Below are 57,671 nucleotides of genomic sequence, written 5' to 3' on the forward strand. Positions count from 1 at the left end.
TTATCCGGACAGCACCGTTCGTCCGCAGAACGGCATTACCCGTGCTGAGGTAGCAACCATCTTCTTCCGTCTGCTGACCGACGAGACCCGCAATGCAAACTCTACGAAGTCCAACAGCTACTCCGACGTAGCAGCCGGCGCATGGTACAACCACGCGGTTTCTACGCTGAGCGCTATGGGCATCGTAAAGGGCGATAGCCACGGCAAGTTCAATCCGAATGCGCCGATCACCCGTGCGGAGTTCGCTGCGATCGCAGCTCGTTTTGACGACAAGGCCAACACGACCGCTGTTGACTTCAGCGACATTGCATCCCACTGGGCAAAGAACGAGATCAGCGCCGCTGCCAACAACGGCTGGATCAACGGTTATACCGACGGCACCTTCCGTCCGAATAACAAGATCACCCGTGCTGAGGCGATGACGCTCGTAAACCGCGTCCTTAAGCGCCTTCCGGAGACTGCAGAGGACCTGCACAACGACATGATCAAGTGGAGCGACAACTCCGATACTTCCGCATGGTATTACCTGGCCGTACAGGAGGCTACGAACAGCCACTATTACGACCTCAAGGAAAACAAGCACGAGAAGTGGAGCAAGTTGCGCGAAACTCGTGACTGGACCGAACTGGAAAAGTAAATACTTTCCTGTAAGGGCGAACGAATCCCCCGGCCATTGGTCGGGGGATTTTATTGCTCTGATAGTTTTTTCTAAAGGGAACAAATTTCGGCAAATTTTCTTGTTAAAATTATAACATATTGCCCTTGTGGTTTTATATCATAGGTTCATAATAGAGATTGCCGAAAGGGAAAAAGAGGAATTGAAAAAGTAGGCTTTTCGGTGATTTTCGTGCGAAAGCCATGCTTTCGCAGCCGGTATAGAGGAGGAGATAATATGATCAGCTTTATCGTATGCTTATTATTATTGATCACCGGCTATCTTACTTATGGTAAAATTGTAGACAAAACCTTTGGCCCGGATGACCGGGAAACGCCGGCAGTTCGCATTAACGATGGCGTTGACTATGTTGTCATGCCGCAGTGGAAGCTGTTTCTGGTACAGCTGCTGAACATCGCCGGCCTTGGCCCGATCTTCGGCGCACTGCAGGGCGCGCTCTGGGGTCCGGTCGTATTCCTGTGGATCACATTCGGTACCATTTTTGCCGGCGGCGTACACGATTATTTCTCCGGCATGATCAGTGAGCGAAATGACGGTGCTTCCATCGCAGAGGTTACCGGCAAGTACCTCGGTCACACCATGCAGAATATCATGCGTGTGTTCTCGGTTGTACTGTTGATCATGGTTGGTACGGTATTTGCAGTCGGTCCGGCCGGTCTGATCGTTACGCTGTGCAAGAACAACGGTATGTCCGGTATGCTTTCGACCACGCTGTTCTGGCTGATCCTCATCCTGGTTTACTACTTTATTGCAACCTTTATTTCGATCGATAAGATCATCGGTAAGGTATACCCGCTGTTCGGCATGTGCCTGATCATCATGGCGGTCGGTGTTATCATCGGTATCTTCACCAATCCGAATTACACCATTCCGGAGATTTGGTCTCACCTGTACAACATGCATCCGTCCGGCACGCCGATTTGGAGCTTCATGTTCATCACGGTTGCATGCGGTGCAATTTCCGGCTTCCATTCCACGCAGTCGCCGCTGATGGCTCGCTGCATGAAGAACGAGAAGCAGGGTCACTTCGTATTCTACGGCGCAATGGTAGCCGAAGGCATTATCGCATTGATCTGGGCGGCAGCCGGCTGTGCTCTGTATGAGGTCACCGGCGGTCTCAACACCGGTCTGGCGGAAGCGCTGGCAGGCGGTCAGTCCGCAGCGATCTACGATGTATGTTCCAAGACTATGGGCGGCGTTGGTATTGCTCTGGCCATGATCGGCGTTGTTGTCTGCCCGATCACTTCCGGTGATACCGCATTCCGTTCCGCTCGTCTGACGCTGTCCGACTGGTTCCACATGGATCAGGGTTCGTACGCAAACCGCCTGAAGCTGTGTATCCCGGTACTGGGTATCGGCGCTATCCTCGGCATCGGCAATGCGACCGGTCTGATCGACTACACGGTTATCTGGCGTTACTTTAGCTGGACCAACCAGACGCTCGCTATGATCGTTCTGTGGGCAGCGGCTATGTACCTGTTCACCGAGAAGAAGAACTTCTGGATGGCAGCTGTTCCGGCTACGTTCATGAGTGCAGTTTCCTGCACCTATTTCATCCTCGCGCCGGAGTGCCTCGGCAGCCTGCTGAACAGCAAGACAGCGGACGGCACGGTAATTTACAATACCGCAGTGGCGTACCCGAGCGGTATTGTATTCGCGGCACTGCTGCTCGCACTGTTCATTCGTGCGACCAAGAAGCGCAGCGCAAAGAAATCTGCTTGAATATAATAGCATTGCTGCAGCCGGCCGTTCCTTTGTGCGGTCGGCTGCGGCCATCCATAACGATAATTGCGGGGTGACGGAAAATGTTGAAACCTTATCCGCTCAGCGCGGGGCGCATTGATGACGCGGCGCTTGCTGAGGATAGAAAAACCTGTCGGAAAATCGGTCCGTGCGGCATCGGCAGGCATGCCCTCTATTTGAACAGCTTTTTTGTTGACCGGCGGTATTATGTTCCGCTTTCCATGGTAACGCGTGTGTACAAGCGCGTTGCGATGAGCAAGGGCGGCTTTTCCGGCAAGGGCATTTTCGCCACGCTGTCCTATCTGGTCGTGGAGTTCGACGGCGGACAGAAGGTGTGCAATTTCAAGTATGAGCAGCAGGTCGATGATTTTCTGAGCGTTATCCGAGCTGAGCACCCGTCTATTCCGTGTGTCAGTGCGGCGGCAGAGCGGCGCATTGCCGAGGAGAAGGCCCGCCGGGAGGAAGAGGAGCGCAATCGTCCGCCGATGAGCGCACAGGCGGAGAAAACCGTGCAGACACTCGATAACGCAATCGACTATCTGGAGCGCCGTCCTGAGCTGACCGAACGACTGAGCGCAGCCGCAAAACGCCGCCGGAACTTTCAGTGTACGAACGGCAGCTACCGCTGGGCCGCTATGGCGATCACACTGCTGGGATTTGCGGCGCTGGCTTACGGTATCGTTTCCTTCGTGCGTCACGGCTCGTTCTCGATTTATTTTACGCTGTTCGGTCTTGCCGCGATTTTCACGTTTGCAGGCTTCAGCGTCCTGCCGACAGCACGCAACAACCGTGCCTCTATCATGCAGAATGATGCACAGGCACAGGAGAAAATGCAGGCTTACCTTGCGGATTATCTGAATTTCCCGCTGCCGGCCCGCTATGCACATCCGGTTGTGCTGCGCCGCATGCAGCGTGCCGTCATGGATGGCCGCGCAGTGACCGCTGCGCAGGCGCTCGACGTTGTGAAGGCTGACCTGAAGGCGCTGAATGCAGATGTCACCGTTTCGCAGGAGGAATACGATGAGGTTGTCGCCATCAAGCCCATGTTCCTCAATGCGGAGTATCAGTGATAATCAAATGATACAAAAATCCCTCCCGGTTTATGATCGGGAGGGATAGTTCGATTTGGGCGGTTCTGCTTTCATGATAAGAGCTTATTCTGTAAGCGAAAAGGACATTCCCGAGGGGTGGGAATGTCCTGCGAAAAAGAGTATTGATATGATCTGATTTAAGAGCACAGTCCGCATTTCGCACATGCAGACGGTGTGGCAGCGCAGCCGCCGAGGGCAGTCTCGCGCAGCTCGATAGGGATGCGGCGGCCGACCGCGTACATGGTATCGAGCATTTCATCGAACGGGATAAACTGGTGAATGCCTGCGAGCGAGAGCTCAGCGGCAACGAGCGCGTTGGCTACGCCTGCCGCGTTGCGGTTCTGGCACGGATACTCGACCAGACCGCCGACCGGGTCGCAGACCAGACCGAGCATGTTCATCAGCACGGTGGAGGCCGCGTCAAGACACTGCTCAGGCTTGCCGCCCATCAGCTCGACAGCCGCGCTTGCCGCCATTGCGGATGCGATGCCGACCTCAGCCTGACAGCCGCCGACCGCGCCTGCAACGGTTGCGTTGCGCATGGCAAGGTAGCCGATCGCACCGGCGTTGAACAGGGCGTCGATCAGCCGCTCGTCCGAGATGTTGTAGCGGTCCTGCAGGGCAAACAGCATGCCCGGCAGAACACCGGCGCTGCCTGCGGTCGGCGCTGCGACAATCAGACCCATAGAAGCATTTACCTCAAGTACTGCCATCGCGTACTGCGCCGCTTTGTGCAGCACATCCCCGCAGATGGAGCGGCCTTTGGCCGCGTGCTGCGCCAGCTTTTTGGCTTCGCCGCCAATCAGGCCGCCCATGGACTTGACCGGCGTTTTGAGCGGTGTCAGCGCGGATGAGCGCATGATTTCGAGTGCCCTCTTCATACGGTGCGTGACCTCATCACGCGTGGTTTCGCCCAGCTGGCACTCGCGGCGGCGCATGATCTCGGAGATGGGGAGCTGCTGCTGCGTGCAGAGTGCAAGCAGCTCGGATGCGTTTTTGAAATCCATAATCTGCTCTCCTCCTTACGGTTCGATGATCATGACATCGTGGACGTTGGGATTGTTTTTGAGCGGTTCCTCAATGCCCTCGGGGAAATGACCGTCCGATTCGACAATCGTGTAAGCGGTGTTGCCCTTGGACTCGCGGAACAGGCGCATGAACGCAATGTTTACACCCTTGTCGCTGAGCACCTTGGTGATGTGCGCCACAACGCCCGGCTTGTCCTGCTGAACGACGATGACCGTGCTGTATTCACCGGTAAAGTCAACCTCGACGCCGTTAATACGCGCGATGCGGCACTTGCCGCCGCCGAGCGACTCGCCGCGGATGGTCATCACCTGACCGGCGGCGTTCTCCATGCGGATGTCCACGGTGTTCGGATGGACATCGGTCTCGGTCTCACACGGCGTGAATGAGTAGGACAGACCGCGCTCGGTCGCAATCGAAAACGAATTACGGATGCGGGTGTCATCGGTCGAAAAGCCCATGATGCCGCCGAGCAGCGCACGGTCAGTGCCGTGGCCGTGATAGGTTTTGGAGAATGAGCCGTACAGCGTGAAATCTACCTTTTTAAGCGGCGGCGCGATCATCTTGTGCGCCAGATACGCGATAACGGCTGCGCCGGCGGTATGGGAGCTGGAGGGACCGATCATATTCGGTCCCAGCACATCAAAAACACTGATAAAGGACATAGGGGATTCTCCTTACTGAGCGGAGGATTTGCAGATAAACTTGCGGTAGATGGTCTCCACGATCACGCCGATCGCGTTGTCGCCGGAGACGTTGCAGGCGGTGCCGAACGAGTCCTGCGTGATGTACAGCGCAACCATAATAGCGCAGATCGGGCCGCTCGGGTCACCGGCCTCGGTGCCGAAGATCATGTACAGGAAGGGCAGGGCGGTCATAATGGAGCCGCCCGGAGCACCGGGAGATGCCACCATGGCAATGCCGAGGGTCATGATGAACGGGATAACGGTGCCGATGGAGATCGGCAGCTGGTTCATCAGGCAGACTGCGGTAGCGCAGGCTGTGATGGTAATCATCGAGCCTGCCATGTGGATATTCGCGCACAGCGGAACCGTAAAGTTGCGGATTTCCGAGGAAACGCCGTCTGCTTCAGCGCACTGCAGGTTTACCGGAATGGTAGCCGCAGAGGACTGGGTGCCTAGCGCGGTTGCGTAGCCCGGAATCTGGTTGCGGATGAGCGTAAACGGGTTCTTGTGGCTGACCAGACCTGCGATTACGAACTGGATGCAGATGCAGATCAGGTGCATGATGATAACAACGATGAATACCTTCCACAGAATACCGAGGATGGCAAAGGTTTTGCCGGACTTGGTCATATCGGTGAACGTGCCGCAGATGTAAAGCGGCAGCAGCGGGATGATGACCTTGTGCAGTACGCAGTCAATGATGCCGGAGAAGTCGGACACACCGTTGTACAGCGTGTCGCCGATGGTCTTGCCGCGCAGGCTGGACATGCACAGACCGAGCACAAACGCCGTAACAACAGCGGACAGCGTGTTCATCAGCGCCGGAATTTCCAAGCTGAAGTACGGCTCCAGCGAGTTGCCTGCGGTTGCGGCGATCTTGTCGAGCGCATCCGCACTCATGAAGTGCGGGAACAGGGTGTCGGCTACAAAGAACGAAGCCGAGCCTGCGATCAGGGTCGAGCAGTAGGCGATGGCAACCGTGATGAGCAGCAGCTTGCCCGCGCCGCTCTTGAGGTTAGCAATGCCCATGGTAACATACGCGAGGATCATCAGCGGGATGATGAACGACAGGAACTGACTGAAGAACGACGAGAGCGTTACCACAAAGCGGCAGAAGCCTTCCGGCAGGAACTGGCCGAACAGGATGCCGACAATGATGGCAATGATGAGCTTGGGCAGTAATCCGAGTTTGAATTTTTTCTTTTCTTTCATTTTTTTTTCCTCCTTTTTTGCGGGCAGCACCACACAATTTGAACTGCGGCACTTTGCGGAAAGTGCACCTGTTCGGTTATGCGATGTTACCCTTTGCGGCGCAGGCCGTTTGTTTGCCCCTCTTTGGTCTGCTGCCGTGGAAGTCTGCCGAGATTTTTGCCTCCGGACACAAAAAGAACCGCCTATTTTAGGCGAAATGCTATAAAATAGTACGCGGTTTTTGTGCAAAAAGGATAAATAAAAAATCTGTGGTAAACCTCCAATTTCTTTCTTGACCTCTTTGTAGATTTAGTATATTCTGTTTAATGGGTTAAGTCAAATTCATATATTTTATCATTTCGATTCAAAATATTGATAATATAGGGGAGAGAGGGAAATCCATGGAGCTTCGGCAGCTTGCAACCTTTATTCGGGTAGCACAGTTTAAGAGTTTTTCACGCGCAGCAGAGAGCCTCGGCTACTCACAGTCGGCGGTAACGGTGCAGATACGCCAGCTGGAGGAGGAACTGGACACACGTCTGTTCGACCGCATGGGAAAGCGTATCGCGCTGACCGACACAGGCGAGCGTTTTCTCAGCCACGCGTGCGATGTGATGAATCAGGTCAATCAGGCGCGCATGTCGGTCACATCCACGGCAGAGCTGCGCGGTTCGCTGCATATCGGCACGATTGAGTCGCTTGCATGTCTCAAGCTGCCGACGGTGCTGCATCTGTACCGTAAATTCAACCCGAAAGTGTCTATCCGCATCACGGTCGGTGAGCCGGAAGAATTGATTGAGCATATGGAACGCGGCGAGCTGGACATGATCTATGTGCTTGATGAGCCGCTGTACAGCAACAACTGGAACAAGCTGATGGAGCAGCGCGAGGAGATCGTATTTGTGGCGTCTGCATCGCTGCGCGAGAAGCTGGGCAGAAAAGAGCTGACGATTGAGGAACTGCTTACGCAGCCGTTTTTCCTCACCGAGCAGGATAATTATCGCCGTGTACTCAACCGCCGTCTTGCCGCGCGGCGGACCATCCTTACGCCGTCGCTCGAGTGCGGCGATACCTCGCTGCTCATTCGCATGCTCGAGATTGACCGCGGTGTATCCTTTCTGCCGTGGTACGCGGTCGAGAACAGCGTAAAAGAGGGAAGGCTGATCCGTTTATCGGTCGAGGACTGCTATATTTCGCTCTACCGCCAGATTTTCAGCCATAAGGAGAAATGGCGCACACGCGAAATGGATGAATTTGTCCGCGTGGCCAAGCTGGCGGACGAGGAAGAATAGGAGCATATAACAACATCCCACTTGTTGAAGCACAGCAAGTGGGATGTTTTTTATTCCATGACCGCCTGCACTACCCAGCGGGTTGCGTGCCCGTTGCCGGTGCAGGTGGAAAGCGTGAGGATATGGTCGTTTACGGTCGGTGCTGCGCCGGTGCGGATCACCGACAGGGAAATGCCTTCGTCAATGAAGGTTTTTTTGATCGTTTCGTCGGAAAACGCACTGTAATACGCGGTTCCGTCAAGCGCTGCCTCATAGGCCGCATAGATTCTGTACGCATGGGTTCCGCTTGCATTGGTCACATATACCTGCGGATGTGCCTGCAGGAAATCCTGCTTTTTGTAGTGCTTCAGCGCGGCAAACATCGAGCCGTTGTTCATCCGGTGACCGTACACGATGGTGTTAAAGCCGCTGAAATCGGCAGAGCAGCGGCAGTCCATGAAAATCGCGCCGACTGCGCTGCTGTTTTGGTTCCAGGTGTGTGTCAGATAATAGTCGTTGTCCGTGCCCTGCACCAGCGGATAGGAAATCTCGGTGCCCGGAATGGCAATCCAGCCGATGACATCACTGTTGACCTGCTGCAGAGCAGGCAGGTCCATCTGCTCCAGCGCCTGTGCATACGGGTCGGCAGACGGAGCGGGTTCGGGTTCGGTCTGCGTTTCCTGCTGCGGCTGTTCGGTCGGCTGCTGAACGGTTTCCGCCTCCGTCACTTCGGGTATCGCGGCAATCTCGGAAGCCTCGGCGTAGGCTTCATCGCCTGCACGGTAGCTCGTCATTTGGCGCACCAGCATGAATGCGCTGACGGCAAATACCGCTGTCAGAAAAAACAGTATCACAGTCCGTATTTGGGACTTCATACGCTCACCTCTTTTTTTGCATATTATTATAGTATATCTGATTTAAGTTGTAAAATTGGATATATTTCCTCGTTTGACAGAAAAAATTATATCTGTCAGATGCGCTGATACTGGATATTTCGTGCAGATTTTGATTGTTTTCACATGACTGACCGTGCTTTTCATCACATTGTACAATCGCATAGCAATAATTTCTACGTTTTGTCGATATAGTATGGAAGGCTTTCTGCCAAAATATATCCTTTTTTTGTACCCCCTGTATGGTAAGCTATACCATACAGAGAAAACACCTCGTCTGTCGCGGATACGGACCACCGGCGAGGAGGATATATTTCCTGATTTCATGATAAAGGACTGAGTAGTATGAGCAAAAAGTTTACAAGGCTGATGGCCATCCTGCTGTCGCTTAATCTGACGTTCGGCACGGGTACTTTTGCAGCATTTGCGGCTGAAGCGGAAGACGGCAGCACCGACACCGGTTACTCCGAGAGCGGCGATCCTGCAGCATCCGCTCCGGAAGCAGAGGGCAGCGGTATAGAAAACACACCGGACACGAGCAGCCCCGCTCCGACAGAGAGCACCGGCGAGAATGCCGAGCCGTCTGCACCGGGCGAGCCGTCTGCACCGGGCGAGTCTGCAACGCCGAGTACATCTGAAGCACCGGTCGAGGCGGCACCGTCCGCACCGGCAGAGAAAGCGCCTGCGGCTGAGGTTCCGGCAGAGGAGAAGCCTGCTGAAGAAAAATCTGCCGAGCAGGCATCGGTTGCGGCGTATGCAGTCACTGCGTTTACGCAGGACAGCATCCGGTATGATGTTTCCTCGGGCGATGCCGTTGTTACCGGCTGCGCAGACAGCGTGACCAAGCTGGTTATTCCGGCAACCGTAACCGAGGGCGATAAGGAATACAAGGTTGTCGGCATTCAGGAGCATGCGTTTGACTGGGCAAATCACCGCAGTCTCGCACTGGAAACCGTTGATCTGGGCGGTCTGCCGCTGGAAATCGGCGAAGGCGCCTTCCGCGCTCAGAGGTCGCTGACGACGGTTGTCGGCATGGATAATATTACCGCAATCGGCGACTATATGTTCACGGGATGCGCGGCGCTGACTTCGGTCGCTGATTTGTCCAAGGTTACTTCTGTCGGGGTTATGGCATTTATGAACTGTTCTTCGCTGACTACGATGGAAGGGCTGAATTTCTCCGCACTGACGAGCATTGGTCAGGAAGCCTTCAATAATATGGAGTCCTTCTCACTGGAGCTGGGTGAGCATACCTTTGATGCGCTCGAGTCTTTGGGTATCCGCGCGTTCGCGAATATGACCGGTATCACCGGCACGGTCGTTCTGCCGGAAGGCATTACCGAAATTCCGGAAAACGCATTTTCGAGCACCGGAATTACCGGCGTTGACTGGTCTCATATCACGGTCATCGGCACGGGTGCGTTCAGAAAGTGTGCAGGTCTGACCGAGCTTCACTTGTCGGATTCTGTTACGTCGATTGGCGAAAGCGCATTCAGCGGCAGCGGTCTGACCGGAGAATTACAGCTGCCGAATTCGATTACTTCGATTGGAAGTAATGCGTTTGAGAATGTCAAGATTGAGGGCGATTTGGTTCTGCCGAATGCGCTGACTTTTCTGGGTACCTCTGCATTTCGCGGCACTGCCATCAGCAGTGTTACGTTCCCGGGTACGCTGAAAAATATTGGCAGCTACGCATTTTACAGATGCTCGAATCTTTCCGGCACGCTGATCATCCCTGAAGGGGTTGTTTCCATCGGTAAGGCAGCGTTTACGAACACCGGTATCGAAAAGCTGGAGCTTGCCGACAGCGTACAGACCATCTCGGCCGGTGCATTCAGCACCTGCGCCAAGCTGACTTCCGTGCAGATTGGCGAACAGGGCAAGGGCAAAAGCCAGCTGCAGACCATCGACAGTAAGGCATTTAACAAAGATACCAATATCACCTACTTCTATATTGAAGCATGCTCGGCGGATGTTGCGATTGACTCGAATCCGCTGACGATTCCTGCCGGTGTTGCTGTAAAGTTTGCGGTCACTGTCGATGGCGCAAATATCCGCGAAGACGAAGAAAGCACGCTGCAGCAGGCCGTTGACGCGGCAGCAGAGGGAAACACCACCATTACCGCAAACAAGAGCTTCATTGTAGGCGGCACGGTTACGATTCCGTCCGGCAAGACCATCACGCTGACCGATGCAGGCAAGGGCCTTTCGGTTGTGTTCAAGAACGGCTTCGCCGGTCCGGCTTTCCGCGTGGAGCAAGGCGCGGCGCTGATTCTGGACGGCAGCTTCAATTTCTCCTGCTTCCGCATCGCTAACGGCTCGTTTGCTGAGGTAAACGGTGCAATGACGCTGAACGGCGGCACGATCACCCGCATGAGCCTGAGCGGCTCGAACATGGGTGCGATTACGGTGGACGGCGGCTCCTTCACCATGGGGAACGGCGAACTCAGCAGCATTTCCGCTTCGTCGTCCGCAAACTGCGGCGCGGTTTATGTGAAGAACGGCGGTACATTTGCCATGAACGGCGGCAAAATCACCGGATGTATGTTCAAGAACCAGTATTCCGGCGCGGTTGCCCTCGCAGGCGGCAACATGACGATGACCGAGGGCACGATTTCGGGCAATACCGCATCGGAGTATAACGCTGCGGGCGGCGTACTCGTAAACGGCACTTCGTCTCTTGCCATGAGCGGCGGCACGATTGCCGACAACACGGCAAAGCGCGGCGGCGGTGTATGCGTGCGTGAGAACGGCACGTTCACCATGTCCGGCGGTACGATTTCCGGCAACAGCACGGCAGTCAAGTCCGATACAATTCAGCAGCCGAATGCAGGCGGCGGCGGTGTCTTCGTAGAGGCTAACGCATTGTTTGAAATGACAAACGGCACGATTACCGGCAACAAGACCAACGGCATGGGCGGCGGCGTTGCAACGGCCGTTCTGAGCGAGAGTGACACGGTTGGCGGCGGCCGGTTCCACATGACCGGCGGCACGATTTCGGACAATACGGCATCCTGCGGCGGCGGTGTATACAGCTGGTCCGGCAGAGACCGCGTTGTACTCGAAGGCGGCAATATCGTGAACAATACGGCGCGTCGACAGGGCGGCGGTGTTTACGTCAGCCATGCACCGTGGTCGATCACGATTAAGAATGCGCTTATCACCGCAAACAAGGCAGCCATTCAGGGCGGCGGCATTTGGTCCTGCCCGGTGGGCACGGTAAGCCTTGGCACGGATGCAGCTGTATTCGGCAATACGGCAGGCAAATCTGCTGATGATGCGGCATTCCTGCTCAAGTGGAACGAGGCGTATTCCACCAGCTTCAGCGGCAGAATGTACGGCGGCGGACTGGTAACCTGGTACCGCGATACCTCGATCGGCGCGGGTGATGCAAACTACGGCGCTTTCGCAGGCAACCGCTACGATGCAGCGAATCCGGGTGCTCCGGTTGAGCCGGCTTCCGGTGCAATCAAGGGCTACGGTCTCAAGGCTGTTGTTTCCGCAAAGAGCAAGGCACTGGCTGAAACCGCACCGCTCAAGATTATGGGCAATACCGCAGAACGCGGCGGCGGTGTCGGCACAAACGGCGAAGTGATCATTCCGGGTGAGGACACCTTGGAAAATCCGGTTTCCCTCACCGTACACAAGGTTTGGAGCGGCACAAGCGCGTATCCGACCGCTGTTACCGTAAACCTTATCCGCATTGCGAAGGACGGCACGCGAACCGCGATTGGTACGGTGCTTCTGAGCGAAAGATCCACCGACAAGGACGGCAAAACCTGGTCGTACACCTTTGCAAATCTGGACGGCGCTTACACCTATACCGTCGAAGAGGAGGCCGTTGACGGCTTTAATACCTCGATTTCCGGCAGCATGGCAGATGGCTTTACCATCACCAACAGCAAGAGATCCGGCGGCGGCGGTGGCGGCGGCGGTCACCACAAGCCGGACCCGAAACCGACTCCCGATCCCGATCCGAAGCCTCCGGTTGACATTCCGGATCAGCCTACACCGCTTGATCCGCTGAAGCCGACGGAGAACATCCCGGACGGCAAGGTTCCGACGACCAAGCCGGAAACACAGACCAAGACGCCGGATAAAACGAAGACAGTGAACATTCCCGACAGCAAGACTCCGACGTCCAGCGTTCCGAAAACCGGCGATATCGGCGGTCTGTGGGCGGCTCTGTGCGGTCTGTCCGCAATGGGACTGGCGTACTTCGGTATCCGCAGAAAGCACGATTAAAAGCAAAAACAGATAGCAAACACCCTCTATATCATCCGATATAGAGGGTGTTTTTCGCTCAAACAATATGCAAAAGCTGAATCAGCAGCAGCCATGCCAGACCGTAATAGGTTACAACGGCAACCAGATCGTTGATCGTCGTAATCAGCGGACCGGACGCAACTGCCGGGTCTACCTTGATTTTATGGAACAGGATCGGCACGAGCGTACCGACCAGACTGGAAATCACGATCGCTACAAGCAGTGATATGCCGACGCAGCCGGAGATCAGGAACGCATGTCCAACGGCATAACCCTTGAACAGCGCTATGTATGCACCGAGAAAGACAAGCGCCATAATGCCGAGCAGCGCGCCGTTGCAGGTGCCGACCTTCATTTCCTTGAAGGTGAGGTGCAGCTTGTCCTTAGCACTCAGTTTTTCATCCATCAGCACACGAATCGTAACCGCCAGCGACTGCGTACCGACGTTGCCGGCCATATCGAGAATTAGCGACTGGAAGCAGATAACGACCGGCAGCACGGCCACAACGCCTTCAAATGCACCGACAACGGTTGAAACGCCCATGCCGAGGAACAGCAGGATGATCAGCCACGGCAGGCGCTTTTTCATGCTTTCCCTGGTGGTTTCGTTGAGATCTTCTTCGGCGGACAGACCGGCGAGCTTTGCATAGTCCTCGCCAAGTTCGTCATCCACGGCCTCGACAACGTCCTGCGCGGTGATGATACCGATGATTCTTCTGTCCTTATTCAGCACCGGCAGGGAGTCTTCGGCATAATCTTTGATCTTCTCGATGCTCTCTGAGATTTTCTCGTGGTCGAGCAGATACGGATACGCGTAGCTGATGATGGAATCCAGCGGAACATTCTCTCGGGCAACGATAAGATCCTTCAGATCGATTGCACCGCAGAAGCGGTTTTTATCATCGACCACATAAATCGTTCCGATGTTGTCATTTTCACCGGCCTGCTTTACCAGCTCGTGCATGGCCTGCCGAATGGTCAGGTTCTGCTTGATGCAGATGTAGTTGGTCGTGATCAGGCTGCCGACTTCGCTGTCGTCATAGGAATTGATAAGCAGGATGGCTGACTTGGTTTCGTCATCGATCATCGGGCGCAGCTTTACTTTTACGCTCTCGTCGATGTTCTCCCACAGATCGACCGCGTCGTCCGCATCCATTTCGTTCAAAATTTCGGCCAGCTTGTCAATGCCGATTTCATCAATGTATTCCGCCGGATCATCCAGATAGGAGATGATTTCTGCCAGCCATTCCGCATCAAGTGCGCTGTACAGCAGATTGCGTTCCGCGCGGTTTAGGAATTGCAGGCTTTGTGCGATATCGTTGTCGTGATAATCCTGCAGCTGCTCCCGCATCTCATTGATCGAAGGGGAGGTGCGGATGATCTCAACGATTTTCTCGGCAAAAGATGTTTTTTTCCATGTTGCTTTTTTCATAATCAGCCTCCTTCTGTGCCCGGAAAAGGGCACAAAAAATCCACCGTAACAGATACAGTGACACAAACATCAGTTGTGGACTTGTTCATCACGATGGAGCAAGGCTCAGCGCTTATTTCAAAAGAGGATGCTTACGGACACTCGAAACAGCAGTATAGTCTGTATCCATCGTCATATGTACATTTCGTCTGTCACAACTGTCCATAGGACTTGCCTCCTTTTTTATTTTTTCGCAATGATTATAGCACTTTTTATGTGGAATATGCAAGGCATTTTTCACAGTTTTAATAATATGGATGAAATTTGCGGACAATATCGCGCACGGGGAGACAAAAGGCTGACGATGCAGGAATGTGATTGTCTTGGCGTACGGATGATTTTGGAAGATTACCCAAACCGATCCCACCGAAACGCTTCGGTGGACAGAGCAGACGCCTTGCCGTCGGGTGCCGGCTCACTGAGCAGGATACCAACGATGTCATCTCGGATACGGCGATAGCCTTTGTCCGGATGCTGCATAGGTAGCTGTTCCACCTTCTCTGCAATCTGCAGGTTCTCCTTGTCACGTCTGCTGTACTTGCCCAGACTTGTCTTTCTTTCTATTTCCTTCAATTTTTTGCAGGTTGTTTTCCATTTCTGCCATGCTCGCGGAACGAGAGTGGTACGGTATAAGCCCCCTAGGAAACTGCAGACTGCGTATTTCTGCGCGGAATAACAAAGCGAACGAGACTGGCGAAAAGCAATCCCGTGTCGATTAACGGCAGGGTTTTCGTATATTAAGGTGGCATATTGGAAGCCGGTGTGATATAGTTAGGATGAACTAACTAACGATTGACACTGGAATCCCGCAAAAGCAAAGAGATGAAGAAATTATGCAAAGCAAACAGCAAAAGCAAATCAAGGTATTTCTGATACAGACCTTCGGCGGGAGCAGGGGCGGCTTGCTGTTTTCACGGCAGGAAAAAACGTTGGATATGTTAATCAAAACCGCAGCAAACAGGTCCAAAAGCCAGATGAAAGCACTGGTGCAGACCATTCTGCCGCGCATTGCGCTGTACAAGGTGCTGCAGGCAGAACTGCCTGCAGAGGAAACCCTTGCGCGCATGCGGACGTACATGATGGACTGGGTGGCGGCAGAAAAGCACGCTTTCACGGTGAAAATGGAGCTTGTGCCGGGATTTTATCGGATTTACAGCTATTGTTTTCTCAAAGTCATGCGCACCTCCGACTTGTGGGAGAGTACACAGGCACACGATAAAACGCACTTTTCCGCGTCGATCACCAAGTGTCTCTGGCACACGGCGTGCCGGGAAAACGGCTGTCCGGAGCTGTGTCCGCTGTTTTGCGATGTGGATGACGTGACCTATGGCGGACTGCGCAAGCTTGGCTTTTCGCGCACAAAAACGTTGGGCTGCGGCGGTGACTGCTGCGATTTTCGTTTTTCAAAAGATAGGTGAGCAGACAGAGAAGCGGACTTCGGCAGGATTTTCGGTGCAGCGGCGGAATCTGTACGGTCAGCTCCATCGCATACGCAATGCGGTTGCAGATGGTTTGGGGTTGGATTCCTCTTCCGTACCTTGCTATTTCCCCGGTTAAATGATACAATCAAACCACAAGGTTTCATTCCATCAAACGGATTCCGAAGGGGAGCCATCCCTTATCACATAAAGGAGCATCAGTGCATGAACCCAGTTTTTGTTATCGGACATCGCAATCCGGATACGGATTCCATTTGCTCTGCAATCTGCTACGCGCACCTCAAGCGCAGACTGACCGGCGGAGAATACATAGCCTGCCGTGCGGGTCACGTCAATGCGGAGACCAAATTTGTGCTCGAACGCTTCGGTGTGGAGCCGCCGCGCTACATCAAGTCGTTTGAGCCGCGCCTGAGCGATGTGCAGTACCGTGAGGTGCCGGGCATCAGCGAGGAGTTGTCACTGCGCCGTGCATGGGATTACATGAACGAAAATGACATTCAGACGCTGGCCGTTGTCGATGAGGATCGCCATCTGAAGGGTCTGCTGACGCTGGGCGATATCGCGCGCTTCTACATCGAGGATCAGGACGCCAATGCGCTGGCGGAGGCCAAGACCAGCTATCGCAATCTGGTCGATGTGCTTGACGGCACGCTCGAGGTTGGCGACATTGACCAGCGGTTTGAGCAGGGCAGTGTGGTCGTTGCGGCGGCTAATCCGGACGTGCTCGAGGACTACATCGGCAAAAACGATATGGTCATTCTCGGCAACCGTTACGAAAGCCAGCTGTGCGCCATTGAGATGAGCGCCGGCTGCATGGTCATCGGTCTCGGCTCCAAGGTTTCGCGCACCATCCGAAAGCTGGCCTCGGAAAACGGCGTTTCCATCATCGCCACCCCGTATGATACCTACACCTGTGTCAAGGTTATCGGTCAGGCGGTTCCGGTGCGGCATGTGATGCGGAAAAAGAGACTTATCACCTTCGAGCCGGAGGAAACGGTTGAGGATGTAAAGCGCACGGTTTCTAAGAAGCGTATCCGCTATTACCCGTTGATGGATGAACAGGGACGATATGTCGGTATGTTCTCACAGCGCAACCTGCTGGATCTGGAGCGTCCGTCGGTCATTCTGGTTGATCACAACGAGCGCGATCAGGCCGCCGAAGGCATTCGTTCGACCAATATTGTTGAAATCATCGACCACCACCGCATTGACTCGGTGGAAACCAGCGGACCGATCTACTTCCGCAATCAGCCGCTCGGCTGCACCGCGACCATCATCACGCAGATGTACCATGAGCACAACGTGGAGATCGAGCCGAAAATCGCGGGTCTGCTGTGCTCGGCAATCCTGTCGGACACGCTGATGTTCCGCTCGCCGACGTGTACGCCGCTTGACCGCATGGCTGCAGAAGAGTTGGCGAAAATCGCCGGTCTGGACATCAAGCAGTATGCAACAGAAATGTTCCGTTCCAGCTCGCGTCTGCTCGATCGCTCGATGGATGAGCTGTTCCACATGGATTTCAAGTATTTTCAGGTGCAGAATCAGAAGATTGCGATTTCGCAGGTGACGAGTGTCAGTGAGAACGAGCTGTCCGGCATCCGTGATAAAATGCTCGAGTACATGGAAAGCTGCCTGGCATCGAGCGGTCTGTCCATGCTGTTCGCTATGCTGACCAACATTATCGAGGAAAAGACAGAGCTGCTCTACGTCGGCAAGGGCGCACAGCAACTGGTCCGTGCGGCCTTCAAGACCGACTGCGGTGAGCATTCGGTCGTCCTGCCCGGTGTCGTCAGCCGCAAGAAGCAGATGGTAGCGCCGCTTGTCGGAGCGATGGAGCACGATGAGGAAATAGAGTAAGATTTGCAGAGTAAAAGCGGAAGAAACCTTGGTTTCTTCCGCTTGAGGCTGTCGAACAACTATCGTTTTTCGAGCAGCCTCTCGATCGAAACCACGCTTTCGATCGAATGCTGAAGAAAAACCGCGCCCTCCGGACACATTTTTTCTTCCCTTGTATAAAAACCGAGGTACACGCCCCCGGCTTTTATGAATTTGCTGCGCAAATTCTATTTTATGCGTGCTGTCGCACGAAGCACAAAATAGAATTCTAACTTTTTCGACAAGCTGAAGCGGAAGAAACCTTGGTTTCTCCCGCTTTTTGTATTTAATTTAGCTTTTTCAGCTGCTCAGAGATGGTTCGTTTCATCGTCTCGGCATCAAGCGGCTTAGACAGATGCGCGTTCATGCCTGCGGCGAGACACTTCTCGCGGTCCTCCTTGAAGACGTTGGCTGTCATGGCGATAATCGGAATGGCTTTCGCGTCCGGCCGGTCGAGTGCCCGGATAGCTTTTGCAGCCTCCAGACCGTCCATCTCGGGCATCATCACGTCCATGAGAATGGCATCAAAGCTGCCCGGCTCGGAGTCCCGAAAGGCTGCAAGCGCCTGCCTGCCGTTCTGCACAGGAACGGTCTGTGCACCGCTGTCGTGCAGCAGGAAGATTGCAATCTCCATGTTGAGCTCATTATCCTCGGCAACGAGCAGCCGCGCACCGGAAATATCTGACGGTGTCTGCGGCGAAGCTGCTGCTGCTGTCGCGTCACGATCGAGTTCAAAAGGCAGTACGACGGTAAAACGGCTGCCTTCACCGAGTTTGCTCTCCACCGAAATGGTGCCGCCCATTTGCTCGATGAGCTGATGCACGATAGACATGCCGAGTCCGGTACCCATATAGCTTGAGCGGGGGGACTTGTCCGCCTGCTCAAACGGATTGAACAGATGGTTTTTGATGAAATCCTCGGACATGCCCAGACCGGTGTCCTCGATGATGAATTGACAGGTGATCTTTGCATCCGTCCGTTCGAGCATGTGCATCTGCATATGGATGGAACCGCCGGGCTTGTTGTATTTCACGCAGTTGGTGAACAGATTCATCAGGATTTTTTTCAGATGCAGCGCACTGCTGCGGACGTAAATACCGGAAAAATCGTCATGCTCACCGGTGACGGTAAGACCGGCGGCTTCCGCCTGAAACAGCAACGAATTGGTAATGCTGCCGCAGACTTCATCCAGATTCATGGATTCGCTCCGCAGAACGACGGTGCCGTTTTCCAGCTGAGCCATATCCAGAACATCGTTCACCAGAGACAGAAGCAGCTGAGAGGACAGCTCGATTTTATGCAGACAATCGCGTATGCGCGCGTGGTCGTCCTTATTTTTGCGAATGATAGTCAGCATGCCGATGATGCCGTTGATGGGTGTGCGGATATCGTGCGACATGTTGTTCAGGAACGTTGTTTTGGCGGCATTGGCAGCCTTGGCCTGCGTGAGCGCCTCCTGCAGCTCTGTCTGGCTCTGCTGCAGCTTGAGGTTCAGCTCCTGCGCCTGTTTGGCGGACTGCCGGGCCTTGCGGAACAGACCGAACAGCAGCAGAGAGAGCAGGATGAACACAGCAGAGGCAGTGGTCAGATTGTCCTTGATAAAGTATGCAGCGGTGACCTTTTCGGGCGCACTGTCGTACATGGCGAGTGCACCGGTCAGCAGAGAAGAAGGCATGGTTTTGAGCGTTTTGTTCAGGATGGACAGCAAAGCCGTATCGCCCTGCCGTACGGCGAACGAGGTCTTGCTCGTCTGTGTGAGGAACACGCGGTACAGCGTTTTGCCCTTCATATAGCGCGGCAGCTGACCGGCACGCATTACATAGCAGTCCGCACTGCCGGTACGCATGGCTTTGATCGCGTCATTCGTCGAAGGGTATTCGAGGATCGTCCAATTGGGATAATTATAGGAAAGGTACTGCTTGAGCGAAAAATCGTTCTTGGGGATGGCAGCGGTGTTTGGCTCAAGCTCATTAAAATAGTTCTTCGTGGTAAGCGCCGCCTGACTGAAGCTCAAGACGGTGTTCGACAGAGCAAGACCGTTCTCTTCGGCGGCACGCGGGTTCTGGCTGGTGTGAAAAATCAGGTCGATCTCACCGTTCTGCAGTGCCTGCAGCTGCTCAAGCTGCGTGTCAAAGCCGTGCAGGTCGAAATGCAAGGCGTTATCACCCAGACAATTCGTCGCATATACGACATAATCCGTGAGAATACCGGTAACATCACCGGTTCGGATATCAAAGTTGCTGATGCCGGTGTCATGATTCAGAAAACCGATGCGGATGGCGCCATGCTGCCGGAGCCAGTCCTGCTCCTCAGTCGAGAGGAGCTCGACCGACTGGGCAGACAGATAGCGCTGATACAGATCATCCTGATAGAACGGCTTGTCGTGTGCAATACGGCGCATGGTATTATCGAGCGCTTCCTTGAGGTCGGGACGGCTTTTGCTGATCACGAAGTAAACATCCGAGCTGCCGAACGAGGTGATCGCGGACAGGCCGTATTCCTGCCACTGGGGACTCTCGACCGAGATAAAACCGTCGATTTCGCGGCTGGCGATCTTGGCGGCTGCGTCCTCGTCGCTGGTGATGGTCACATGCTCGGTGTGCAGACCGTGGCGCGTCTCCCATTCGCAGAACTGCGTGGTCGCGATACTTTCGGACAGCATGCCGATGCGCTTGCCGTTCAGGGTGGTCAAATCGGATACGGAAATGTTGGCAGCGGCGAGATTTGCATACAGGTAATATTTTTCCTCGCCCATCGGCAGATCGGAAAACAGCATGGTCTGGGCACGGCCCTCGGCGTAGGATACGCCGGCCATCAGGTCGATTTCGCCCTTTTGCAGCATGTTCAGTGAATCCGGCCAGTTTGCTTCGATATAATGATAGGTCCAGCCGGTATATGCGGCGACGGACTGCTGATATTCGTAGCCATAGCCGCTGCGTTCGCCGTTTTCGCAGGTGATGTTGTAGGCGGAATCCGGATACCATGCAACTCGCACGACAGAGGAATCCTGCACAGCAGCGGCTGTGCCCTGTAGCAGCGGCATAAGCAGGCAGAGGCACAGCAGCAGACAGCTGTACCGTTTCAGTCTGGTTGTAATTCTGTTCATATACCCCTCCGTAAGCCGGAATGCGTCCGGCATTTCTCTGTAAAAGAAAAAAGATGCACTGCTGCATCGGTAATGCATCTGTGCATCTCAAACGAGGCAGCTGGCTGCCATTTTACAGGCCCTGTGAAGTCGGTTTCGCAGTCATTGCGAAAGCGGCTTCTTAGCTTTGCGCCGCAGGCTTTCGCCTGGTTTGCTGAATATTTATTCGGTTATTATATTCTATTATAGGTGAAGAACGACAGGGTTGCAAGAGAAAGACGCAAAATCGACCGTGATTTCAATAGAATGCGGTATTAAAAATCGTTTGATTGATATACAGAACAGAGGGAACCAAATCGCACGGCATCTCGTCTAATTAAGTAACAAGAGAAAATACAGCGGCCGTGCGCCGTACCTCTCAAGAAACGAGGTGTCTGTTATGAAAAAACGATTATTTCCCCTGTTCCTTGCACTTTTGCTGCTGCTTTCCGCCTGCGGAGCAAGCGTCGGCAATTCGGCATCGGCGGCAGCCGGTGACAGCGGCAGTATGCCGGGTGACATGAATGGCTGGACCGAGGAAGCGTCGGCAGATACCGCTGAGAGCGGTGCGGACTTTTCTGCGGTGAGAAAGAATGCCAAGCTGATTTTGAACGCTAATCTGACGCTCGAAACGCAGGATTTCGACAAAGCCTCTGCAGATATTGAGAAAATGGCAGCGGATGCAGGCGGCTATCTTGAATCGAGCAGTCTTTCCGGCGATGCGGGCAGCCGACATGCGAGCTATGTCCTGCGCATTCCACAGGAGAAGTTTGAGGCGTTTTACGAGCAGCTCGGCAGCAGCGTGCATGTGGTGTACAGCTCGCGTTCGAGCGAGGACGTGACCGAGCAGTATACCGATATCGAAACCCGTCTGGCAACGCTGACCACCAAGCACGAGCGGCTGCTGGCGCTGCTCGATCAGGCGGATAAGATGGAGGATATTATCTCTCTCGAGAACGCGCTGGCCGACTGCGAATACGAGATCGACTCGCTGACCGGCTCTAAGCGCCATTACGATGATCTGGTCGGATTTTCGACCTTCTATGTGGATCTGAAAGAGGTTCAGACGCTGACCGCAACGCCTGAAGGCAGCGGCTTCGGCGCACAGCTCGCGCAGGCGGCTAAGACCGGAACACGTGGTCTGGTTGACGCGGTTCGCGCGCTCATTGTCGGTGCGGTGATGTTCTGGCCGGTGCTCCTGCTGGCTGCTGCCGGAGGCGGCGCTGTTGCGGTCCTGCGCCGTCGGCGCAGGAAGGCGCGCGAAGCCGAGCAGACGGAGATTCCGACAAAAAAAGATGATCGGTAATACAGGTGCAAAAGGAGCGCAGATGTTTGCAATCTGCGCTCCTTTTGTCGATACTTGTCGATTTACTGCGGCTATGATATACTGATAGTGCTACCGCCCCCCATAAAGGTAGAGAAAGGGGGTGTGCACGATGTCTATCACTTTGTCTTTCCTTATTTCTGTTGTGGCGAGTGTAGTTGCATATTACATTTGCAAATGGCTGGACAGAAACAGTAACCGGTAGTCAGCCTGAGGAATAAGCCGCCTCATACCAAACGGCATAGAAAAGCCCCGGTGCTGGAACACCGGGGCTTTTCGCGTGCACGATGTGCACTTTTGTCTTTCCTTATGTAATCATATTATACCGCATATCAACAGCCAATGCAAGTAGATCCGACTGCGCCGGAAGATATTTCTCTGTCTAAGTGAGGGAATATGCACAATATCATAGGCGCTTATTTGGATAGTTTTTATACTATGGTTAAATACATTTGGCTCATTCCTCCAAAGTATGATATGATTAAATCATTCAGGAGAGAAAGAGAAACGGAGAGAAAACCATGAAACGATGGAAAGGGGCGGCATTGCTGCTGCTCTGCACAGTTGTGATGCTGCGGTTGCTGCAGGGATTGGCACAGCCGGAAAAAGAGAATGCCCATGTGCCGGTGCTCGGCATTGTCACCACGGCGGCAGAGGATGACCGGCGCGAAGCGCAGTCCGAAGCGCTTGTACATGCGGCGGAGGAACATGGCTTCAAAGTGCTGGAAATGCCGGTCGAGCGCACGCAGGAGGCACAGATTGAAGCCGTGCGTGCGCTGATCGTGTATCAGGTGGACGCAATCGCATTTACGCCGCTGGTGGAAAGCGGCTGGGACAACGTGCTGCGCGAAGCAAAATCCGCCTCCGTGCCGCTGCTGTCGATAGACCGCGCGATACGCGGCGTGGATGATGTGCCGCTGCAGCATATTGGATTTGATTATGTGTCGCTCGCCGGGCAGGCGGCGGATGCGCTTCTGCAGCAGCGCATGCCGCGGGACGGTGTACTGGAGCTTTACGGCACGGTAAATGCTTCGGACGCAAGAGAGATTGCACGCGGCTGCCGCGAGGCTCTGGAGGAACACGGATTGACCGTAACCTACAGCCTGTGCGGCGACGGCATGCGCTCGCGCGGCTGCGAAATACTGGAGGAGATGGAGGACCATCTGGACGAAATCGGCTACATTTTCGCCCAGAATGACGCCATGGCGCTCGGTGCGGTGGATTATCTGCACAGCCACGGCCGTAAACCGGGAAAGGATGTGCTGATTTGTGCGTTTGGCGGCGGTGCGGAGCTGCGCGCGCTGCAGAAAAAAGGGGAGGTTGCCGTAATCGGCGCACTGGATGATACGCAGCTGGCTGAACTGACCGCAGACGCAGCCCAGCGGATTGCGAAGGCACCGTGGAAGCCCTATATCGCTCTGGCGGATACCGCCGTGCTGACGGAGGAGGGAACGGCCGATGCGTAAAAACCATCACAGCCTGCACGGCTTGCTGCGGCAGTCGCTGCTGCGCAGTGTGATCTGCATGATTTTACCGGTGTGCGTGCTGGCAGGTCTGCTGGTTGTGCTGACACAGCGCTATGGCGCGGATATTGCATTGACGACCCGTGCCTCCGAGGTGCGCACTGTGCTGGTGCAGGATCTGCCGGATGAGGTGTGGAACGTGGTTTCCGGCCGTATTTCCTTCGAGGATGGACGGCAGCGGATGCTGATCGACAGCGCTTTGTGGGAACTGAACGATATGCTGGACAGTGCCGGAGAGGACGAGGCACAGTACCTCAACGCGGCGCTGCGCGCCATCCGCACGATCGACAGCTACGTTGATCAGCTGGAAACGCAGATGGACGCCGGTGCCGCGGTCAGCCGCAACGAATCGCTGTACCGCGAGATTCACAGCGTCGGCCATCTGGCGGGCAGCATGCTTGACCGCTATATCGAGAATGAGATCGCCCGCATGGGTCGTTTCAACGCCTGCATTCAGCACGGACTGGGTGCGGCAGCGCTTGCACTCATTGTGCTGGTCGGCGTGATGGTCTGGCTGACTATTCGGGCATCCGACAATCTGGAAGGCGCGATCGGCGCGTCGTTGCGGCAGCTGGAGCAGTTTGCCAACCGCATTGCCGCCGGTGAGCTGACCGAGCGCGTCCCGCCGACTGAGATCGACGAGCTGCATCTGCTGACACGCGATCTCAATACAATGGCGGAGCAGCTGGGTGCGCTCATTCATGAGCGGGTCGAGCAGGAAAAGACCATCAAAAAAGCCGAACTGCGGGCGCTACAGGCGCAGATCACGCCGCATTTCATGTACAATACGCTGGAAACCATCGTCTGGCTGGCTGAAGAGGGCCGAAACAGCGAGGTTGTCGAGATGACGATGGCGTTCACCGGCTTTCTGCGCATCTCGCTCAGCCGCGGCGCGGATTACATCACGGTCGAGCGCGAGGAACAGCACGTTGCAAACTATCTGCAGATTCAGTCGGTGCGGTACGGCAGCATCATGCGGTATACGATTGATATTGATCCCGCGCTGCACGAGCGGTATATGCTGAAAATCGTGCTGCAGCCGCTGGTTGAAAACGCGATTTATCACGGCATTAAGCGCAGGCGCGGCAGAGGACAGATTACCGTGACCGGCCGCAGGCAGGCAGGAGGCATGTACTTCGCCGTGGAGGACAACGGCATGGGCATGACACCGGAGCGTCTTGCCGAGGTACGGACCTCGCTGCAGAACGGCGCACCGCTTGACCCGGACGGCAAGGGCGGCTACGGTCTGCGCAATGTAGAACAGCGCCTGCGGCTGTATTACGGCTGCGGACTGACGATTGAGAGTGAATACCGGCACGGCACACGCATCAGCTTCACCGTACCGGACGAACAGGAGGGGAAAACGCTATGATGCGTGTATTCATTGCGGATGATGAGGAGATCATCCGGGACGGCATCCGCAACTGCATTGAAAAGGAGCAGGGACGCTTTCTATTTGCAGGTGAAGCGCCGGACGGCGAAATGGCACTGCCTATGCTGATGGAAATGAAGCCGGATGTGCTCATTACGGACATCCGCATGCCGTTTATGGATGGTCTGGAGCTGGCAAAGGTTGTACGGCGCACCATGCCATGGCTGCGTATTGTGTTCCTCAGCGGACACGATGAATTTGAGTATGCACAGAAGGCGGTTTCGCTGCACGCGGATGCGTATCTGCTCAAGCCGGTCAGCTCGGCGCAGCTGCTCGAAACGCTCGGACAGGTTGCCGAGCAGATTGAGCAGGAGCAGCAGCAGCTTCGCTCGACGGGCGCAAACAGCCGCAGTGAGCGCGAGGAGGACGTACTGCGTGAGCATTTTCTCAACGACCTGCTCTCGGGCAGCGTGCCGACTGCAGAGGCGGCTGTACAGGGAGAACGCTGGGGGCTGCTGCTGACAGCAAAGCAGTATCTGGTGTGCATCGTGCGTCTGCCGGAAAATGCCGTGCAGGAGCAGGTGCGCGCGCTGACCGAGCGTTTGTGCGGCGAGGAAAGCGAGGTCTGCGCCTTTTTCCGCGGCAGCCGCCGGCTGGTGCTCCTGCTGCGCGGAGAGACCGAGGAAGCTGTGCGCGAAACCGCCTACGAGTTCTGTCAGAACCTGCGGCATGAGCTTTGTCAGGTGCTGGGCTGGAACGCGCTGTGCGCGATCGGCGCACCGGTCTCCCGTGTCAGCGCCCTGCCGGAAAGCTACCGCACAGCGAAGGATACACTGCTGCAGGCCTCCGCGTGTGCGGACAACGGCGTATTCGGCAGCACGGACTTTGCCGGTGTGCAGCACGAGTTCGATTTCTCGGCAGGCGGCTCACTGGCGGACAAGCTGCGGCATGCCGCCCCCGAGGACGTGCCGCGTATTGTCGAGGGTTATTTCGGCGACTCTGCGGCGCAGGACATGCAGAGCGTGCTGTACCGGTATTATCTGCTGATGAATCTGCTCGTCACAGCCTCTCAGCTGGCTGATGAGGTGCAGGCAGGCAGCATTCCGCCTCCGGAGGACCCGCAGGCGGTGCTCGGTCAGGCGGCGACGCTCGAGGGCACAAAGGCCTGTGCCGCCGAGGTGCTCGGCCGCATGACTCGTCTGTGTTATCGCCATCAGAATGTGCGATACAGCGCGGAGATCAGCCGTGCAAAGGAGTTTATCCGCGAAAATTATGCGGACAGCGGTATTTCACTGCACATGGTGGCGGCAGAGGTCGGGTTCAGTCCGAACCATTTTTCTACCGTGTTTTCGCAGGAGACCGGTCAGACCTTTGTCGAATATCTGACCGCTGTCCGCATCGAGGCGGCAAAGCATCTGCTGACCGAGGGCAACAGCCGTATGAGCGATATTGCGTTCGACGTCGGTTATCAGGATTCGCACTATTTCAGCTATCTGTTCAAAAAGCACGTCGGCGTTTCGCCGCGCGAGTACCGCAGCCGGTCGGAAGAGAGATGAGGCAATACCGCACAATTAAAGCTGCGGCGCTTTGCGGAAATTTTGTGCCCTGACTTTGTTGTGATTTTGCGGTAATACATCAAGTATTACCGCAAAACCACGCCTCGTCAGTCCGTAAAATTTACTCGCAAATCGCTCTTGCTTAATTATGCGGTACTGCCTAAAATAATATCGTAAGAAATTCACCGTTCAGGAACGGCCTTCTTGAATGGTAAAATTTTATCGGATGATGGACGGTAGAGCGAAGCCGCTTAAACTGTTATAGTATAGGGGCAGAGAAAAGCTGCCCGCCTTTTGTATCGAGGTGGAAGCTATGAAAAGAATATGTTTTCTTCCTGTTGTTCTGCTGCTGACCGGACTGCTCTGCGGCTGTACGGGTCAGCAGCAGAACGATCCCTCACCGCAGGAGCACAATCATGCGATGGAGGAGGGGACAGAAACACCGAAATATGACCATCTTACCGTTTACAGTCCGCTGCCGGAGTCGGAAACGCTGCTGTACTGCAGTGCCTTCCGCAAGGATACCGGCATCACCGTGGACTGTATTCATCTTCCTGCCGGAGAAATGACCGCGCGGCTCGAGCAGGAGCGGGACAACCCGCAGGCTTCTGTGCTGCTGGGCGGATCGGCGGATAACTATATTCAGCTGCGAGAGGCCGGTCTGCTGGAGGCGTATCAAAGTCCCGAGCTGACCGATGTGCCCGAAGCCTATCTGGATGAGCAGGGCGTGTGGAATCCGATCTACATCGGTACGCTGTGCTTCGCCTGCAACACCGACTGGTTTGCACGGACGGGAACGCCGATGCCGACCTGCTGGGACGATCTGCTGTCGCCTGCACTGGCAGGGCAGATTGTGATGGCAACTCCGAAAAGCTCGGGTACCTCGTATACCACGCTGGCAACGCTTGTGCAGATGTGCGGCGAGGACAAGGCATGGGAGTATCTTCAAAAATTAGACCAAAACGTCGGTTTGTACACCCGTTCGGGTGTGGAGCCGGCAGAGCGGGTAAAAAACGGCGAATACGCCGTCGGTATCGTGTTCTCGCATGACGCCTTCCGCGCGGCGCTGGATGGCTATCCCATTGCGGTGCGCAGTCCGGCAGACGGCACCGGCTATGAGATCGGCGCGTGCGCGCTTGTGCGTGGTGCACCGGAGCAGGAGCGCGAAAACGCCCGCATCTTTATCGACTGGCTGACCTCTTCCCGCGGAGAGGAATGCTACATCGAAGCGAAAAGCTGCCGTCTTCCGGCAAACAGCACCGCCCGCGCAGCGGACGGACTGCCGCCGCTGGACGAGGTCAAGCTCATCACCTACGATTTGGAGTGGGCAGGCGAGAACCGAACGCGGCTGATTTCGTACTTCGACACGCATATTTACAGCGCGCGAACCTTAAGGCAACACCGCACAATTAAAGCGGCGGTGCTTTGCGGAAATTTTGTGTCCTGACTTTGTTGCAGTTTCACGGTAATACATCAAGTATTACCGCAAAACTGGGCCTCGTCAGTACGCAAAATTTACTCGCAAATCACTCTTGTTCAATTATGCGGTATTGCCTTAACTTAAAAGGTTTAACATAGACGCGGCGGTATGGCGGCAGCCGTACCGTGAAGAGAAAGGAGAAAAGAAAATGGCTAAAAAATCTTCGCGTATGCGGCGGCTGCTCAGCGGTGTGCTGTCGGCCGTGATGCTGGCAACACTGGTGCCGAGCACTGCTTTCGCAATCGGAAGGACGGATACCGGCTCCTTCCTGACGGGTCCGTACCTGATGACCCCGAAAACAAACGGCATGGTTGTCGTTTGGGAACTGGATAAACCGATGAAGTCCACCATTACCTACGGTACGAGCGATGCGGACAAGAAAACGCTCGAGGTTCCGGTAGAGGAGGGCGAAAAGTTTAAGGGTGAGAGCATGCACATGTATCGTGCCCGCCTGACCGATCTGACTCCGGGTACGACCTATACCTACAAGGTTGAGACCGAGGACGGACAGACTGTGGAAGGTCACTTCCGCACGCTGCCCGAAAATTCGAATGAGATCCGCTTTGTGGTTGTCAGCGACAGCCATCGCTTTGAAACGGCAACCAAGGTTTCCGACGTGATCGCACAGTTCGATCCGGACTTTATCCTGCATACCGGCGATATGGTAGAGGGCACCGGCTCTCAGAAGGATCAGTTCCCGTACTGGTTCCAGAATGTCGGCTCGTTCCTGCACAATGTGCCGGTCATCTACAACAGCGGCAACCACGATTACGGTGCCTACTTTGATGAGTATGTCACCAAGGTGCAGAAGGAGCAGTATAAGTCCAACGAGACCGGACGCAACGTAGCGTTTGACTGCGGTCCGGTGCATTTCGATATGCTGGACAGCAACCCGTGGTCGCTGTTCGAGCTGAACTCCACTGCGGGCGGCGGCGAGGCAGATGCGGCAACCAAGGCCGTTGTAAACGAGTCGCTCGACTGGCTCAAGGCTGATCTTGCAACCGACAATGCCAAGAAGGCTGACTTCCGCGTTGTTACCATGCACCATCCGTTCGAGGATGATCTGACCCGCAAGTACGTTCCCTCCATCGTGGAGAACGGCAACGTGAATATCATGTTCAGCGGCCATACCCATCTGTATTCCCGCTATGCTTCTGCTGACCCGAAGCGCGGCGCGGATACCCTGTATGTAACCCAGGGCGATGCCCGCATCGGTGACGGCAAGATCGACACCGGCAAGCCGGATCAGCGCCTAAACGACAACTATCCCAACCTGCTTGCAACCGGCAAGGGCGATATGCTCGAAGTAACCGTCAAGGACGGTCTGCTGACCTATAAGAACCTGGGTCTGAGCAGCGACGGCGAGAAGGTATTTGAGACGGTTACGCTGTCCAAGGACGGCGCCAAGCTGGCGTACAGCGATATTTCCATCACCCCGGACACCGTTCAGTCCAACGGCACTGTTACGGTATCCGCAAAGGTGACCAATGTCGGCAAGGGTCTGGCGACCGCCTCCATGTGTGTCAAGGACAACGGCACCGACCGTTGGCTGTATGAGTTCGGCAAGAGCGGCAAGGAGCGTGTTGTCGGTCTGAATCCCGGCGAGTCCGCAACGCTGAGCGCACCGCTGACGCTTTCTGCACTCGGCACGCATACCCTCAAGCTGGACAGCTACACCAAGACTGTCAATGTTACCTTCCGCAAGGCAACCTACACCTACAGCAACCTGCGCCTGCAGCTCGGCGGCGGCACAGTAAGCGAGCCGACCAGCGATGTCATCTACACCAAGGCGGATGTGCAGAACATCGGCAATGAGGACGGCACCGCAGAGGCAGTGCTGTACATCAACGGCGCAGCCGTTACCTCGCAGAAGACTGCGCTCAAGGCAGGCGAAACCCGCACGGTTGAGTTTGCCTACAAGGCACCGGCAGGCGGCAGCTATGCCGTCAAGGTCGGCAACTCGGCAGAGAAGACCGTTGCCGTGCTCGGCTCCATGCAGGGCACCCCGATCGTAAAGGATAAGTCCGGCAAGGGCAACGACGGCATCATCCGCGGCAATCCGACGCTCGTTAAGTACAACGGCGGCTGGGGTCTGTCTCTGGACGGTGTGGACGATTATGTGGAAATTCCGGATAACAAGAACTATGTGGTAGACAACGGCGTTACCGGCATGGTTTGGGCAAACATCGACCGTCTGGCAACGGGCGATGAGTGGGACCACAACCCGCTGCTGATGAAGGGCGCTTCCATCAGCTACGGCACCAACTACCTGTTCCGCATGGCAGTCCGCAAGACCGGCATGGTTACCTATGGCATTGGCTTTAACAACGATAACGGCGAGTACTTCTGGAACGACGACGAGAATATGGGCGGCGGCGTTACCCTCGGCAAGTGGGTACAGTACACCGGCGGCTTTGATCGTGCAACCGGCGGCGACAGCTACGAGGATACCAAGGCAAGCGGCCACATCGATGCACCGGATTTTGATTCTGAGATCCGCAACTGGGAAGGCAAGTCCATGTACTCCGGCTTTGCATTCCACCGTCATCTGCTGACAGACCGCGGCCGCGGCAAGACGCACACCATGCTGACAGGTGACATCGGTCAGCTCCGCTTCTATACCACCAAGCTGACCGCAGAGGAGAACAAGCAGATTTACGCAAATCCGACTGCAAAGGGTCCGGAAAGCGACAAGCTGGTCGTATGGCTGGATTACGCACCGGAGAATATCGTCACCAAGGGCACGCACACCACCAAGTGGCGCGCAATGACCGGCAGTGCAGCACAGTTTACCTATAACGCAGAGATTACCGGCGCGGCTTCTGCAACCGCAACCGTTGAGACCTCGGACGACGGCAAGACCGTAAAGGCTTCCCAGTCCGCAGAGCTGAAGAACGGCAAGAACACGGTTGATATTTCCGCACTGGGCAGTGCAAAGTATGTTCGCGTTACTACCGTACTGAACTCCTCTGTTGCAGAGAAGTCCACCGATATTCCGGTTATCAACGCGTACACCGTCAAGGCCGGCAATACCAATACCTGGGCAACGCTGGCAGACTGGAACGAGGGCACCTTCACCGATGCAGTAGGCTACGAATCCGAGGATGTATTCAACGATTACTCTGTGGATTACGACGACTACGGCACCGTGGGCAAGAATGTTAAGGTCATTGAGGGTACGGTAAGCACCTTTACCGACATCGCGGGCCACTGGGCAAAGGATGCCATCGAATATGTGACCGATAAGGCGCTGTTCAACGGCACGACCGCAACCACCTTCTCCCCGAACGAGGGCATGACCCGCGGCATGTTTGTCACCGTGCTTGGCCGTATGGCAGGCGCAGATATCTCCGCGTACAACACCCAGAGCCAGTTTGCCGACGTAGACAGCAAAATGTACTACAACGCATACGTCAACTGGGCAGCAGCCAACAAGATTGTTTCCGGCGTGGACGCTTCGCATTTCAATCCGAATGCGCTCATCACCCGTGAGCAGGCTGCGGTTATCATGGATAATTATCTGACCGCCACCGGCACTAAGGTAGAGGAAACCGGCAGTGCAGCTGCATTTGCCGACAGCGCAAGCATCCGCGCTTACGCGAAGGACGCTGTAACCAGAATGCAGAAGGCTGGTCTGCTGAGCGGCAAATCGGGCAACCGTTTTGACCCGCAGGGCACGGCCACCCGTGCACAGGTAGCTGTTATCATGCAGAATCTGTGTGAAAAGACCGGTAAATAAGCCGGTAAAATGAGAAAGGGTCTCCCGCCGAATGGCGGGAGACCCTTTGCGTTCAGAACAGGAAAAGCCAGGAGAGGTTATTGAACAGCACCTCATTTGTTAGACAGTGTGATATACTATCTAACAGATGGGGTGATTTTAATGCCAAAAGGAGTACTGAACAAACGATACACACCAGAATTCAAGAAACTGGTGGTCGAAACGATGCTCGAGGTACGGCTATCGCTGTATCACAGCGGAAGCCAAATCTGAAATGGGTAACGGATGTGACGGCGTTCAGACTGTTCGGGGAAAAGCTGTATTTGTCGCCCATTCTTGACTTGCACAGCAGTGATTTGGTTAGTTATACGATTTCGGATCGACCTGTGTTAAGCATGGTGACAACGATGTTGGACAAGGCATTTGCAAAAATTCCGGACAACACAAATCTAATCCTGCACTCGGATCAGGGTTGGCAGTACCAGCACAAGCAATACCAGTGGATACTTCGTGAAAAAGGGTATCCGTCCAAGCATGAGCCGGAAGGGCAACTGTTTAGACAACGCTGTGATTGAGAATTTTTTCGGACTGCTCAAGAGTGAACTGCTGTATCTGCAAAAAATTCAGTCCATGGAGCACTTCAAGCAAGAACTCATTGACTATCCGGACTACTACAACAACCGCAGAATCAAGGCAAAATTAAAGGGCTTGTCGCCTGCGGTTCACAGCCAACAAGCCCTTTCGGCAGCTTGAACAATTTTTACTTCAAAAGATTGTCTAACTTTTTGGGGCACTTCATCTGCATTGCCGCTCCTTTTGCACGCAGAACAGAATTTACAGGGAGAATGTGCTCTTGTGATTCCTTACAAAAACGAAAGGGATTATTTGTTGAAATAACAGATTGACGCTTATACGGACTGTTGCTATTTTGATTATAGCTTTTGTTTCAACAGTTTCAAATATATGGAAGGGGTCATTCCATGATCTATACGGTAACACTCAACCCCGCATTGGATAAAACGGTAGAAATTCCGGGTATTGCGCTTGACACGGTCAACCGCATCACGGAAATGCGCACGGATCCCGGCGGCAAGGGCATTAACGTGAGCAAAGTGATTGCCAAGCTGGGCGGCGAGAGCCGCGCCGTCGGCATTCTGGGCGGTGAGAGCGGCAGAACGCTTGAAAAGCTGCTCGAAAACGAGAATTTCACCACGCAGTTCCGGTTCGTTGAGGGGCAGACCCGCACGAATATCAAAATCATCGACCGGGTCGGCCACACGAATACCGACATCAACGAGCCGGGTCTGACCGTTACGAATGCAGATTTAGATGCGCTGCTGAACGACCTTCTGGCTGAGGTGCACGCAGGCGACATTGTGGTGCTGGCGGGCAGCTTGCCGAAGGGCGCACCGCAGGAAACCTATCGCGTGTGGACGAGCGCATGCAAAAACGCAGGTGCGCGGGTGTTCCTCGATGCGGACGGCGCTTTACTGGCGGAAGGCTTAAAGGCCGCGCCGTACCTCATCAAGCCGAATGATGATGAACTGTCGCGTCTGGCGGGCAGAAAACTGGAAACCATCGAAGAACTGACCGCAGAAGGTCAAAAGCTGCTGGAGAGCGGTATCGAACGGGTGGTTATCTCGCTGGGCGACCGCGGTGCGCTGTATCTGCGCAAGGGCAGCACGATTTACGCTGAGGGACTCACGGTTCCGGTCGGCAGTACGGTCGGTGCGGGTGACAGCGTGGTGGCCGCGCTGGCGTATGCCGAGTCGCAGGATATGAGCGAGGAGAATGCGGTCCGTCTCTCGACTGCAACCGGAGCCGCTAATGTCATGTGCAGCGGCACACAGGCCGCCGAGCGCTCGGTTATCGAGGCGCTGCTTCCGAAAGTACGCTTTTCCAAGCTGTAATTGTTGAAATCTATCGTGTTTTAAGATATGGTGAAGGAGAGTTTTATTATGAAAGCAAGGGCTGTACGTCTGCATGCTGCGAATGATCCTGCGTCTGGACACCTTTGAACTGCCGGAAATCCGCGATGATGAGATTCTGGTCAAGGTCGTATCCGACAGCATCTGTATGTCCACCTACAAGTGTGCCATCCTCGGCACCGAGCACAAGCGCGTGCATCCCGATGTAGCTGAGCATCCGGCCGTCATGGGCCACGAGTTCGCGGGCGATATCGTCAAGGTTGGCGCGAGGCATCAGGATAAATTCAAGCCGGGCATGAAGTTCACGCTGCAGCCCGCGCTTACTGCGAGGCGTCTTTTGCGGAGACGATGAGCTGCTCGGTCGGTGCTTAACGCCGCTTATCACACCAAGATAGGTGTTTATCACCACGAAATGGGTATTAAAAAGGGCGGCACCGGCTTCGACGATGTATTCTGCTATGCACCGGTCGCAGCCGTGGTAGAGCTGTGCAGCGCCGTGCTCGGCCGCGACTACGCTCAATCTGCCAAAGATTCCGGGCGGCAAAAAAGGTGCTGTAACAGTGAGAAAACCCTGTCTGTTGTTGGAACAGATAGGGTTTCTTTTGGGGTTAAAGTCAGATATTCGGCTCATACGCCGATACGGCGGCAGTATCTGTATATTGCCCCTCGCAAATCGGAACAAAAACTTTTAACAGAATCAGAAAATAAGAAAAACCGGTTATTTCAAACGAAATAACCGGAGGCTGTCGAAAAACTAACGTTTTCCGAGCAGCCTCTCGATCGAAACCACGCTTTCGATCGAATTTCGAAGAAAAATCGCGCCTTGCAGGCACATTTTTTCTTCCCTTGTATAAATTCCGAGATACATGCTCTCGGAATTTATGAATTTGCTCCGCAAATTCTATTTTATGCGTGCGCCGCACGAAGTACGAGAGTCGAAAAGCTCAGCAAAAGCTGGGCTTTTTCTCGTATATGAGGTAAATGAAATAGGTGATGCAAAATGATAGAGCGAGGGAAATTAGATTGCGGCGTAGTAGAGATTGTAGACACACAAAGTTTGGGATGGAGTCGTTGCGAAATCTACCCCTGGACGCAGAAAAACGGCGTGACCATTGTGGTCACACCGTTCTCTGCCCCTCGCAAAGCTAAATAGTACTTTATCACTATTAAGCCTTGCTCTGCGGTGTTTTCTTTTGCCGAGAAAGCGGTTGAGAATCTCTTTCCGCTCAGCGCTTCACTCTTCTTCCGAATCGGTGCCGATATCCAGAACCTTCTGCGTTTCGCTCTCGCTGAGTTCGGTAACGCCCTTCAGCTTGCGGCGGATAGCGCGCGTGCGCGTACCGACCAGCTTATCCAGCTCGCGGCTCGCCTGATCGAGTCGGTTCTGCGTCTGCGTCAGGCAGGCTTCAAACTTGTCAAACTCGGTCTTGACCGCACCCAGAACGCTCCAGACCTCACCCGAGCGCTTCTGAATCGCAATCGTGCGGAACGACATCTGCAGGCTGTTCAGCAGCGCTGCCATCGTGCTCGGACCGGCCAGATTGACATGGTAGTCCCGCTGCAGAATCTCCACCATGCCGCGGCTGACAGCTTCGGCATACAGTCCCTCGAAGGGCAGGAACATGATGCCGAACTCGGTCGTATGCGGCGGTGCAAGATACTTGTCGTGAATGTCCTTCGCCTCGGATTTCAGAGTGGCGATCAGCTGCTTGACGCATGCGTCAATCTGCTCGCGCGAGCCTTCCTCGTACGCATCACGGAGCGCCCCGTAGGTGTCTCCCGGGAACTTGGAGTCGATCGGCAGCCAGACAAAGCTGCCGTCCTCAACGGGCAGCTTGACCGCATACTCGACCACATTGCGGCTGTTCGGCACGGTCGCCACGTTGGTTTCGTACTGCTCGGGCGCGAGAATATCCTCGAGGATCGCGCCCAGCTGAATCTCACCCACAATGCCGCGGGTCTTGACATTGGTGAGCACCTTCTTCAAATCACCGACACCCTGTGCCAGCGTCTGCATCTCACCGAGGCCCTTGTAAACCTGCTCCAAACGCTCGTTGACCAGCTTGAATGACTCATTCATGCGCTCAGACAGCGTTTTCTGCAGCTTTTCGTCTACAATTTGACGCATATCGTCCAGCTTTTTGTTGTTGTCCTCCTGCATGGCACGCAGGTTTTTATCCACTGTAACGCGGATGTTCTCCAAATCCTGCTTGGTCTCACCCGTGAAGGTGTGCAGATTTTTATCTACCGTTTCGCGGATAGTTTCCAAATCCTGTTTGGTTTCGCCGGTGAAGGTGTGCAGATTCTTGTCCATCGTGCTGCGGATAGTTTCCAGATTCTGTTTTGTCTCACCCGTGAAGGTGTGCAGGTTTTTGTCCACGGTTTCGCGGATATTGGTCAGATTCTGCGTTGTTTCCGCCGTAAAGCCCTGCAGACGCGTCTCAAACCGACCGAGCTGATCGGTCAGACCGCTCATTTTGTCGCCAAGGCTCTTGTCCATCGCGGAAAGCTGATTGCTTTGTGCTTCCCGGCCTTCGCGCAGGTTTTGTGTCACGAGCGTACCGAGCGCAGTAATGGATGCGGTTGGGTCAATCTGCTGCGGAAGTTCCGGCTTTTCCGGCTTGCGGGTCAGCAGAACGATGACCAGTCCCAGCAGAATAACAACCAGAACCATGGTTATAATGGGTATGTATTGCATAATTTCTCCTTTTACAGCACTTTCAGTTCTTTTGCGATGCGCTGCATCTCCTGATCGGTCTCCGCAATAACATCCGCACACTTCTTCAAATCATCGGATACATGCTCCGGAATCTCCACATCGGATTTATAGCGCAGCTGGTGCTCCAGGCTGGCCCAGAAATCCATCGCCATCGTGCGAATCTGCAGTTCTATGCGTACCGGTTGCGTGCGTTCCGCGAGGAAAATCGGCACCTCGAGGATCAGATGCAGGCTGCGGTAGCCGTTCGGCTTGGGATTGGCAATGTAGTCCTTCTTCTCGATCAGCGTCAAGTCATCCTGCCGCATGAGCATGTCCGCTACTGTGTAAATATCCTCGATAAACGGACAGATCACGCGGATACCGCCAATATCGTTCAGATTGTCTATCATGGACTGCAGCGTGATCGGGAATCCGCGCCGCTTGAGCTTGCTGATAATGCTGCGCGGGCTTTTGATGCGGCTTTTGATCGAATCAATCGGGCTTGGCTTGCCCGAAATACGCGACTCATCGCTTAGAATATCCAGCTTGGTCTTGATCTCACGGATGCCGGATTCGTACAGCAGCATCATCTGCTGCATTTGCATCGCGGATTCGATCAGCAGTTCCTCATCGTGCTGCGACAGCCGATCAATCGCAAAAAAGTCAGCCAGTTCCATAGTCTTTACCCTCCTTGCGTTTCTCTTTTCTTTGTTTATAGCAGTTCAGATAAATAATGCAGCAAAAGCAGCGTGTACAGCGCGTAAAGAGCAAGAAAATTTTACGCAGGCATGCTGTCGCATGTCAAGTGAAATTGACGATGGTATTTGCGTGCTGTATGCGCGCACTTGTTGCAGTATTTGTCTGAACTGCTATAGTATACCACATTCGGCGATTGGGTACAATCCGCAGACGTCTCCCCTTTTGTGGGCTATCCGGTATCTGCCGATGAAGTGTTCGCTGTGCGGCAAATTTTCATTGACGCGTATATTTTCCGCGGCAGCCGACCATACTGTCAGCAACGGAGGTAAAGGGACATGAAGCAATATCAATCCAAACACACCGCGGCGCTCTCTACCCGCGGATTCTACACCATTCTTTCGCTGTGTGCGCTCATCATCGCCGCATCCGCATGGGTGATCTGGGGCAATGCACACCGGCAGAACGCGGTCGAGCCGGACACCGGCATGCCTATCATCGCACCGGCCGACTCGACCGCAGAAGCACCGACCGAACCGGCTACTGTTCCGCAGCAGGAGCAGGAACCCGAGCCGGTGATCGAGGAACAGCCGGTCGCGGCGGCAGAGCCGGAACCGGCGGTGACGGTCAGCGCCCCTGTGTATGTGCGGCCGGTGTCCGGAGCCGTGCTGACGCCGTTTTCGGGTGACACGCTGCTGTTCCAGCCGACTATGGGCGACTGGCGTGTTCATGCCGGCACGGACTTCTCTGCCGAAGCCGGCGAAACCGTGCTCGCACTGACCGACGGCACTGTGCAGCAGATTGCCGAGGATGGCCTGTACGGCACCTGCGTGACGCTGACGCATACTAACGGTCTGACCTCGTCGTACTGCGGCATGGACGATGTACGCGTGCAGGAAGGACAGGTTGTCTCCGCCGGTGAGGCGCTCGGCGTGTGCGCGGACAGCATTCCCGCAGAATCCGCACTCGGCACCCATGTGCATGTGCAGGTGACGCAGAATGACGCGCCGATTGATGTACTCACGCTGCTCGATGAGGATGAGCCGGAGTAAATCGACACAGACTGTGCGTCCGCTGCTCTGAAATCCTGTTGCCATCGCATGCGCCATCGGAGTATGCAGACCGTGAAACCCTCTGGAACGCGGTGGAGAAAGCCGAATGCGAAAAGAAAGCGCAGCTTGCGTACAGCTTTGACATTGCCTTGCAGAACGAGTTTTCCATGCAGGAGAACATCGCTCTGGCAAGGCAATTTTTGTTGGAGAACTTTGTGAGCCGGGGTATGGTAGTGGACTTTGCCGTTCATTCTCTCGACAAGGAGGACGTCGGCATTTCCAATCCGCACTTTCATGTCATTGTGTCCCATTCGCCCTTTGGACGAACACGGCAGATAGGGCAACGAGCAGCGGCAAGGACAAGTGGATTCTGGATGAGGATGCTGCCTAGATTGTCAAGCGCGTCTTTGACCTCTGCATTGACGGCAAAGGCCCAGAGCAGATTTCGCGGATTCTTGAAAGGGACCATGTGGAAATCCCCGCACTGGCAGAACCCATGATTGCAGAATCTACCCTTGGACGCAAAAAACGGCGTGACCTTAACGGTCACGCCGTTCTCTGCCCTAACCGCAGGACTTATCGTTCCTTACGACGGTTAAGCCTTACTCTGCGGTGTTTTTATGCTTTTCAGCCGAGCTTCGGGAACAAGTCCTGCTCGATAACAGCGTCGAGCGTCATGCCTGCATAGGCAATCTGCGCCAGACCGTCGATGAAGCGGGAGACTGCCGCAATCAGCACGGAAATGTTATCCGCCACAAACGGAATGATTTTCTCGAGCTCGAGGGAGCCGTCCACCAGAGTGTTGTGCTTGAGGTAAATCTGACCGGCCTCCTCAAAGAAGCCGAACGAGCCGAGCGCACAGAAGTTGTTGCAGTAATCGCACGCATGACGAAGCTGCACCTTGTTGTTTTCCGGGGCACCCTGAAACAGCGTAACGAAGAACTGCAGCAGACCCATGTCCTCTGCGGGCAACTGCATCGGGATGAAGCAGGCTTCAATCACAACGTCCTTGGCAACCTTGCCCTGACGCATTGCCTCGCAGCGCAGAATGGTCGGTGCGCCGTCCTTCTGCATGATTTCCGCACGGAAGCCGTTCTGGTTGAGAACATCGTTCATGCAGCCTAAAATCTGATTTTGCTGTTCGATTTTCATTCTTTCTTTTCCTCATTCTTTCATGAATAATTGAGAATTGAGAATGGAAAATGGAAAATTGCGGAACGCGCATTGCGCGTATTGAATAATCCGGCACAGCCGGATACCGCCATTCTCCATTCTCCATTTTACATTTTCAATTTTTTACTTTACGCCAATATCCGTGCGGTAATGCACCTTGTCAAAGTGAATCTTTTTGACATCGGCATAAGCCTTCTGGATGGCTTCGTCAAGGGTCGGTGCGGTAGCCGTTACGCCGAGCACGCGGCCGCCGTTCGTTACCAGCTTGCCGTCCTTGACGGCGGTGCCTGCGTGGAATACGAACGAATCCGTCACATCGTCCAGACCGGTGATCTCCTTGCCCTTTTCGTAGGACTTCGGATAGCCGCCGGACGCCATGCAGACGCAGCAGGCGGCATTGTCCGCCCACTTGATGTCGATATCCTCGAGCTTTTCGTCGATAACGGCATTGAAGATGTCGAACAGGTCGGTGTCCAGTCGGGACAGAACAGCCTGCGTCTCCGGGTCGCCGAAACGAGCGTTGTACTCGATAACACGCGGGCCCTTCGGGGTCAGCATCAGACCGAAGTACAGCACGCCCTTGAACGGACGGCCTTCCTTCTCCATGGCTGCAACAGTCGGCTTGAAGATGGTCTCCATGCACTCGGCAGCAATGTCGTCGGTGTAGAAGCGGGACGGCGAGAATGCGCCCATACCGCCGGTGTTCGGGCCTTCGTCATGATCGTAGGCACGCTTGTGATCCTGTGCGGACGGCATGGTCTTGAGGTGTTTGCCGTCTACGAAGGCGAGCACGGAAACCTCAGGGCCGGTGAGGAACTCCTCGATAACGACACGCGCACCGGCGCCGCCGAATGCGCCGCCGTCGATCGCGTCCTTGACCGCCTCGATGGCTTCTTCCTCGGTCATGGCAACGGTAACACCCTTGCCGAGCGCAAGGCCGTCCGCCTTGACAACGATTGGCGCGCCGTTCTTCTTGATGTACGCGATGGCATCCGCCGAGTTCTCAAAAACGGCGTAGCCAGCGGTCGGAATGCTGTATTTCTGCATCAGATCCTTGGCAAAGGACTTGCTGCCCTCAATAATAGCGGCGTTCTTGCGCGGACCGAAGGCACGGATGCCTGCGGCCTCGAGCGCGTCTACCATGCCGAGTGCAAGCGGGTCGTCCGGTGCGACCATAACGAGATCCGGCTTGTGCTCCTTGGCGAAAGCAACCATGCCGTCGATGTCGGTTGCCTTAATCGGTACGCACTCTGCCTCAGCGGCAATGCCGCCGTTGCCCGGCGCACACCAGATGTGGTCAACCTTGGGGCTCTTCTTCAATGTATGGACGATGGCGTGCTCACGGCCGCCGCCGCCGATAACCAAAACTTTCATTTATTGTTCCTCCGTTTGTAGGTATATGCGCTGTGCGCGGAACATTTCTACGATCAGTGCTACTGTGCCGATGGAGATGCAGGTATTGGCCAGCGTCCAGACGGTGTTAAACAGATAGTCGTTCAGCCAGCCGGGTGCGCTCACGAGCACAAGAATGTAGCCCGCGCTCCAGATCACCAGCAAAACCCATTCGGGCAGCGTGCTGTGCTCGATCTTGTGCATCTGGTCTTTGACACCCATCAGCAGCATGCAGCCGGTGAGCAGCAGCGGCACGAGCGCCGCATACTGCAGCACAATCCGCAGCAGACAGGGCGGGATGACTGCCGGACCGAGGATGAGCTTGAACGCCATCGTCACGTCCGCGGCAATGCTCGCGCGCATATACCAGCGGGACGCATTCTGCACGGACAGCGCACCGGCAGACACCAGCGCGAACGCCAGTATCTGCAGTGCCCAGTTGTGCTGCGCGGCCAGACTGAGCAGCAGTCCGCCGGATACGGCTAAGTAGGCATAATAGCCTTTCAGCAGTTTCATTAGTGATGGAACAGACGCATGCCGGTGAACGCCATCGTGATGCCGTATTTGTTCGCGGTCTCGATTACGTTGTCGTCACGGATGGAGCCGCCCGGCTGTACAATGTACTCCACGCCGGACTTGCGTGCGCGCTCTACATTGTCGCCGAACGGGAAGAATGCGTCCGAACCAACGGTTACGCCGGTGTTCTTTGCAATCCACGCCTTCTTTTCCTCAGCGGTGAGCACCTCCGGCTTTACCTTGAAGGTCTTCTGCCATACGCCTTCAGCCAGTACGTCCTCGTACTCGTCCGAGGTGTAAACGTCGATCGCGTTGTCGCGATCCGGGCGGCGGATGCCGTCAACAAACTGCAGACCGAGAACCTTCGGATGCTGACGAACGAACCAGTTGTCGGCCTTGTTGCCCGCGAGGCGCGTGCAGTGGATGCGGCTCTGCTGACCTGCGCCGACACCGATGGTCATGCCGTCCTTGACGTAGCAGACCGAGTTGGACTGGGTGTACTTCAGGGTGATGAGTGCAAGGATCATGTCGTGCTTTGCGCTCTCCGGCAGATTCTTGTTCTCGGTAACGATGTTGGTGAGCAGGCTCTCGTTAATCTCGTAGTTGTTGTAGCCCTGCTCAAAGCGGATGCCGAAAATGTCGCGCTGCTCGATCGGCTTTGGCTCGTAGTTCGGGTCGATCTTGACAACGTTGTAGCCGCCCTTGCGCTTGGTCTTGAGGATCTCGAGGGCCTCAGCGGTGAAGTCCGGTGCGATGATGCCGTCGGAAACCTCGTGTGCGAGGTAGGAAGCGGTGTCTGCGTCGCAGGTATCGGACAGCGCCGCCCAGTCACCGTAGGAGCACAGACGGTCAGCGCCGCGTGCACGGATGTAAGCGCATGCAATCGGGGACAGCTCCTTGTCGGTGTCAACAAAGTACATCTGACGCTCAACATCGGTCAGCGGCTTGCCGAGCGCGGCACCGGCCGGAGAAACGTGCTTGAAGGACGCAGCTGCGGGCAGGCCGGTCGCCTTTTTCAGCGCACGGACGAGCTGCCAAGAGTTGAATGCGTCACAGAAGTTGATATAACCCGGCTTGCCGTTGAGTACCTCAATCGGAAGCTCGCCCTCGGTCATAAAAATGCGGGCCGGCTTCTGGTTGGGGTTGCAGCCGTACTTTAAGGCTAATTCTTTCATAAATAGTCCTTTCTGCTCATCAGGCCGCAGTTATTCTGCGTTCTTGTTGCGGATTTCCTGCTCAACTTCGCCGGTCTCCAGATCGACGTAGCGCACGAACAGCGAAACCTTGTTCTGCTCGTTCAGGCTGTTCCAGAGCAGGTTGGTGAACTCGTGAATGGGCAGCTCGATGCGGATGCACTTCGGCTCGCCGCGGAACGGCGGCAGCGGATCGCCGTCGCACTGATAGGTATGGATGAAATGGCCCAGACCGGCAACCGGCTTATCGTACTCATAGAAAAAACGCTTGTTGGCGGTGCGGTCCGAGGTGAAGTTCTTGAGGATGGACAGGCTGTAGGAGCCGTCCGGATTGACAACGCCCGAAATGCGGGAGGTGTAGTTGGGGGCGTCCGGCTCAAACTGGCGGGTGCGGAGCGCCTCAAAGTAGCTCTTGCCCTGCTTGAGATAGTCCACGATGGTATCGGTCTGGTCGCCGTTGGTAACGACCAGGGTGCCGTTGTACAGGCGCACCGGATGATAGATGATCAGCGAGGGATCGACCATCTTGGACGGGTCAAATGCCTCCGTGCGGATACCGTCCTCGGTTTCGGTGAACACGCGGTTGCGGCTGTTCTCCGAGCGGCCCATGATGAAGTAGGCGATAACATTCTTTTTATTATCCGGGGTGCGGCCGAGAATAATGCCGCGGCCGGGATATGCGTTGCTCATCAGCTCCTGGCTGATGTCAAAAACATTCTTGCTCATAATGCTGTCACTCCTGTTCAGTTTTTATGGACGATAGCGCCGTCCACGCGCAGTCTGCCTGCGCAGAAGTCGGATACTGCCTGCGGCAGAAGAATCCACTCCGCGTTCTGCATGACGCGTTTCTGCAAGGTCTCCGGTGTGTCGCCATCTTCCACTTCAACGGCCTTCTGCGCGATGATTGCGCCGCCGTCTACCACTTCGGATACAAAATGCACGGTCGCACCGGTAACCTTTACCCCTTTTGCCAACGCGGCTTCATGCACGCGCAGACCGTAGAAGCCCTCTCCGCAGAAGGAGGGGATGAGCGAGGGATGTACGTTGATAATGCGGTTTTCGAAATGGCGGCAGAAGCTGTCCGGCAGGACGGTCATGAAGCCTGCGAGCACGATCAGACCGATGTCTGCGTTCTCCAGCAGAGCGGTAAGCGCCTTGCCGTACTCTTCCGCGTCGGAAAAGTCCCTGCGGCGCAGCACCTCGGAGGGAATAGCCGCTTTTGCGGCACGCTCGAGTGCATACGCCTTCGGGTTGGACGAAACCACGAGCGAAATCTGTCCGTTTTCGATCTTGCCCGCCTGCTGTGCGTCAATGAGCGCCTGCAGGTTTGTGCCGCCGCCCGAAACCAAAACTGCAATTTTTGTCATTTATTTTTCTCCAAAAAACAAATGAAATGGAGAATTGTGGATTCGTGCAGAACGCGATTATTCAACACATCGCTTTGCACTGAACCACGCAGCGCGGACGAAACCCGCGCAAGGATAGCGCCAATTCTCAATTCTCCATTTTCAATTTACTTAAACGAGTTCTACGCCCTTTTCGGCGCTGTTTACGCACTCGCCGATAACATAAGCCTGCTCGCCTGCAGCGGAAATTGCTGCAACCGCGCGGGAAGCGTCCTCAGCGGCAACGGCCAGAACCAGACCGGCGCCCATGTTGAAGGTGTTGTACATGTCGCGCTCCGGAATCTTGCCGGTCTTTGCGATCAGGTCGAATACCGGCGGAACCGGCATAGCAGCCTTCTCGATCTTGGCAACGATGCCTGCCGGCAGCATGCGCGGTACATTCTCATAGAAGCCGCCGCCGGTGATATGGCTGATGCCCTTAACCTCAACCTTGCCCATCAGGGACTGGATCGCCTTAACGTAGATCTTGGTCGGGGTCAGCAGCTCTTCGCCGAGGGTCTTGCCGAACTCGTCGATGTAGCGGCGAACCGACTTCTCGTTGATGCCGAGCGTCTTGCGAACCAGAGAATAGCCGTTGGAGTGTACGCCGGAGGACGCTACACCGATCAGCGCGTCGCCGGCCTTGATGCCGGTGCCGTCGATCATCTTTTCCTTATCGACCATGCCGACAGAGAAGCCGGCCATATCGTACTCGTTTTCCGGATAGAAGCCCGGCATTTCAGCGGTTTCGCCGCCGATCAGCGCGCAGCCTGCCTGACGGCAGCCCTCTGCGATACCGGAAACCATCTGTGCGATCTTCTCCGGATGGTTCTTGCCGACTGCAACATAGTCGAGGAAGAACAGCGGCTGTGCACCGCAGCAGGCGATATCGTTTACGCACATGGCAACGCAGTCGATGCCAACGGTGTCATGCTTGTCCATCAGGAACGCCAGCTTGAGCTTGGTGCCGACGCCATCCGTACCGGAAACGAGGATCGGATCCTTCATGCCCTTGAACTCCGGACGGAACAGGCCGCCGAAGCCGCCGAGCGTGCCCATAACGCCCTTGGTAAAGGTGCTTTCTACCATCGGCTTCATCAGCTTGACCGCTTCATAGCCTGCGGTAACGTCAACGCCGGCAGCCTTGTAGCTTTCAGAACGGCTTACACTCATGTTTTACATCTCACTTTCATTTATCGTATGAACGGAAAAAATGGAAAATTGAGAATTGAAAATGGAAAATTGCGGATTCGCGCAATGCGCGATTGTTTTATGCGGCGCGGTGCGCCGTACCGCAATTCTCCATTCTCCATTTTCCATTCTCAATTCAAAAGTTAGTCTTTGTTAGAGGGGAGCGGAATCTCGATCTCGAACATGTTCTTATCCACCTGCTCGGGTACCGGAATCGGGTACTCTCCGGAGAAGCATGCATCGCAGAAGCCCAGCTTGCAGCCGACTGCGATCTTGCGGCAGGCCTCGAGCGACAGGAAACCGAGCGAATCCACGCCGATGATCTCGCGCATTTCCTCAACCGTGCGGTTGTGGGCGAGAAGCTGGTTGCGCTCCGGAATATCTGTGCCGAAGAAGCAGGGATGACGGAACGGTGGCGCCGAAATTCTCATGTGAACCTCAGCCGCGCCTGCATCGCGCAGCAGCTTTACCAGACGGCCGCAGGTCGTACCGCGGACGATGGAGTCATCGACCATGATCACGCGCTTGCCCTCAATGGCGGTGCGCAGGGCGTTCAGCTTGAGACGCACCGAGCGCTCGCGCTTGTCCTGACCCGGCTGGATAAAGGTGCGGGCGATATAGCGGTTCTTGATGAGACCCACGCCGTACGGAATGCCGGAGAACTTTGCGTAGCCGATCGCTGCCGGAATACCGGAATCCGGTACGCCGATAACCACATCAGCGCCGACCGGATGCTCGATGGACAGATACTTGCCGGCCTCCTGACGGGCCAGTTCAACCGATGCACCGTCGATGATGGAGTCCGGACGGGCAAAGTAAATGTACTCGAATACGCACGCGGAGGACTTGCACTCGATACCGCAGTGCATGGAGCGCAGCTCACCGTTTTCGACAACGCAGACCTCACCGGGCTCTACATCGCGGATGAACTTTGCGCCGAGCGCGTCCAGAGCGCAGGTCTCGGAAGCGAAAATGTAGCAGTCGTTGTCCAGTAGGCCGATACACAGCGGACGGAAGCCGTGCGGGTCGCGTGCCGCGATCAGCTTGCGCGGAGACATAACGACCAGAGAGTAGGCACCCTCAATGCGGTGCATGGTGTTCATAACGGCTTCTTCAATAGAGCCGCACTTGAGGCGTTCCTTAACAATGGTGTATACCAGAACCTCGGTGTCGTTCGAGGAGCGGAAAATGCCGCCGTCCAGCTCGATCTCGCGGCGCAGCTCGCCTGCGTTTACGAGGTTGCCGTTGTGTGCAACCGCGAGATTGCCCTTTACATGGGTGATGGAGATCGGCTGCGCGTTCTCGCGGCGGGTATCGCCGGTGGTGGAGTAGCGCACATGACCGATGGCCATCGAGCCGGGCATGTTGTCCAGGATGTCCTGATTGAACACGGCGCTGACCAGACCGGTGTCCTTATGGCAGTGGATCACGCCGTTTTTGTTTACGGCGATACCGGCAGCCTCCTGACCGCGGTGCTGGAGAGCAAACAGTGCGGTATACGCGTCGTGCGCGGCGGAAATCTCCTTGCCTTCCGGCGCTGCGATACCGAATACACCGCACTCCTCATGCACCTTGTCAAACGGAGTGCTGCTTTTTCTTAAAATACGATATTTCATTCTTCAGCCTTTTCTTGTCCGAATCTTGCCTTGCGGATGGGCTTACTTGCCCATAACGCGCTTCATGATCTCCTGATATGCCTCCTCGACACCGCCCATGTCACGACGGAAGCGGTCCTTATCCAGCTTCTCCTTGGTGGTCTTGTCCCACAGGCGGCAGGTATCCGGAGAGATTTCGTCCGCGAGAACGATCTTGCCGTCCGCAGTCTTGCCGAACTCGAGCTTAAAATCAACGAGGATGACGTTCAGGGTATCGAAGTACTGCTTCATAACCTCGTTTACCTTGAAGGCCATTGCCTTGATGGTCTCGATCTCCTCACGGGTAGCAGCCTTCAGTGCGATCGCGTGGTAAGCGTTCATGAGCGGGTCGCCAAGCTCATCGTTTTTGTAGGAGAACTCGATGGTCGGCTCGTCGAATACGATGCCCTCTTCCACGCCGAAACGCTTCGCAAAGGAACCGGCGGAAATGTTGCGGATGATGACCTCCAGCGGTACAATGGAGACCTTCTTTACCAGGGTCTCGCGCTCGGAGAGCTGCTCAACAAAGTGGGTCGGCACGCCCTGCTGCTCGAGCAGCTGGAACATGTGATTGCTCATTACGTTGTTGATAACGCCCTTGCCGGTGATGGTGCCCTTCTTCTCACCGTTGAATGCGGTTGCATCGTCCTTGTAGTCAACGATTACGAGATTTGCATCGTCGGTAGCAAATACCTTCTTAGCCTTGCCTTCGTACAGCTGTTCTTTCTTTTCCATGTCCAATTCCTCCATTTGTATAAGTAGTGTTAATTTGAAACAATGTTGTTTGCAGGTTGTACATCGAAGCTGCCAATGGGAGCAGCACCAATGCCTTTACCTTGCGGGGATGCGGTATCAGAGATACCTATATAGATTACGCGAACTGAGCGCGAACCTTTTCGTCCTTTGCGGTAACTTCCGCTGCCATATCGGCCTTGAACTGCGCGAGCTTCTGTGCCAGCGCGTCATCCGACAGGGCGATCATCTGTGCTGCGAGGATGGCGGCGTTGTCTGCGCCGTCGATCGCAACGGTTGCCACCGGAATACCCTTGGGCATCTGCACGATGGAGAGCAGGCTGTCCATGCCGCCCATCACGCTGGTGGCCATCGGCACGCCGATTACCGGAAGCGTGGTGTAAGCCGCCAGTACACCGCCGAGGTGTGCGGCCTTGCCTGCCGCCGCGATGATAACGCCGAAGCCTTCGGCTGCCGCGTTCTTCGCCAGCTGCTCGGCAGCTGCCGGGGTGCGGTGCGCGGAGCAGATGCGGACCTCAGTCGGAATATCGAACGATTTCAGACGGTCAACACACTTTTCCATTACCTTGAGATCACTGTCGGATCCCATGACAACGAGAACTTTTTTCATTTGTTATTCCTCCTACAAAAACAAATGAGGGCACGGGTATACCCGTGCCCTATAATCGCTCATTTATGTGCACCGATGCCCGAGAGAATGCACGAATGCCCGAGAACAAAAAACTGTTCAGCTGCAGTCTGGTTCAAAAATACGCTGCCGGTCATGAGTACACCTCTTTCTTAAAACCAACGGTGACGATACATATTTATTTTAGCCAATTTAACTTGTTAATGCAAGTATTTTACCCGCTTTTTTCGGGATTCGTGTAAATGCCCAAAGATAAATTTTACTCCTCTGCACTTTCGTGCAGAACGCCCTTTTTGTAAAGCACCTCTTCCATCTGGTGCACGCGCTCGGTCCACGAGCACTGCGCGCCGTAGGCAAGGCGTTTTTCCGTCCATGCCGGACGTTTTTCCTTGGCAGCGGCATCGCACAGCGGCAGGAACATCTCGGGATTGCGGGCAATGTAGACCACATCCTTGAAATCCTCGACCTGCAGCGGCTCGCGCGTGGAAACGATCGGCTTGCCGGTTGCCAGATATTCGTAGAACTTGAGCGGCGAAACGTCTTTGGAGAGCGCACCGGCACGGAATACGTTCAGGCAGACGTCCATCTGCGCCAGATATGCGGGCAGCTCGGGCTGCGGCACCAGACCGTGGAATACGATGTTCGGGTACTGCTTGAGATTTGTCAGGTCAACACCCGGCAGCGTGCGTCCGATCAGGAAAATCGTCGCGTTCGGACGGCTCTTCGCCAGCTTTTCGATCAGTGCATAGTCGATGCACTCCTGCAGCATACCGACAAAGCCGTAGATCGGATGCGGCAGATCCTTCATGTCCTCCGGGCAGGGAAGGATGTCCTTCTCGGTCTGTACGCGCGAGAAGATCTCGTAAGCCGCGCCGTTCGGGATCATCTGGGTGGTCGGGTTGATCTTTTCCAGTGTCTCTGCCAGACCGACCGCAGTTGCGAATACCTGATCGGCAGGCTTGGCCAGATCGTGCTCCATCTTGTCCACAACCTTGGGATTGATGTGGCCCTTGTATGCGGAATGACGGTCTACACAGTCATATACCAGCTTGGAATGCGGCAGGTGCTCCACAATATCGCACGAGGACGGCGAGTAGCACCACAGCACGGTCTCGTCACCGAAGCCGTGCTCGCGCATCTTTTCGCGGATGAACGCCGCCTGCCGCTTCTGGTTAATTTTGTTGATCCAGCGGAATTTGTTGAAAAACGGCAGTACCGGCGGCAGTGCGTACACAGTGATATTTTCGTGTCCCTCGACTTTTTCGCCGGGCTGCTTGTATTTTTCGATATATGCGGAGGCTTTTTTGTCCTTGAGCGGTGCGATGAGCGACACCGGAGGATCAAAATACAGGATTTCGCTGTTGCGCAGACGGCTCATCACGTTCTGCTTGCGCGTCGGCAGAGGATGGTAGTTCGTTGTCGAAAGACAGACGATGTGGTTCTTCATATCTATATAACCCCTTTAGTGGATTGTTTTATCATATATCGTAGGGCGGGCTGACCTCAGCCCGCCGTGGTTAGCGGTATGCAGATGGTAAAGACGGCGGGGTGAAGGCACCCCGCTCTACGGTTTAGTTTTCGGAAATGTTCAGCAGCTTCGCTGCACCCTTCACATTCTCGGACTCTCTTTCTCTCAGCATTTCGGCTGTGCGGTGCACCTCGTTATCGAGCGCACCGGAGACGCACTCGTCGATGAGGCGGCACAGCGGCTCTGCCTTGACGGACGAAAGCTGCAGGCAGGTGCGGCTGCCGATATATTTCAGGAAGCCGTCCACCTTGATGTCGTAGCTCATGCCGACGACCGGAACGCCCTGACCGGCGGAGAACATCAGCGAATGCAGTCGGATGCCGACCACGGTTTTCATGCGGGAGAGGATGCCGATGGTGACTTCGATGGGCTGTCGGGTACGCACGGCGTGCCACGGGCAGTGCAGCAGCGCGCCGACGCGTTCTGCGGGCATGAGGTCGCTCGGGAACTCGATGGGTACGAAAACCGGCGTCAGACCGTGCTTTTCGTAGGCATAGTTGGCTGCAGCCGCGATTTCGGGCAGAGCCGTGTCCAGACCCTTCCAGTTGCGCAGACCGAAGCCGATATACTTTCCGTTCGGGTCAATGCCGCTCTGCTCGAGGGCGATATTGACGATTTCACGCGGCGCCGGCGTCAGAATGATGGTCGGGTCGGCGGAAACACGGATATCCGGCCGGGTAACGCCCATTTCGGCAAGCAGTGCGCGGGAATTGTCATCGCGCAGCGTGATGCGGTCAACCGATGTATCAATGGTTCTGGCGGCCATCCGGCGGTTGCCCGGACGGTTGATCGGACCGATGCCGCAGCCGTACATCATTACCTTGCAGCCGCGCTTTTTGGCGGCGTACAGCGTGTAGCAGTAGTACCAGATCGAGCGGGTGGACGTAACATCCTGCATGAGCGAGCCGCCGCCGTTGATATACAGCGCGGCATGACGGAACTTGCGCAGGACGGAGAACACATTAAAGGTATAGATGGCGTTCGTGCGGTAGATCAGGCGCGTTTCCTTCGGCCTGCGCGACATAACGCAGATGGTGCGTTCGGGATCGAGCTGGCGCATCTCCTGCACGATGGCCTCGAGGATGGCATCGTCACCGGCGTTGCCGCGTCCGTAAGCACCGCAGATGACAATGCTCTCGCGCTCGTTTTTCGGACGGTGGAACCGTGCCAGAAGGTGACGGTAGTTTTCCATCTGACGTTCGCACATTTTGTCGCGCGAGAAATCGCGGGAGGCTTTTTCGTACAGCGCGTCCGCGAATTTCTGCCGCAGTTCGGCATCGTTGCCCAGACGGACCATATATTCCGCCAGCCGCTTATCGTCCCCGACCGGGAAGATATAGCCGTTTTCGCCGGTGTCGATGAGCTCGGGCATGCCGCCGACATCCGAGCAGATGGTCGCGCAGCCGGCACAAACGCCCTCGAGAATAGAGTACGGGAAAGTTTCGGACACCGAGGACAGCAGGTTGATGTCCATCGCGCGGAAGAACGGCATGACCGGCGATACCCAGCCGCAGAATGTCACGCGCTCGCGCACGCCGAGCTGGTCGCACAGCTTTTTGAGCATATCCTCGTCCTCGCCGTCACCGGCGATGAACAGGCGCAGCTGCGGCGCGGATTTCAGCGCCTCGGCAAAGCCGCGGATGGTGGTCGCAATATCCTTGACGGCGGTCAGACGCGCGGCAATGCCGCACAGCACGTCGCCGTCCTCGATCTCGGCTCCGTAGGTGTCTCGCAGATAGGCAACACGGTCAAATTCGCCCTTCGGACGATCAAAATCCATGCCGTTGTAGATTTTTACAATGCGCTCCGGGTCAAAGCCGCGCTCGATGAGCGTGCGTGCCATACGGTCCGCGACCGGCTGATAGAAGTCGAGAAAGCGCAGGGCAATGGCATTCGCCGTGCCGAGCGTGTACTGCTTGAGCGGACTGCCGAGGTAGTCCAGCCGATAATCCGAGTGCACGGTCGTGACAATCGGCACCTGACGGCTGCGGCGCACCATGGCTCCCATCAGGTTGGCACGGCCGCCGTGGCAGTGAATTATATCGGGCTTGAACGCATCTACCAGGTCGCGCATGGTCCGTGCCGCGCGGAATGGGTTGTGCCGCTCGATCACGCGCACATCAATGCCGCGTTCGCGCGCTTCATCCGCAAACGGACCTGCGCGGAACGAGATGAGCATCACATCGTTATTGCGGTTGAGTCCGGTCACGGTATTCATAATCTGGGTCTTGGCGCCGCCTACATCGCCGCCGCCCATTACATGCATGATTCGCAAAGTCAAATACCTCCACTTGACAAGTATAATCAGTATACCATGAAAACAGGGGGATTGCAAAACTCGGACGCGGTAAATGTCGTCTTTTTCGGCAGTATTTTGGCAAACGAAGTTTGTTTTTTTGCTCAGAACATGGTATACTGATTTTATCTGACGGAAAGTGAGGGTTTTTCTTTTGTCCTCTAAAAATACCATGACGCGCGATGCCATGCTGTTCCTGCCGGCCAAGGTGGTCGAGGGACTGCTCGTCATCGGGTGTTCCTCGCTGTATTCTCACATCTTTGTGGAGGGTGCGGTCAGCGCGTTCAACCTGACCAACACTACGATACAGCTGCTCTACCTCATCCTCGCGGGCTGGATGGCGAACTCCGCCACCCGTTATGTAGGTGAGGAGTACCGCGCCGATGAAGGACGCGGCCTGTTCTCCACGGTTTCTACCATCTATGTGGGATTGTGCGTGCTTGTTGCCATCGGCTGCTGCATTACGGCGGCTGTGACGCAAAGTCCGGTCTATCTGGGCGGCGCGCTGATGTTCTGCACCTACACGGCGTTTCAGGTGCTCAATGCGGCGCTGATTCAGCTCGGCCGCGTCAAAGCGTCCATCCTGTGGTCGCTGACCTCGGCGGTGCTCAAGCTCGCGGTTGCATTCGCGCTTGTCGGCGGCAAGTCGAATTATCCGTCGCCGTTCCCGGCTATCTTTGCCAATACCATTGCGGACGGTGTAGCCACCATCGGTGCGGTGTTTGCGCTCAGCCTGCCGGTTGTTGTGCGGCTGAAATATTTCTCCAAGCCGCTGCTGAACAGGTTCCTCAAATACGGCGTACCGCTGATGGGCGTTTCCATTTCGGTGGCGCTGCTCAACCAGATCGACAAATACCTCGTTGTCGGCTTTTACGGCAACATTCTGTACGCATACTACTCGAATAACAACTCGATCGCGAGCGGTCTGTTCACGATGATCTCGGTCGGCATTATGCGCGGCGTGTATCCTGCCGTGCTGCGCGGCTGGCGTGAGGGCGGCAAAGCCGCGGCAAAGCCGCTGCTCGATCAGGGCGTGCGGCTGTATCTGCTGATCGCTGTGCCTGCTGTTGCGGGTCTGACTGCGGTGGCGCTGCCGCTCAGCCGGTTTCTGTTCCCCGCGAAGTATGCCGCCGGTGCACCGGTCATCGCGTATACTGCGCTTGCCATGCTGTTCATGGGCCTGACCGAGTACGCCAACAAGGCGTATGAGTTGGAGCAGTCCACCGTACACGTTCTGCAGAACAGTGCGATTGCAGCGGTTATCAAGGTGGTTTCGAGTGTCATTCTGCTCAAAACGCTTGGATTTACCGGCGGTGCGCTCGGTTCGGTGGTCGCATTTGCGTCCTACTTTATCATTACCTGTGTGCGCGTGCGCAGCCGATTCCTGTTCCGTGTGGCACCGATCAATCTGGTGCGCATCATCGTTTCGGCGCTGCTGTGCGGCGCGGCGGCCTTCGCGTGCACGCTGCTGCCGGTCGGCAATCTCATGCGCCTTGGCGCGGCTGTCGTGGTCGGCGCAGGCGTTTATGCGGTGTGCATTATCGTCAGCGGTGAGGGCCGCGAGGAAGTACAGGCGGTGCTCCGCAGGCTGAAACGATAAGAAAAATTGTCAAAACAGCGTGGATTTCACTGGTAAAACCTTGTCACGGCAGTAAATCCATGCTACAATAACTCTATCTGAAAATTGTAAACAGAGAGGCGTAATATTATGGAAATGATTCATGAAGCGGGTCAGTACGTTGACACCGTAAAGCGCGTCTGCGAAGCAGTCGGCAGCGAGGTCACGTTCCGCGGCACGGTTCACCGTGTACGCGATATGTCTGACTTTTCTTTTGTTGTAATGCGCGTTGAGCGCGGTTTGATCCAGTGCACCTTCCAGGGTGACGAGATCGGCGGCATCAAGCGTTCGGACATTAAGGACGCAATGGTACTCGAGGTTACCGGTACCGTTCGTGAGGAGCCGCGTGCAGAGCACGGCGTTGAGGTCGTTCTGAGCGCACTGTCCATCCTCGGCAAGCCGTACGACCAGCTGCCGGTACCGCTCGGCAAGAAGTATATGGGTCTGTCCCTCGATGTTGATCTGCCGCTGCGTCCGATCACGCTGCGTCATCCGCGCAAGCAGGCGATCTTCCGCGTACAGGGTGCGATCGCTGACGGCTTTGCACAGTACATGCAGTCGCAGGGCTTCACCCACATCCACACCCCGAAGATTGTAGTTGCAGGCGCTGAGGGCGGCGCAAACCTGTTCAAGCTGGATTACTTTGGCACTCCGGCTTATCTGGCACAGTCCCCGCAGTTCCACAAGCAGTACCTCGCCGGTGCATTCGGCCGTGTATACGAGATCGGCTCGGTTTACCGTGCAGAGCGTCATAATACCTCCCGTCATCTGAACGAGTATATGGGTCTGGACTTCGAGATGGCCTACATTGATTCCATGTACGATGTAATGGCAATGGAGACCGGCATGCTGAAGTCCGTTATGGCTTACGTTAAGGAGCACTGCGCTGAGGAACTCGCTATGCTGAACGCTGAGGTTCCGGAGATCAAGGAAATCCCGACCATCCGCTTCCACGAGGCCAAGCAGATCATGGAGGAGAAGTTCGGTCATAAGTCCAAGAACCGTTACGACCTCAACCCGGACGAAGAAGTGCTGCTGTGCCAGTGGGCAAAGGAGGAGCACGACTCTGATTTCGTATTTGTAACGCACTTCCCGTCTGCAAAGCGTCCGTTCTACGCGAAGGATGATCCGGAGGACCCGAAGCTGGCGCTGTCGTTCGACCTGCTGTTCCGCGGCCTGGAGATCACCACCGGCGGTCAGCGTATCCACGATTATCAGGAGCAGATGGACAAGCTGGCGGCCCGCAAGATGAACGCTGAGCTGTTTGAGTCCTTCACCATGCTGCACAAGTACGGCATGCCGCCGCACGGCGGTCTGGGCATTGGTCTGGAGCGCCTGACCATGCAGCTGCTGGGGCTGAATAACATCCGCGAGGCTTCTATGTTCCCGCGTGATATGAACCGCCTCGAGCCGTAAGGCTCGAGGCTTCGTTCCAAAGGGCTGTGCCCTTTGGAACGAGGGGACACCCTTGACAGGCTTGCGCCTGTAAGGGCTATTGCACCAAAAAGGACTCGGAATTATCGATTCCGGGTCCTTTTTGGTGTTTGCTAAAAATGACACGGCGGCAGAGCCGCCTGTGTCCCTTGGTATGCGCCCGGAGAAGAAAATCTTCACTCCTCACTCTCTTTTCAGCTCTTTACGAGGATTTAACATTTTTTCCTCGGTTGGCTCTTGACGTTCGCGGAAATTTTACGCATAATAAGAATGGACAAAAAGATTTCCGGCTATGCTGTTTCAGCATGGGTCGCCTACCGAAAGGAGATCAGCATAATGAACGAAGAATTAGAGCTGCTTCGCGACAAGAAGGGCTTCATTTGCGATATGGACGGTGTTATCTATCACGGCAACCGTCTGCTGCCCGGTGTACCTGAATTTGTAGACTGGCTGCAGCGTGAAAACAAGAGCTTCCTTTTCCTGACCAACTCCTCCGAGCGTTCGCCGCTTGAGCTGCAGCAGAAGCTGGCCCGCATGGGTCTGGAGATCGGTGAGGAGCATTTCTACACTTCCGCGCTGGCTACCGCGAAGTTCATCGCCAGCCAGAAGCCGCACGCATCCGCGTATGTGATCGGTGCGCCCGGTCTGGTCGGTGCGCTGTACGAGGCGGGCATCGTGATGAACGACGTGGACCCGGATTACGTTATTGCGGGCGAGACCAACACCTACAACTATCAGACCATCCTCAAGGCCGTTGATCTGATCAACAAGGGCGCGCGCCTGATTGCTACCAACTCCGATTTGACCGGTCCGTCCGAGCAGGGCATCATTCCGGCGTGCCGCGCACTGGTTTCTCCGATTGAGCTGGCCACCGGCAAGACGGCATACTATGTCGGCAAGCCGAACCCGCTGATGATGCGTACCGGTCTGCGTCTGCTGGGCGTGCATTCGCACGAGGCGGCTATGATCGGCGACCGCATGGATACCGATATTGTTGCCGGCATCGAAACCGGTCTGGACACCGTTCTGGTGCTCTCCGGCTGCACTACCCGCAAGGATGTGGAGAACTACGCATACCGTCCGCACTTTATTCTGGATGGTGTCGGCTGTATTCCGCCGCAGGCATAAAATTGCTGTCTAAATTGAATAGCACAAAAGCCTTTCCGAAAAATTCGGAAAGGCTTTTTTATTGGATAAAGAATGGACAATTCTATGCTATACTAAATACAGGAAAAGGATAGACCAATGACAGATAGAGAGGGGGCATTCCCATGGCAGGACACATCCTTTTGGCGGAGGACGACAAGGCGTTATCCGCGCTGATGCAGGATTTCTTTCGGGCGGCAGGCGTGGCGGTGACACCGGCGTATGACGGCGAACAGGCGCTCGTGCTGGCACAGGAGCAGCCGTTCGACCTGCTGGTGCTGGACGTGATGATGCCGCACCTGAACGGTCTCGAAGTATGCGAAGCGGTGCGGCAGGAGAGCGACGTTCCGGTTATTTTCGTCACGGCACTTGGGCAGGAGGGTGACACGCTGGCAGGGTTCCGCGCGGGCGCGGACGATTATATCACCAAGCCGTTTTCGTTTCCGGTGCTGGTGGCAAAGGCGCAGGCACTCATGCGGCGGGCCCGCGGGCTGCGGCTGGGCGCGAGTGAGCTCGGCTACGCGAATATCCTGATGGACACCAGCACAGGCACGGTAACGGTGGACGGAAACCCAATAAATCTGCGTCCCAAGGAGGCGAAGATACTCGAGCTGCTGCTGCGCGAACAGGGACGCACGGTGTCGCGCGACCTGCTCATCGAGCGGGTATGGGGCACGGATTTCGACGGGGACGAGCGCATGATCGACCGGCACATTGCCAGTCTGCGTAAAGCGCTTGGAACAGCCTCGCAGCATATCCGTGCGGTGTACGGCAAGGGCTATCGATTGGGGGGATCGACATGAAAAAGCGAATTCACAAAATCGGCATCGCGGCCAGGCTGACCGCGGTTGTGGCGGTGATTCTGGCGGTGTTTCTGGTGCCGTGGGTGTGGCAAGTGGCAAAGCTTGCGCAGGATAAAGCTCGAGAGGAAGCTAATGCCAGCATGAGAGCGAGTACGGGATTGCTGATGAGTGACCTTAAAATCCTGAAAGGTGATGCAGCGCACTACCCGGCAGAAGGCACAGCGGAATACGATCTGCTGCGCGTCAATCTGTGGAGAGATGGTATAGATACGCCCTATTATAATGTAGATACGCCCTATATCATACAGTATTATGATGAAAATCATAAGCGGGTTCTGATTAGATCGCCGCTGATGCTGTACTATTATGCGTCTTCGGCAATGTACTATGGTATTGATTTGAGCGGTTTCTCCGAGCAATCGCTGCGTGAAATGAACGAGGCATTCAATCACGATCACGACCTTGAGCCTATAATTACAGTCTATGGCCGACAAGTCAAGACAGATACACAATTTGTCTTTTTCCCGAATCGAATTCAGATTGCTTATGAGGAATGGACGGCGCAGATGCCGGTTGAGGAAACCAATCAGTTCTGCTCCTACGAAGACGATTACATACGGGGAAAATGGATATTTCGCACGGACGAAGTAATGGAAGGCTACTTTGATGCACTGCGCTATCTGGATACCGAACTGCGGGCGATAGACGGCGAAAACATACCGGACGAGGAGTGGGCGGAGGTACGGGCATCGCAACGATATGTCGGCACGTTTCAGGGGATGCCGTATGATGACGAGGTGCTTCTTGCTACGGCGGCGCTGGTCAATCGAGAAAACGCATACGGTACTTGTTTTCACCTTATGCTGCCTATCACGATTGCGC

General features: G+C 55.4%; 42 protein-coding genes and 3 pseudogenes (2 of these 45 running past the window's edge). 24 read left to right on the forward strand and 21 right to left on the reverse strand.

Going from position 1 to position 57,671, the window contains the following annotated elements:
- From DW088_RS10045 to DW088_RS10055, 3 genes are all read left to right on the forward strand, one after another.
- On the forward strand, positions 1–637 hold the 3' portion of the coding sequence (locus tag DW088_RS10045; RefSeq protein ID WP_158574660.1) for an S-layer homology domain-containing protein. Its footprint begins 2,699 nt before the window's first position; 637 of the gene's 3,336 nt are visible here — the last part of the coding sequence; the start codon falls outside the window, past its left edge; it ends in the stop codon at positions 635–637.
- A 255-nt stretch (positions 638–892) separates the two neighbouring features.
- On the forward strand, positions 893–2,398 hold the full coding sequence (locus DW088_RS10050; RefSeq protein WP_118360606.1) for a carbon starvation CstA family protein: 1,506 nt from the start codon (positions 893–895) through the stop codon (positions 2,396–2,398).
- 83 nt (positions 2,399–2,481) lie between these two features.
- On the forward strand, positions 2,482–3,489 hold the full coding sequence (locus tag DW088_RS10055; RefSeq protein ID WP_118360607.1) for an ATPase P: 1,008 nt from the start codon (positions 2,482–2,484) through the stop codon (positions 3,487–3,489).
- Between the two features lie 158 nt (positions 3,490–3,647).
- Here the strand turns inward: DW088_RS10055 and sdaAA are convergent, their stop codons facing one another.
- The 3 genes from sdaAA to DW088_RS10070 are packed head-to-tail and all read right to left on the reverse strand — an operon-like array spanning position 3,648 to position 6,434.
- Positions 3,648–4,517 (reverse strand): L-serine ammonia-lyase, iron-sulfur-dependent, subunit alpha, encoded by an 870-nt coding sequence (sdaAA, locus tag DW088_RS10060; protein WP_117492018.1) that lies wholly within the window; start codon positions 4,515–4,517, stop codon positions 3,648–3,650.
- A 15-nt stretch (positions 4,518–4,532) separates the two neighbouring features.
- Positions 4,533–5,201, reverse strand: coding sequence for an L-serine ammonia-lyase, iron-sulfur-dependent subunit beta (sdaAB, locus tag DW088_RS10065; RefSeq protein ID WP_118360608.1), 669 nt, complete (start codon positions 5,199–5,201; stop codon positions 4,533–4,535).
- 12 nt (positions 5,202–5,213) lie between these two features.
- On the reverse strand, positions 5,214–6,434 hold the full coding sequence (locus tag DW088_RS10070; protein WP_118360609.1) for a dicarboxylate/amino acid:cation symporter: 1,221 nt from the start codon (positions 6,432–6,434) through the stop codon (positions 5,214–5,216).
- A 380-nt stretch (positions 6,435–6,814) separates the two neighbouring features.
- Between DW088_RS10070 and DW088_RS10075 the strand changes: the two genes are divergently transcribed.
- Positions 6,815–7,705, forward strand: a complete 891-nt coding sequence (locus DW088_RS10075; protein WP_118360610.1) for a LysR family transcriptional regulator — start codon at positions 6,815–6,817, stop codon at positions 7,703–7,705.
- Between the two features lie 50 nt (positions 7,706–7,755).
- Here the strand turns inward: DW088_RS10075 and srtB are convergent, their stop codons facing one another.
- Positions 7,756–8,559 carry a class B sortase gene (gene srtB, locus DW088_RS10080; RefSeq protein WP_118360611.1) on the reverse strand — a complete coding sequence of 268 codons (804 nt, stop codon included), beginning with the start codon at positions 8,557–8,559 and terminating at the stop codon, positions 7,756–7,758.
- 363 nt (positions 8,560–8,922) lie between these two features.
- On the opposite strand from srtB, the gene DW088_RS10085 reads away from it, so the two are divergent.
- Positions 8,923–12,822: a leucine-rich repeat protein gene (locus DW088_RS10085; protein ID WP_118360612.1), complete on the forward strand. Its 3,900-nt coding sequence runs from the start codon at positions 8,923–8,925 to the stop codon at positions 12,820–12,822.
- A gap of 58 nt (positions 12,823–12,880) precedes the next feature.
- Here the strand turns inward: DW088_RS10085 and mgtE are convergent, their stop codons facing one another.
- Together mgtE and DW088_RS16545 are read right to left on the reverse strand one after the other, a co-directional pair.
- Positions 12,881–14,275: a magnesium transporter gene (mgtE, locus tag DW088_RS10090; protein WP_118360613.1), complete on the reverse strand. Its 1,395-nt coding sequence runs from the start codon at positions 14,273–14,275 to the stop codon at positions 12,881–12,883.
- 387 nt (positions 14,276–14,662) lie between these two features.
- Positions 14,663–14,794, reverse strand: coding sequence for a hypothetical protein (locus DW088_RS16545; protein ID WP_279217335.1), 132 nt, complete (start codon positions 14,792–14,794; stop codon positions 14,663–14,665).
- 455 nt (positions 14,795–15,249) lie between these two features.
- Here DW088_RS16545 and DW088_RS10100 point away from each other — a divergent pair, with 455 nt between their 5' ends.
- Both DW088_RS10100 and DW088_RS10105 read left to right on the forward strand, forming a co-directional pair.
- On the forward strand, positions 15,250–15,732 hold the full coding sequence (locus tag DW088_RS10100) for an L-2-amino-thiazoline-4-carboxylic acid hydrolase (RefSeq protein WP_158574661.1): 483 nt from the start codon (positions 15,250–15,252) through the stop codon (positions 15,730–15,732).
- Positions 15,733–15,957: 225 nt separating this feature from the next.
- Positions 15,958–17,610, forward strand: coding sequence for a putative manganese-dependent inorganic diphosphatase (locus DW088_RS10105; protein WP_118360616.1), 1,653 nt, complete (start codon positions 15,958–15,960; stop codon positions 17,608–17,610).
- A 304-nt stretch (positions 17,611–17,914) separates the two neighbouring features.
- On the opposite strand, the gene DW088_RS10110 is transcribed toward DW088_RS10105, so the two are convergent.
- Entirely contained in the window at positions 17,915–20,734 is a 2,820-nt protein-coding gene (locus tag DW088_RS10110; protein ID WP_158574662.1) for a hybrid sensor histidine kinase/response regulator, read from the reverse strand.
- A gap of 418 nt (positions 20,735–21,152) precedes the next feature.
- Here DW088_RS10110 and DW088_RS10115 point away from each other — a divergent pair, with 418 nt between their 5' ends.
- From DW088_RS10115 to DW088_RS16320, 10 genes and pseudogenes are all read left to right on the forward strand, one after another.
- Complete coding sequence (locus DW088_RS10115) at positions 21,153–22,058, forward strand: DUF4349 domain-containing protein (RefSeq protein WP_118360618.1); 906 nt, start codon at positions 21,153–21,155, stop codon at positions 22,056–22,058.
- Between the two features lie 539 nt (positions 22,059–22,597).
- The gene (locus DW088_RS10120) at positions 22,598–23,542 is read left to right on the forward strand and encodes a substrate-binding domain-containing protein (RefSeq protein ID WP_118360619.1); all 945 of its coding nucleotides are present in this window, start codon (positions 22,598–22,600) and stop codon (positions 23,540–23,542) included.
- Positions 23,535–24,971 carry a sensor histidine kinase gene (locus tag DW088_RS10125; RefSeq protein WP_118360620.1) on the forward strand — a complete coding sequence of 479 codons (1,437 nt, stop codon included), beginning with the start codon at positions 23,535–23,537 and terminating at the stop codon, positions 24,969–24,971. The genes DW088_RS10120 and DW088_RS10125 overlap by 8 nt, the downstream gene beginning before the upstream one ends.
- The gene (locus tag DW088_RS10130; RefSeq protein WP_118360621.1) at positions 24,968–26,527 is read left to right on the forward strand and encodes a response regulator; all 1,560 of its coding nucleotides are present in this window, start codon (positions 24,968–24,970) and stop codon (positions 26,525–26,527) included. The genes DW088_RS10125 and DW088_RS10130 overlap by 4 nt, the downstream gene beginning before the upstream one ends.
- A gap of 313 nt (positions 26,528–26,840) precedes the next feature.
- Positions 26,841–27,974 (forward strand): ABC transporter substrate-binding protein, encoded by a 1,134-nt coding sequence (locus tag DW088_RS10135; RefSeq protein ID WP_118360622.1) that lies wholly within the window; start codon positions 26,841–26,843, stop codon positions 27,972–27,974.
- A gap of 181 nt (positions 27,975–28,155) precedes the next feature.
- Positions 28,156–31,746, forward strand: a complete 3,591-nt coding sequence (locus tag DW088_RS10140) for an S-layer homology domain-containing protein (protein WP_118360623.1) — start codon at positions 28,156–28,158, stop codon at positions 31,744–31,746.
- A gap of 239 nt (positions 31,747–31,985) precedes the next feature.
- A pseudogene (locus DW088_RS16310) lies at positions 31,986–32,478 on the forward strand (IS3 family transposase); the annotation flags it as partial.
- A gap of 227 nt (positions 32,479–32,705) precedes the next feature.
- On the forward strand, positions 32,706–33,635 hold the full coding sequence (gene pfkB, locus DW088_RS10155; protein WP_118360626.1) for a 1-phosphofructokinase: 930 nt from the start codon (positions 32,706–32,708) through the stop codon (positions 33,633–33,635).
- 48 nt (positions 33,636–33,683) lie between these two features.
- Positions 33,684–34,086 (forward strand): annotated as a pseudogene (locus DW088_RS16315) (alcohol dehydrogenase catalytic domain-containing protein); the annotation flags it as partial.
- A complete protein-coding gene (locus tag DW088_RS16320) occupies positions 34,066–34,389 on the forward strand; it encodes a hypothetical protein (RefSeq protein WP_243029878.1) in 324 nt (107 codons plus the stop codon). The pseudogene DW088_RS16315 and the gene DW088_RS16320, both read left to right, overlap by 21 nt.
- Before the next feature lie 498 nt (positions 34,390–34,887).
- Here the strand turns inward: DW088_RS16320 and rmuC are convergent, their stop codons facing one another.
- The gene (rmuC, locus tag DW088_RS10165; protein WP_243029879.1) at positions 34,888–36,351 is read right to left on the reverse strand and encodes a DNA recombination protein RmuC; all 1,464 of its coding nucleotides are present in this window, start codon (positions 36,349–36,351) and stop codon (positions 34,888–34,890) included.
- A gap of 11 nt (positions 36,352–36,362) precedes the next feature.
- On the reverse strand, positions 36,363–37,028 hold the full coding sequence (locus DW088_RS10170) for a GTP pyrophosphokinase (RefSeq protein ID WP_118286174.1): 666 nt from the start codon (positions 37,026–37,028) through the stop codon (positions 36,363–36,365).
- A gap of 357 nt (positions 37,029–37,385) precedes the next feature.
- Between DW088_RS10170 and DW088_RS10175 the strand changes: the two genes are divergently transcribed.
- Both DW088_RS10175 and DW088_RS10180 read left to right on the forward strand, forming a co-directional pair.
- On the forward strand, positions 37,386–38,099 hold the full coding sequence (locus DW088_RS10175; protein WP_118360627.1) for a M23 family metallopeptidase: 714 nt from the start codon (positions 37,386–37,388) through the stop codon (positions 38,097–38,099).
- A gap of 17 nt (positions 38,100–38,116) precedes the next feature.
- A pseudogene (locus tag DW088_RS10180) lies at positions 38,117–38,435 on the forward strand (MobA/MobL family protein); the annotation flags it as partial.
- Between the two features lie 291 nt (positions 38,436–38,726).
- Here the strand turns inward: DW088_RS10180 and DW088_RS10185 are convergent.
- The 12 genes from DW088_RS10185 to csaB form a co-directional block, all read right to left on the reverse strand.
- Positions 38,727–39,251 (reverse strand): hypothetical protein, encoded by a 525-nt coding sequence (locus DW088_RS10185; RefSeq protein WP_110435875.1) that lies wholly within the window; start codon positions 39,249–39,251, stop codon positions 38,727–38,729.
- 144 nt (positions 39,252–39,395) lie between these two features.
- A complete protein-coding gene (gene purD, locus DW088_RS10190) occupies positions 39,396–40,646 on the reverse strand; it encodes a phosphoribosylamine--glycine ligase (RefSeq protein WP_118360628.1) in 1,251 nt (416 codons plus the stop codon).
- A complete protein-coding gene (locus DW088_RS10195) occupies positions 40,647–41,180 on the reverse strand; it encodes a hypothetical protein (protein ID WP_118360629.1) in 534 nt (177 codons plus the stop codon). It lies immediately after the preceding gene.
- A complete protein-coding gene (locus DW088_RS10200; RefSeq protein ID WP_118360630.1) occupies positions 41,180–42,355 on the reverse strand; it encodes a phosphoribosylaminoimidazolecarboxamide formyltransferase in 1,176 nt (391 codons plus the stop codon). Before DW088_RS10200 ends, DW088_RS10195 begins: the two co-directional genes overlap by 1 nt.
- 30 nt (positions 42,356–42,385) lie before the next feature.
- Complete coding sequence (locus DW088_RS10205; protein WP_117492078.1) at positions 42,386–43,099, reverse strand: IMP cyclohydrolase; 714 nt, start codon at positions 43,097–43,099, stop codon at positions 42,386–42,388.
- A 17-nt stretch (positions 43,100–43,116) separates the two neighbouring features.
- Positions 43,117–43,740 carry a phosphoribosylglycinamide formyltransferase gene (purN, locus tag DW088_RS10210; RefSeq protein ID WP_118360631.1) on the reverse strand — a complete coding sequence of 208 codons (624 nt, stop codon included), beginning with the start codon at positions 43,738–43,740 and terminating at the stop codon, positions 43,117–43,119.
- Positions 43,741–43,890: 150 nt separating this feature from the next.
- Entirely contained in the window at positions 43,891–44,931 is a 1,041-nt protein-coding gene (purM, locus tag DW088_RS10215) for a phosphoribosylformylglycinamidine cyclo-ligase (protein WP_118360632.1), read from the reverse strand.
- Between the two features lie 161 nt (positions 44,932–45,092).
- On the reverse strand, positions 45,093–46,565 hold the full coding sequence (purF, locus tag DW088_RS10220; protein WP_118360633.1) for an amidophosphoribosyltransferase: 1,473 nt from the start codon (positions 46,563–46,565) through the stop codon (positions 45,093–45,095).
- 42 nt (positions 46,566–46,607) lie between these two features.
- Complete coding sequence (gene purC / locus DW088_RS10225; RefSeq protein WP_110435883.1) at positions 46,608–47,318, reverse strand: phosphoribosylaminoimidazolesuccinocarboxamide synthase; 711 nt, start codon at positions 47,316–47,318, stop codon at positions 46,608–46,610.
- A gap of 136 nt (positions 47,319–47,454) precedes the next feature.
- Positions 47,455–47,946 carry a 5-(carboxyamino)imidazole ribonucleotide mutase gene (gene purE / locus DW088_RS10230; protein ID WP_110435884.1) on the reverse strand — a complete coding sequence of 164 codons (492 nt, stop codon included), beginning with the start codon at positions 47,944–47,946 and terminating at the stop codon, positions 47,455–47,457.
- A gap of 277 nt (positions 47,947–48,223) precedes the next feature.
- Entirely contained in the window at positions 48,224–49,411 is a 1,188-nt protein-coding gene (locus tag DW088_RS10235; RefSeq protein WP_118360634.1) for a glycosyltransferase, read from the reverse strand.
- A 124-nt stretch (positions 49,412–49,535) separates the two neighbouring features.
- On the reverse strand, positions 49,536–51,758 hold the full coding sequence (gene csaB / locus DW088_RS10240) for a polysaccharide pyruvyl transferase CsaB (protein WP_243029880.1): 2,223 nt from the start codon (positions 51,756–51,758) through the stop codon (positions 49,536–49,538).
- 184 nt (positions 51,759–51,942) lie between these two features.
- Between csaB and DW088_RS10245 the strand changes: the two genes are divergently transcribed.
- From DW088_RS10245 to DW088_RS10265, 5 genes are all read left to right on the forward strand, one after another.
- Positions 51,943–53,388 (forward strand): lipopolysaccharide biosynthesis protein, encoded by a 1,446-nt coding sequence (locus DW088_RS10245; RefSeq protein WP_147356562.1) that lies wholly within the window; start codon positions 51,943–51,945, stop codon positions 53,386–53,388.
- 108 nt (positions 53,389–53,496) lie between these two features.
- On the forward strand, positions 53,497–54,822 hold the full coding sequence (gene aspS, locus DW088_RS10250; RefSeq protein WP_118360637.1) for an aspartate--tRNA(Asn) ligase: 1,326 nt from the start codon (positions 53,497–53,499) through the stop codon (positions 54,820–54,822).
- A 354-nt stretch (positions 54,823–55,176) separates the two neighbouring features.
- On the forward strand, positions 55,177–55,968 hold the full coding sequence (locus DW088_RS10255; RefSeq protein ID WP_118360638.1) for an HAD-IIA family hydrolase: 792 nt from the start codon (positions 55,177–55,179) through the stop codon (positions 55,966–55,968).
- A 143-nt stretch (positions 55,969–56,111) separates the two neighbouring features.
- On the forward strand, positions 56,112–56,789 hold the full coding sequence (locus tag DW088_RS10260; protein WP_118360639.1) for a response regulator transcription factor: 678 nt from the start codon (positions 56,112–56,114) through the stop codon (positions 56,787–56,789).
- On the forward strand, positions 56,786–57,671 hold the 5' portion of the coding sequence (locus DW088_RS10265) for a sensor histidine kinase (protein ID WP_118360640.1). Its footprint extends 875 nt past the window's final position; only the first 886 of its 1,761 coding nucleotides appear in the window; it begins with the start codon at positions 56,786–56,788; the stop codon falls past the right edge of the window. Before DW088_RS10260 ends, DW088_RS10265 begins: the two co-directional genes overlap by 4 nt.

The sequence above is a fragment of the Butyricicoccus sp. AM05-1 genome (assembly GCF_003474415.1).
In the GTDB taxonomy this organism is placed as follows: Bacteria; Bacillota; Clostridia; order Oscillospirales; family Butyricicoccaceae; genus Agathobaculum; species Agathobaculum butyriciproducens.

What these genes read in the sequence shown, in the direction of transcription:
- DW088_RS10115 (WP_118360618.1), top strand. Translation starts at nt 21,153, where the DNA reads ATGAAAAAACGATTATTTCCCCTGTTCCTTGCACTTTTGCTGCTGCTT.
- DW088_RS16545 (WP_279217335.1), bottom strand. Translation starts at nt 14,794, where the DNA reads ATGCAGCATCCGGACAAAGGCTATCGCCGTATCCGAGATGACATCGTT.
- srtB (WP_118360611.1), bottom strand. Translation starts at nt 8,559, where the DNA reads ATGAAGTCCCAAATACGGACTGTGATACTGTTTTTTCTGACAGCGGTA.
- purC (WP_110435883.1), bottom strand. Translation starts at nt 47,318, where the DNA reads ATGGAAAAGAAAGAACAGCTGTACGAAGGCAAGGCTAAGAAGGTATTT.
- DW088_RS10200 (WP_118360630.1), bottom strand. Translation starts at nt 42,355, where the DNA reads ATGAAAGAATTAGCCTTAAAGTACGGCTGCAACCCCAACCAGAAGCCG.
- DW088_RS16320 (WP_243029878.1), top strand. Translation starts at nt 34,066, where the DNA reads ATGGGTATTAAAAAGGGCGGCACCGGCTTCGACGATGTATTCTGCTAT.
- DW088_RS10075 (WP_118360610.1), top strand. Translation starts at nt 6,815, where the DNA reads ATGGAGCTTCGGCAGCTTGCAACCTTTATTCGGGTAGCACAGTTTAAG.
- purN (WP_118360631.1), bottom strand. Translation starts at nt 43,740, where the DNA reads ATGACAAAAATTGCAGTTTTGGTTTCGGGCGGCGGCACAAACCTGCAG.
- mgtE (WP_118360613.1), bottom strand. Translation starts at nt 14,275, where the DNA reads ATGAAAAAAGCAACATGGAAAAAAACATCTTTTGCCGAGAAAATCGTT.
- purE (WP_110435884.1), bottom strand. Translation starts at nt 47,946, where the DNA reads ATGAAAAAAGTTCTCGTTGTCATGGGATCCGACAGTGATCTCAAGGTA.
- DW088_RS10050 (WP_118360606.1), top strand. Translation starts at nt 893, where the DNA reads ATGATCAGCTTTATCGTATGCTTATTATTATTGATCACCGGCTATCTT.
- DW088_RS10085 (WP_118360612.1), top strand. Translation starts at nt 8,923, where the DNA reads ATGAGCAAAAAGTTTACAAGGCTGATGGCCATCCTGCTGTCGCTTAAT.
- DW088_RS10235 (WP_118360634.1), bottom strand. Translation starts at nt 49,411, where the DNA reads ATGAAGAACCACATCGTCTGTCTTTCGACAACGAACTACCATCCTCTG.
- DW088_RS10195 (WP_118360629.1), bottom strand. Translation starts at nt 41,180, where the DNA reads ATGAAACTGCTGAAAGGCTATTATGCCTACTTAGCCGTATCCGGCGGA.
- sdaAA (WP_117492018.1), bottom strand. Translation starts at nt 4,517, where the DNA reads ATGGATTTCAAAAACGCATCCGAGCTGCTTGCACTCTGCACGCAGCAG.
- pfkB (WP_118360626.1), top strand. Translation starts at nt 32,706, where the DNA reads ATGATCTATACGGTAACACTCAACCCCGCATTGGATAAAACGGTAGAA.
- csaB (WP_243029880.1), bottom strand. Translation starts at nt 51,758, where the DNA reads ATGCATGTAATGGGCGGCGGCGATGTAGGCGGCGCCAAGACCCAGATT.
- DW088_RS10140 (WP_118360623.1), top strand. Translation starts at nt 28,156, where the DNA reads ATGGCTAAAAAATCTTCGCGTATGCGGCGGCTGCTCAGCGGTGTGCTG.
- DW088_RS10185 (WP_110435875.1), bottom strand. Translation starts at nt 39,251, where the DNA reads ATGAAAATCGAACAGCAAAATCAGATTTTAGGCTGCATGAACGATGTT.
- rmuC (WP_243029879.1), bottom strand. Translation starts at nt 36,351, where the DNA reads ATGCAATACATACCCATTATAACCATGGTTCTGGTTGTTATTCTGCTG.
- DW088_RS10260 (WP_118360639.1), top strand. Translation starts at nt 56,112, where the DNA reads ATGGCAGGACACATCCTTTTGGCGGAGGACGACAAGGCGTTATCCGCG.
- aspS (WP_118360637.1), top strand. Translation starts at nt 53,497, where the DNA reads ATGGAAATGATTCATGAAGCGGGTCAGTACGTTGACACCGTAAAGCGC.
- DW088_RS10055 (WP_118360607.1), top strand. Translation starts at nt 2,482, where the DNA reads ATGTTGAAACCTTATCCGCTCAGCGCGGGGCGCATTGATGACGCGGCG.
- DW088_RS10125 (WP_118360620.1), top strand. Translation starts at nt 23,535, where the DNA reads ATGCGTAAAAACCATCACAGCCTGCACGGCTTGCTGCGGCAGTCGCTG.
- DW088_RS10070 (WP_118360609.1), bottom strand. Translation starts at nt 6,434, where the DNA reads ATGAAAGAAAAGAAAAAATTCAAACTCGGATTACTGCCCAAGCTCATC.
- DW088_RS10130 (WP_118360621.1), top strand. Translation starts at nt 24,968, where the DNA reads ATGATGCGTGTATTCATTGCGGATGATGAGGAGATCATCCGGGACGGC.
- DW088_RS10170 (WP_118286174.1), bottom strand. Translation starts at nt 37,028, where the DNA reads ATGGAACTGGCTGACTTTTTTGCGATTGATCGGCTGTCGCAGCACGAT.
- sdaAB (WP_118360608.1), bottom strand. Translation starts at nt 5,201, where the DNA reads ATGTCCTTTATCAGTGTTTTTGATGTGCTGGGACCGAATATGATCGGT.
- purF (WP_118360633.1), bottom strand. Translation starts at nt 46,565, where the DNA reads ATGAAATATCGTATTTTAAGAAAAAGCAGCACTCCGTTTGACAAGGTG.
- purD (WP_118360628.1), bottom strand. Translation starts at nt 40,646, where the DNA reads ATGAAAGTTTTGGTTATCGGCGGCGGCGGCCGTGAGCACGCCATCGTC.
- DW088_RS10205 (WP_117492078.1), bottom strand. Translation starts at nt 43,099, where the DNA reads ATGAGCAAGAATGTTTTTGACATCAGCCAGGAGCTGATGAGCAACGCA.
- DW088_RS10175 (WP_118360627.1), top strand. Translation starts at nt 37,386, where the DNA reads ATGAAGCAATATCAATCCAAACACACCGCGGCGCTCTCTACCCGCGGA.
- DW088_RS10120 (WP_118360619.1), top strand. Translation starts at nt 22,598, where the DNA reads ATGAAACGATGGAAAGGGGCGGCATTGCTGCTGCTCTGCACAGTTGTG.
- DW088_RS10110 (WP_158574662.1), bottom strand. Translation starts at nt 20,734, where the DNA reads ATGAACAGAATTACAACCAGACTGAAACGGTACAGCTGTCTGCTGCTG.
- DW088_RS10105 (WP_118360616.1), top strand. Translation starts at nt 15,958, where the DNA reads ATGAACCCAGTTTTTGTTATCGGACATCGCAATCCGGATACGGATTCC.
- DW088_RS10255 (WP_118360638.1), top strand. Translation starts at nt 55,177, where the DNA reads ATGAACGAAGAATTAGAGCTGCTTCGCGACAAGAAGGGCTTCATTTGC.
- DW088_RS10135 (WP_118360622.1), top strand. Translation starts at nt 26,841, where the DNA reads ATGAAAAGAATATGTTTTCTTCCTGTTGTTCTGCTGCTGACCGGACTG.
- purM (WP_118360632.1), bottom strand. Translation starts at nt 44,931, where the DNA reads ATGAGTGTAAGCCGTTCTGAAAGCTACAAGGCTGCCGGCGTTGACGTT.
- DW088_RS10100 (WP_158574661.1), top strand. Translation starts at nt 15,250, where the DNA reads ATGTTAATCAAAACCGCAGCAAACAGGTCCAAAAGCCAGATGAAAGCA.